Source organism: Micromonospora sp. bgisy143 (assembly GCF_057708145.1).
Window position 1 is genome coordinate 397,974 of the sequence record NZ_JBYIRN010000001.1, and the last position, 55,370, is coordinate 453,343.

Annotated in this window: 55 protein-coding genes (1 of these 55 only partly in view); 21 read left to right on the forward strand and 34 right to left on the reverse strand. The window is 71.3% G+C overall.

The features are described from left to right. From AC3EN4_RS01875 to AC3EN4_RS01885, 3 genes are all read right to left on the reverse strand, one after another. Nucleotides 1–217, reverse strand: the 5' end (the start) of a protein-coding gene (locus tag AC3EN4_RS01875; RefSeq protein ID WP_435204226.1) for an ABC transporter ATP-binding protein. Its footprint begins 530 nt before the window's first position; 217 of the gene's 747 nt are visible here — the first part of the coding sequence; the start codon lies at nucleotides 215–217; the stop codon falls past the left edge of the window. A 1-nt stretch (nucleotide 218) separates the two neighbouring features. Then, the gene (locus AC3EN4_RS01880) at nucleotides 219–1,046 is read right to left on the reverse strand and encodes an ABC transporter permease (protein ID WP_435204227.1); all 828 of its coding nucleotides are present in this window, start codon (nucleotides 1,044–1,046) and stop codon (nucleotides 219–221) included. Between the two features lie 72 nt (nucleotides 1,047–1,118). Then, complete coding sequence (locus AC3EN4_RS01885) at nucleotides 1,119–2,489, reverse strand: L-serine ammonia-lyase (protein ID WP_435204228.1); 1,371 nt, start codon at nucleotides 2,487–2,489, stop codon at nucleotides 1,119–1,121. Nucleotides 2,490–3,088: 599 nt separating this feature from the next. Here AC3EN4_RS01885 and AC3EN4_RS01890 point away from each other — a divergent pair. Continuing rightward, on the forward strand, nucleotides 3,089–3,298 hold the full coding sequence (locus AC3EN4_RS01890) for a PspC domain-containing protein (protein WP_355049178.1): 210 nt from the start codon (nucleotides 3,089–3,091) through the stop codon (nucleotides 3,296–3,298). Between the two features lie 560 nt (nucleotides 3,299–3,858). Here the strand turns inward: AC3EN4_RS01890 and AC3EN4_RS01895 are convergent. From AC3EN4_RS01895 to pdxH, 7 genes are all read right to left on the reverse strand, one after another. Further along, nucleotides 3,859–4,653 (reverse strand): DUF4230 domain-containing protein, encoded by a 795-nt coding sequence (locus tag AC3EN4_RS01895; protein WP_422737977.1) that lies wholly within the window; start codon nucleotides 4,651–4,653, stop codon nucleotides 3,859–3,861. A gap of 99 nt (nucleotides 4,654–4,752) precedes the next feature. Further along, the gene (locus tag AC3EN4_RS01900; RefSeq protein WP_435204229.1) at nucleotides 4,753–5,913 is read right to left on the reverse strand and encodes an acyl-CoA dehydrogenase family protein; all 1,161 of its coding nucleotides are present in this window, start codon (nucleotides 5,911–5,913) and stop codon (nucleotides 4,753–4,755) included. A 114-nt stretch (nucleotides 5,914–6,027) separates the two neighbouring features. Further along, nucleotides 6,028–6,333, reverse strand: coding sequence for a type II toxin-antitoxin system VapB family antitoxin (locus AC3EN4_RS01905; protein WP_007454850.1), 306 nt, complete (start codon nucleotides 6,331–6,333; stop codon nucleotides 6,028–6,030). A 187-nt stretch (nucleotides 6,334–6,520) separates the two neighbouring features. Further along, a complete protein-coding gene (locus tag AC3EN4_RS01910) occupies nucleotides 6,521–7,123 on the reverse strand; it encodes a nitroreductase family protein (protein ID WP_435204230.1) in 603 nt (200 codons plus the stop codon). Next, nucleotides 7,123–8,052: an aldose 1-epimerase family protein gene (locus AC3EN4_RS01915; RefSeq protein ID WP_435204231.1), complete on the reverse strand. Its 930-nt coding sequence runs from the start codon at nucleotides 8,050–8,052 to the stop codon at nucleotides 7,123–7,125. Before AC3EN4_RS01915 ends, AC3EN4_RS01910 begins: the two co-directional genes overlap by 1 nt. Nucleotides 8,053–8,070: 18 nt before the next feature. Then, entirely contained in the window at nucleotides 8,071–9,369 is a 1,299-nt protein-coding gene (locus tag AC3EN4_RS01920) for an MFS transporter (protein ID WP_435204232.1), read from the reverse strand. After that, complete coding sequence (gene pdxH / locus AC3EN4_RS01925; RefSeq protein ID WP_435204386.1) at nucleotides 9,366–9,995, reverse strand: pyridoxamine 5'-phosphate oxidase; 630 nt, start codon at nucleotides 9,993–9,995, stop codon at nucleotides 9,366–9,368. The genes AC3EN4_RS01920 and pdxH overlap by 4 nt, the downstream gene beginning before the upstream one ends. A gap of 280 nt (nucleotides 9,996–10,275) precedes the next feature. On the opposite strand from pdxH, the gene AC3EN4_RS01930 reads away from it, so the two are divergent. The 3 genes from AC3EN4_RS01930 to sepH all read left to right on the forward strand — a co-directional run bounded on the left by AC3EN4_RS01930 (nucleotide 10,276) and on the right by sepH (nucleotide 13,980). Beyond that, nucleotides 10,276–11,382: a citrate synthase 2 gene (locus AC3EN4_RS01930; RefSeq protein ID WP_088986659.1), complete on the forward strand. Its 1,107-nt coding sequence runs from the start codon at nucleotides 10,276–10,278 to the stop codon at nucleotides 11,380–11,382. Between the two features lie 202 nt (nucleotides 11,383–11,584). Then, nucleotides 11,585–12,712 carry a phosphoserine transaminase gene (gene serC / locus AC3EN4_RS01935; RefSeq protein WP_422737972.1) on the forward strand — a complete coding sequence of 376 codons (1,128 nt, stop codon included), beginning with the start codon at nucleotides 11,585–11,587 and terminating at the stop codon, nucleotides 12,710–12,712. A 185-nt stretch (nucleotides 12,713–12,897) separates the two neighbouring features. Beyond that, complete coding sequence (gene sepH / locus AC3EN4_RS01940; protein WP_422737971.1) at nucleotides 12,898–13,980, forward strand: septation protein SepH; 1,083 nt, start codon at nucleotides 12,898–12,900, stop codon at nucleotides 13,978–13,980. A 97-nt stretch (nucleotides 13,981–14,077) separates the two neighbouring features. Here sepH and thpR read toward each other — a convergent pair whose 3' ends face one another. From thpR to AC3EN4_RS01965, 5 genes are all read right to left on the reverse strand, one after another. Next, nucleotides 14,078–14,656, reverse strand: coding sequence for an RNA 2',3'-cyclic phosphodiesterase (thpR, locus tag AC3EN4_RS01945; RefSeq protein WP_435204233.1), 579 nt, complete (start codon nucleotides 14,654–14,656; stop codon nucleotides 14,078–14,080). A gap of 11 nt (nucleotides 14,657–14,667) precedes the next feature. Next, nucleotides 14,668–15,177 (reverse strand): hypothetical protein, encoded by a 510-nt coding sequence (locus AC3EN4_RS01950; protein WP_422737967.1) that lies wholly within the window; start codon nucleotides 15,175–15,177, stop codon nucleotides 14,668–14,670. A gap of 120 nt (nucleotides 15,178–15,297) precedes the next feature. Further along, nucleotides 15,298–16,581 (reverse strand): MFS transporter, encoded by a 1,284-nt coding sequence (locus AC3EN4_RS01955; RefSeq protein ID WP_435204234.1) that lies wholly within the window; start codon nucleotides 16,579–16,581, stop codon nucleotides 15,298–15,300. A gap of 73 nt (nucleotides 16,582–16,654) precedes the next feature. Next, the gene (locus AC3EN4_RS01960) at nucleotides 16,655–17,104 is read right to left on the reverse strand and encodes a MarR family winged helix-turn-helix transcriptional regulator (RefSeq protein WP_435204235.1); all 450 of its coding nucleotides are present in this window, start codon (nucleotides 17,102–17,104) and stop codon (nucleotides 16,655–16,657) included. A 118-nt stretch (nucleotides 17,105–17,222) separates the two neighbouring features. Next, nucleotides 17,223–18,701: an NCS2 family permease gene (locus AC3EN4_RS01965; protein WP_422737964.1), complete on the reverse strand. Its 1,479-nt coding sequence runs from the start codon at nucleotides 18,699–18,701 to the stop codon at nucleotides 17,223–17,225. Nucleotides 18,702–18,789: 88 nt separating this feature from the next. Here AC3EN4_RS01965 and AC3EN4_RS01970 point away from each other — a divergent pair, with 88 nt between their 5' ends. Next, nucleotides 18,790–19,038 carry a DUF2530 domain-containing protein gene (locus tag AC3EN4_RS01970; protein ID WP_422737963.1) on the forward strand — a complete coding sequence of 83 codons (249 nt, stop codon included), beginning with the start codon at nucleotides 18,790–18,792 and terminating at the stop codon, nucleotides 19,036–19,038. Nucleotides 19,039–19,068: 30 nt separating this feature from the next. Here the strand turns inward: AC3EN4_RS01970 and AC3EN4_RS01975 are convergent, their stop codons facing one another. After that, on the reverse strand, nucleotides 19,069–19,908 hold the full coding sequence (locus AC3EN4_RS01975) for a DUF3027 domain-containing protein (protein ID WP_435204236.1): 840 nt from the start codon (nucleotides 19,906–19,908) through the stop codon (nucleotides 19,069–19,071). An 89-nt stretch (nucleotides 19,909–19,997) separates the two neighbouring features. On the opposite strand from AC3EN4_RS01975, the gene AC3EN4_RS01980 reads away from it, so the two are divergent. Both AC3EN4_RS01980 and AC3EN4_RS01985 read left to right on the forward strand, forming a co-directional pair. Beyond that, complete coding sequence (locus AC3EN4_RS01980) at nucleotides 19,998–21,614, forward strand: MFS transporter (RefSeq protein WP_435204237.1); 1,617 nt, start codon at nucleotides 19,998–20,000, stop codon at nucleotides 21,612–21,614. Next, nucleotides 21,611–22,261, forward strand: a complete 651-nt coding sequence (locus AC3EN4_RS01985) for a futalosine hydrolase (protein ID WP_435204238.1) — start codon at nucleotides 21,611–21,613, stop codon at nucleotides 22,259–22,261. Before AC3EN4_RS01980 ends, AC3EN4_RS01985 begins: the two co-directional genes overlap by 4 nt. Here AC3EN4_RS01985 and AC3EN4_RS01990 read toward each other — a convergent pair. Next, on the reverse strand, nucleotides 22,224–23,189 hold the full coding sequence (locus AC3EN4_RS01990) for a GNAT family N-acetyltransferase (RefSeq protein ID WP_435204239.1): 966 nt from the start codon (nucleotides 23,187–23,189) through the stop codon (nucleotides 22,224–22,226). The genes AC3EN4_RS01985 and AC3EN4_RS01990 overlap by 38 nt on opposite strands. 665 nt (nucleotides 23,190–23,854) lie before the next feature. On the opposite strand from AC3EN4_RS01990, the gene AC3EN4_RS01995 reads away from it, so the two are divergent. Next, a complete protein-coding gene (locus AC3EN4_RS01995; RefSeq protein WP_422737958.1) occupies nucleotides 23,855–24,703 on the forward strand; it encodes a 1,4-dihydroxy-6-naphtoate synthase in 849 nt (282 codons plus the stop codon). On the opposite strand, the gene AC3EN4_RS02000 is transcribed toward AC3EN4_RS01995, so the two are convergent. Together AC3EN4_RS02000 and AC3EN4_RS02005 are read right to left on the reverse strand one after the other, a co-directional pair. After that, complete coding sequence (locus tag AC3EN4_RS02000; RefSeq protein ID WP_088986676.1) at nucleotides 24,664–25,050, reverse strand: cold-shock protein; 387 nt, start codon at nucleotides 25,048–25,050, stop codon at nucleotides 24,664–24,666. The genes AC3EN4_RS01995 and AC3EN4_RS02000 overlap by 40 nt on opposite strands. A gap of 27 nt (nucleotides 25,051–25,077) precedes the next feature. Continuing rightward, complete coding sequence (locus AC3EN4_RS02005; RefSeq protein WP_435204240.1) at nucleotides 25,078–25,701, reverse strand: HAD family hydrolase; 624 nt, start codon at nucleotides 25,699–25,701, stop codon at nucleotides 25,078–25,080. 84 nt (nucleotides 25,702–25,785) lie between these two features. On the opposite strand from AC3EN4_RS02005, the gene AC3EN4_RS02010 reads away from it, so the two are divergent. Then, entirely contained in the window at nucleotides 25,786–28,269 is a 2,484-nt protein-coding gene (locus tag AC3EN4_RS02010; RefSeq protein WP_435204241.1) for a helicase-associated domain-containing protein, read from the forward strand. A gap of 27 nt (nucleotides 28,270–28,296) precedes the next feature. Here AC3EN4_RS02010 and AC3EN4_RS02015 read toward each other — a convergent pair whose 3' ends face one another. Together AC3EN4_RS02015 and AC3EN4_RS02020 are read right to left on the reverse strand one after the other, a co-directional pair. After that, the gene (locus tag AC3EN4_RS02015; RefSeq protein ID WP_435204242.1) at nucleotides 28,297–28,533 is read right to left on the reverse strand and encodes a hypothetical protein; all 237 of its coding nucleotides are present in this window, start codon (nucleotides 28,531–28,533) and stop codon (nucleotides 28,297–28,299) included. 96 nt (nucleotides 28,534–28,629) lie between these two features. Further along, entirely contained in the window at nucleotides 28,630–29,508 is an 879-nt protein-coding gene (locus AC3EN4_RS02020; RefSeq protein ID WP_435204243.1) for a L,D-transpeptidase family protein, read from the reverse strand. Nucleotides 29,509–29,672: 164 nt separating this feature from the next. On the opposite strand from AC3EN4_RS02020, the gene AC3EN4_RS02025 reads away from it, so the two are divergent. Then, entirely contained in the window at nucleotides 29,673–31,352 is a 1,680-nt protein-coding gene (locus AC3EN4_RS02025) for a DNA repair helicase XPB (protein WP_435204244.1), read from the forward strand. A gap of 110 nt (nucleotides 31,353–31,462) precedes the next feature. On the opposite strand, the gene AC3EN4_RS02030 is transcribed toward AC3EN4_RS02025, so the two are convergent. Next, the gene (locus AC3EN4_RS02030; protein WP_435204245.1) at nucleotides 31,463–32,035 is read right to left on the reverse strand and encodes a TetR/AcrR family transcriptional regulator; all 573 of its coding nucleotides are present in this window, start codon (nucleotides 32,033–32,035) and stop codon (nucleotides 31,463–31,465) included. 87 nt (nucleotides 32,036–32,122) lie between these two features. On the opposite strand from AC3EN4_RS02030, the gene AC3EN4_RS02035 reads away from it, so the two are divergent. Then, nucleotides 32,123–32,491 carry a DUF4267 domain-containing protein gene (locus AC3EN4_RS02035; protein WP_435204246.1) on the forward strand — a complete coding sequence of 123 codons (369 nt, stop codon included), beginning with the start codon at nucleotides 32,123–32,125 and terminating at the stop codon, nucleotides 32,489–32,491. Between the two features lie 169 nt (nucleotides 32,492–32,660). Here AC3EN4_RS02035 and AC3EN4_RS02040 read toward each other — a convergent pair whose 3' ends face one another. From AC3EN4_RS02040 to AC3EN4_RS02050, 3 genes are all read right to left on the reverse strand, one after another. Next, on the reverse strand, nucleotides 32,661–37,646 hold the full coding sequence (locus AC3EN4_RS02040) for a carbohydrate-binding protein (RefSeq protein WP_435204247.1): 4,986 nt from the start codon (nucleotides 37,644–37,646) through the stop codon (nucleotides 32,661–32,663). A gap of 94 nt (nucleotides 37,647–37,740) precedes the next feature. After that, nucleotides 37,741–38,133 (reverse strand): hypothetical protein, encoded by a 393-nt coding sequence (locus AC3EN4_RS02045; protein WP_435204248.1) that lies wholly within the window; start codon nucleotides 38,131–38,133, stop codon nucleotides 37,741–37,743. Beyond that, a complete protein-coding gene (locus AC3EN4_RS02050; protein WP_435204249.1) occupies nucleotides 38,130–38,456 on the reverse strand; it encodes a hypothetical protein in 327 nt (108 codons plus the stop codon). Before AC3EN4_RS02050 ends, AC3EN4_RS02045 begins: the two co-directional genes overlap by 4 nt. A gap of 509 nt (nucleotides 38,457–38,965) precedes the next feature. On the opposite strand from AC3EN4_RS02050, the gene AC3EN4_RS02055 reads away from it, so the two are divergent. The 3 genes from AC3EN4_RS02055 to AC3EN4_RS02065 all read left to right on the forward strand — a co-directional run bounded on the left by AC3EN4_RS02055 (nucleotide 38,966) and on the right by AC3EN4_RS02065 (nucleotide 40,948). Further along, complete coding sequence (locus tag AC3EN4_RS02055) at nucleotides 38,966–39,862, forward strand: TIR domain-containing protein (RefSeq protein ID WP_435204250.1); 897 nt, start codon at nucleotides 38,966–38,968, stop codon at nucleotides 39,860–39,862. Nucleotides 39,863–40,043: 181 nt separating this feature from the next. After that, complete coding sequence (locus tag AC3EN4_RS02060; protein WP_435204251.1) at nucleotides 40,044–40,328, forward strand: hypothetical protein; 285 nt, start codon at nucleotides 40,044–40,046, stop codon at nucleotides 40,326–40,328. Between the two features lie 437 nt (nucleotides 40,329–40,765). Then, nucleotides 40,766–40,948 (forward strand): hypothetical protein, encoded by a 183-nt coding sequence (locus tag AC3EN4_RS02065; RefSeq protein WP_435204252.1) that lies wholly within the window; start codon nucleotides 40,766–40,768, stop codon nucleotides 40,946–40,948. A gap of 687 nt (nucleotides 40,949–41,635) precedes the next feature. On the opposite strand, the gene AC3EN4_RS02070 is transcribed toward AC3EN4_RS02065, so the two are convergent. Further along, complete coding sequence (locus AC3EN4_RS02070) at nucleotides 41,636–41,863, reverse strand: winged helix-turn-helix domain-containing protein (RefSeq protein WP_435204253.1); 228 nt, start codon at nucleotides 41,861–41,863, stop codon at nucleotides 41,636–41,638. 434 nt (nucleotides 41,864–42,297) lie between these two features. Here AC3EN4_RS02070 and AC3EN4_RS02075 point away from each other — a divergent pair, with 434 nt between their 5' ends. Continuing rightward, nucleotides 42,298–42,558 (forward strand): hypothetical protein, encoded by a 261-nt coding sequence (locus AC3EN4_RS02075; RefSeq protein ID WP_435204254.1) that lies wholly within the window; start codon nucleotides 42,298–42,300, stop codon nucleotides 42,556–42,558. Between the two features lie 80 nt (nucleotides 42,559–42,638). Here the strand turns inward: AC3EN4_RS02075 and AC3EN4_RS02080 are convergent, their stop codons facing one another. Continuing rightward, entirely contained in the window at nucleotides 42,639–43,583 is a 945-nt protein-coding gene (locus AC3EN4_RS02080; RefSeq protein WP_435204255.1) for a zinc metalloprotease, read from the reverse strand. A gap of 218 nt (nucleotides 43,584–43,801) precedes the next feature. Here AC3EN4_RS02080 and AC3EN4_RS02085 point away from each other — a divergent pair, with 218 nt between their 5' ends. Further along, nucleotides 43,802–44,464 (forward strand): tetratricopeptide repeat protein, encoded by a 663-nt coding sequence (locus AC3EN4_RS02085; protein WP_435204256.1) that lies wholly within the window; start codon nucleotides 43,802–43,804, stop codon nucleotides 44,462–44,464. Between the two features lie 5 nt (nucleotides 44,465–44,469). On the opposite strand, the gene AC3EN4_RS02090 is transcribed toward AC3EN4_RS02085, so the two are convergent. Then, nucleotides 44,470–45,222 carry a TIGR03089 family protein gene (locus AC3EN4_RS02090; protein ID WP_435204257.1) on the reverse strand — a complete coding sequence of 251 codons (753 nt, stop codon included), beginning with the start codon at nucleotides 45,220–45,222 and terminating at the stop codon, nucleotides 44,470–44,472. Between the two features lie 145 nt (nucleotides 45,223–45,367). Here AC3EN4_RS02090 and AC3EN4_RS02095 point away from each other — a divergent pair, with 145 nt between their 5' ends. Continuing rightward, on the forward strand, nucleotides 45,368–46,552 hold the full coding sequence (locus tag AC3EN4_RS02095) for a hypothetical protein (RefSeq protein ID WP_435204258.1): 1,185 nt from the start codon (nucleotides 45,368–45,370) through the stop codon (nucleotides 46,550–46,552). On the opposite strand, the gene AC3EN4_RS02100 is transcribed toward AC3EN4_RS02095, so the two are convergent. From AC3EN4_RS02100 to AC3EN4_RS02110, 3 genes are all read right to left on the reverse strand, one after another. Next, complete coding sequence (locus AC3EN4_RS02100) at nucleotides 46,536–47,420, reverse strand: hypothetical protein (protein WP_435204259.1); 885 nt, start codon at nucleotides 47,418–47,420, stop codon at nucleotides 46,536–46,538. The two genes, AC3EN4_RS02095 and AC3EN4_RS02100, sit on opposite strands and share 17 nt — an antisense overlap. 5 nt (nucleotides 47,421–47,425) lie before the next feature. Further along, nucleotides 47,426–47,944: a SigE family RNA polymerase sigma factor gene (locus tag AC3EN4_RS02105; protein WP_435204260.1), complete on the reverse strand. Its 519-nt coding sequence runs from the start codon at nucleotides 47,942–47,944 to the stop codon at nucleotides 47,426–47,428. 61 nt (nucleotides 47,945–48,005) lie between these two features. Continuing rightward, the gene (locus AC3EN4_RS02110; protein WP_435204261.1) at nucleotides 48,006–48,377 is read right to left on the reverse strand and encodes a MerR family transcriptional regulator; all 372 of its coding nucleotides are present in this window, start codon (nucleotides 48,375–48,377) and stop codon (nucleotides 48,006–48,008) included. Between the two features lie 58 nt (nucleotides 48,378–48,435). Here AC3EN4_RS02110 and AC3EN4_RS02115 point away from each other — a divergent pair, with 58 nt between their 5' ends. Both AC3EN4_RS02115 and AC3EN4_RS02120 read left to right on the forward strand, forming a co-directional pair. Further along, a complete protein-coding gene (locus AC3EN4_RS02115) occupies nucleotides 48,436–49,344 on the forward strand; it encodes an NAD(P)-dependent oxidoreductase (protein ID WP_435204262.1) in 909 nt (302 codons plus the stop codon). Between the two features lie 62 nt (nucleotides 49,345–49,406). Then, nucleotides 49,407–50,147: a hypothetical protein gene (locus AC3EN4_RS02120; RefSeq protein ID WP_435204263.1), complete on the forward strand. Its 741-nt coding sequence runs from the start codon at nucleotides 49,407–49,409 to the stop codon at nucleotides 50,145–50,147. 12 nt (nucleotides 50,148–50,159) lie between these two features. On the opposite strand, the gene AC3EN4_RS02125 is transcribed toward AC3EN4_RS02120, so the two are convergent. From AC3EN4_RS02125 to ligD (AC3EN4_RS02135), 3 genes are all read right to left on the reverse strand, one after another. Then, nucleotides 50,160–51,227, reverse strand: a complete 1,068-nt coding sequence (locus tag AC3EN4_RS02125) for a hypothetical protein (RefSeq protein WP_435204264.1) — start codon at nucleotides 51,225–51,227, stop codon at nucleotides 50,160–50,162. A 411-nt stretch (nucleotides 51,228–51,638) separates the two neighbouring features. Then, nucleotides 51,639–52,556, reverse strand: coding sequence for a non-homologous end-joining DNA ligase (gene ligD / locus AC3EN4_RS02130; RefSeq protein ID WP_435204265.1), 918 nt, complete (start codon nucleotides 52,554–52,556; stop codon nucleotides 51,639–51,641). Next, complete coding sequence (ligD, locus tag AC3EN4_RS02135) at nucleotides 52,546–53,487, reverse strand: non-homologous end-joining DNA ligase (protein WP_435204266.1); 942 nt, start codon at nucleotides 53,485–53,487, stop codon at nucleotides 52,546–52,548. Before ligD (AC3EN4_RS02135) ends, ligD (AC3EN4_RS02130) begins: the two co-directional genes overlap by 11 nt. 85 nt (nucleotides 53,488–53,572) lie before the next feature. Here ligD (AC3EN4_RS02135) and ku point away from each other — a divergent pair, with 85 nt between their 5' ends. Together ku and AC3EN4_RS02145 are read left to right on the forward strand one after the other, a co-directional pair. After that, on the forward strand, nucleotides 53,573–54,595 hold the full coding sequence (gene ku, locus AC3EN4_RS02140; protein ID WP_422737930.1) for a non-homologous end joining protein Ku: 1,023 nt from the start codon (nucleotides 53,573–53,575) through the stop codon (nucleotides 54,593–54,595). A gap of 79 nt (nucleotides 54,596–54,674) precedes the next feature. Further along, nucleotides 54,675–55,313, forward strand: a complete 639-nt coding sequence (locus AC3EN4_RS02145; RefSeq protein ID WP_435204267.1) for a DUF4241 domain-containing protein — start codon at nucleotides 54,675–54,677, stop codon at nucleotides 55,311–55,313. The last annotated feature ends 57 nt before the right edge of the window (nucleotides 55,314–55,370 follow it).

The following is a 55,370-nucleotide window of genomic DNA, read 5'->3' on the forward strand; positions in this document are numbered from 1 at the left end:
GCAGCAGGGTGCTCTTGCCGGTGCCGTTACGGCCGATCACCCCGACCGTCTCGCCCGGCTCGACGGTGAACGACACGTCGCGCAGCGGCCAGAACTGGCCGGGCAGTGCGCCGCGCCCACCCCGGTGGATGAACAGCTCCCGCAGCCGGAGCTGACGGCGACGGTTGCGGACGAACCGGATGCCCAGCCCGTCCGCCTCGATGATCGGGGCGGCCACGTCACAGCTCCTTGAGCACGGCGGGCTCCAACCGGCGGAACGACCACCAGCCGGCGGCCAGCACCAGCAGGCTGCCGACGATCGTCGTGACGAGCAGCCGGGCGTCCGGGAACTCGTCCGGGTACCAGATCGCGTGGTGCAGTTGGAAGATCCCGACCAGCGGGTTCAGCTCGTACGCCACCTTCAGCCAGTGCGGCAGGCCGGACTCCCGGACCAGGCTGAGCGGATAGATGATCGGCGTGGCGTAGAAGAGCACCCGGATGATCAGCCGCATCAGCCGTTCCACGTCGCGCATCAACACGTTCCAGGCCGACAGCAGCAGGGCCAGCCCGATCAACAGCACGGCCTGCACGGCCACCGCCAGCGGCAGGGCGAGCAGCGACCAACCGGGGTGGATCCGCCCGTGCGCCGCGTAGATCACCGCGATGGCGGCGAGGATCGGCAGGCCGGCCGCGTACTCGGCGAACCGGCCGCTGACCCGGCCGATCGGGAAGACCTGCCGGGGCACGTTCATGGTGGTGATCAGCCGGGACTGGCCGGTCAACGCGTTGGTCGCCTCGCTCAGCGCCGAACTGGTCCACATCCACGCGAAGATGCCGGTGATCAGGAACAGCGGGTACGACCCGGCCGCCTCACCGAGGTGCCGACCGGTGTCCCGGGAGTAGAGCACCCCGAAGACGAACCAGTAGATCGCGCCCATGCCGAGCGGCTCGATCAGCGACCAGAGGTAGCCCAGCACCGACTGCTGGTACTTCACCGCCAGGTCCCGTCGGACCAGGATGCGCAGCGAGTTGCGGTGCGACCACAGGGCCGCGACGCCAGAGGTCACCGCCGCCTCCCGCCTCCTGAAAACGGACGCCAGGTTAGCAGTCGGTGAACGAATGCCCTGAATCGACCAGCTTCAGCACTCGATCACGTTGACGGCCAGACCGCCACGCGCCGTCTCCTTGTACTTGACCTTCATGTCGGCGCCCGTCTCCCGCATGGTCTTGATGACCTTGTCCAGCGAGACCGCGTGCACACCGTCGCCGCGCAGCGCCAGCCGGGCGGCCGTGATCGCCTTGATGCTAGCCACGGCGTTCCGCTCGATGCAGGGGATCTGCACCAGGCCACCCACCGGGTCACAGGTCAACCCGAGGTTGTGCTCCATCCCGATCTCGGCCGCGTTCTCCACCTGCTCCGGGGTGCCGCCGAGCGCCTCGGCCAGCCCGGCCGCCGCCATCGAGCACGCCGAGCCGACCTCGCCCTGGCAGCCGACCTCCGCGCCGGAGATCGACGCGTTCTCCTTGAACAGCACCCCGATCGCGCCGGCCGCCAGCAGGAACCGCACCACCCCGTCGTCGTCGGCGCCGTCGACGAACCGGCTGTAGTAGTGCAGCACCGCCGGGATGATCCCCGCCGCGCCGTTCGTCGGCGCGGTCACCACCCGACCCCCGGCCGCGTTCTCCTCGTTCACCGCCAGCGCGAACAGCGTCACCCAGTCCATCGCGCGCAGCGGATCGGCCGTCCCGGCGTCCGCCTCCAGGCCGCGCCGCAGCTCCGCCGCGCGCCGCCGGACCTTCAAACCCCCCGGGAGTACGCCGTCCCGCTCGCAACCCCGCTGCACGCACTCCCGCATCACCCGCCAGATCTCCAGCAGGCCCGCCCGGATCTCCGCCTCGCTGCGCCACGAGCGCTCGTTGGCCAGCATCACCTCGCTGATCGACAGCCCGGTGGCGGTGGTGACGTCGAGGAGTTCCGCCCCGGTCAGGAACGGGTACCGCACCCGCGTCGTGTCCGGCTTGATCTTGTCCGCGCCCGCTGCCTCCTCGTCCACCACAAAGCCGCCGCCCACCGAGTAGTAGGTGCGGGCCCGGACCTGCTCCCCGGCGGCGTCGAAGGCCGCGAAGGTCATCCCGTTCGGGTGGTACGGCAACGACCGCCGGCGGTGCAGCGTCAGGTCCCGATCCGGGTCGAAGTCGATCTCGTGCGCGCCGAGGAGGCTGATCCGCCGCTCGGCACGGATACGCTCGACGCGCGGACCGACGGTGTCCGTGTCGACCGTCTCCGGGGCCTCGCCGGCCAGCCCGAGCAGCACCGCCGGCCCACTGCCGTGGCCGTGCCCGGTGGCGCCCAGCGACCCGAACAGCTCCGCCTGCACCCGTGCGGTGTCGGCGAGCAGACCGTCGGCCTTGAGCCCGGCGACGAACGTCCTTGCGGCCCGCATCGGCCCCACGGTGTGCGAGCTGGACGGCCCGATACCGACGCTGAAGAGGTCGAAAACACTGATCATGGCTGCACTTCCTCGGCGTCCGCCCGGGTGGGGATTCCGCCCTGTCGTGGCCGCCGGTCGGCAGCCCCGCTCGTGGCCGCCCGGTCGGGTGGCCGCCGGTCACCCGGGGTGTGGGTGCCCGACCTGTCAGCCTACCTGGCCAACTCACCCCTTACCCGAGCACGGCGGCCCGGCCGTCTCTTCGCCGTTCACCGGCCACCTCGCCGCCATCCCGCCATCTCCTGGCAGCCCCTGGCAGCCCCGGGCAGCCCCGGGCAGCCCCGGGCAGCCCCGGGCAGCCCCGGATGATCATGCTCGAACCTGGTTCTGGTCGTCTCTGGGCGGCGACAGCCTTCCATGGTCACGCTCGAACCCGGTTCGAGTGGCTTCGGGAGCGGTGGGAAGCCACTACATCCAGGTTCGAGCGTGACCATGACGCGCGTACGGCGCGGAGGCAGGGTCCCGCGGCACGGACGTGGGGGCGTCGAGCGGGGGCCGCACGGGTAAGTACCTACGGGTCCACGGGTCGCCGATCCTCCTCGGGACCGAGAGCGGAGCGGCTGCCCCTTTCTACCGTGGATTGCAGACGCGGCGCACCGCCGCAGAGTGGGAGTACGACGATGAGTCGCAAACTAGTTCGGCCCCGCCAGGGGCGCATGCTCGCCGGTGTCTGCGCCGGCCTCGGTCAGCGGTTCGGCATGTCCGCCGGGATGGTCCGGCTGCTGTTCCTGCTGTCCCTGCTGCTGCCCGGCACCCAGGTGGTCGTCTACCTGATCCTCTGGATCCTGATGCCCAACGAGGACCGCTACCTGGCCTCCACCGGCCACTGACCCCAGCCCCTGGCTTCGGTGCCGGCCGGCCGCAGCCAGTCACAACTTCGGGGATACTGCTGCTTCCCGATCGTCGGAGGCAGCAGGATCCCCGAAGTTGCGCGGATCTTGGCGGCCCGCCGCTCGCCCGGCCCTTGATCCACTCGACATCGCCGATGTGGGGCTTTCCGGGGGCGGTGATACCCCGACATCGGCGATGTGGAGTGGATCATCCCGTTCGGCGGCGCGGCGGACCCGGGCAGCGACGGCCCGGCGGACCGGGCAGCGGCGGCGCGGCGTGATCGGGCAGCGGCGGCGCGGCGTGATCGGGCAGCGGCGGCGGACCGGGCAGCGGCGGCGCGCGGACCGACCGGGCAGCGACGGCCCGGCAGACCGGGCAGCGGAGGCGAACCGGGCAGCGGAGGCGAACCGGGCAGCCGGGGCGACGGATGGGGCAGCCGGGGCGACGGACGGGGCAGCGCCCGCCTCGACCATCGTCGGGGCGGGCGCTGCGTAAGACCGAAGGGCCGGAGCGCTGCGTAAGACCGAAGGGCCGGAGCGCTGCGTAAGGGGGCGCTGGGTCAGGGGGCCGTGTAGGTGACCGTGACCTGCTGGTAGCCCAACGAGCGCAGCAGCCCTTCCAGCATTTTGCGGGTGTTGGCCTCGGCGCGGGCGGAGAGCCCGCTGTCCCGGGCGGCGGCGGTGATCCGCTCCTCGGCCAACTGGTAGATCTGCTGCTGCCGGTTGGGGTCGTTGCCGACCAGGTCACCGATCCGGTTGAGCAGGCCACGCTGCTCGGCGAAGACGTAGCTCTTCTCCATGTCGAGGTTGGTCTCGCCGAGCTGCGGGGCGGGCAGTTTGATCTCGACGGACTTGCCGTCGGCGGACTGCACGATGGCACCCTCACCGATCTTGGTGAAGTCGACGTACGCCTCGACGCTGCCCGCCCCGACGAACAGGGTGCGTTCGTTGAGCAGGAAGTCCGGGACGTTGCGCCGGTCGTTCTGGGTGTCGACCACGACCTGGAAGTTGCCTTCGGCCGCCACGTAGCGGCTCAGATCCTGGATCGACTTCAGCAGCGGTGGCTGGCTGCGGTCGGTCTGCTCCTTGGCGAACGGGTTGCGGAAGTCGGGCAGGAAACCGGTCGCCTGCACGCCGAGCAGCACCACCACGGCCAGCGCGGCGGCACCGAGCAGCAGGAGCAGCCCGCGGGCCGCACCGCCACCCGCACCCCCGCCGGTGCCGCGACCATCGGGGCCATCCGGCCCGCCCGGAGTCGGGTCGGGTGTCGCGGCCGAGCGCTCCCGGAGGTCGTCACCGGTCGGGTAACCGGGGAACTCCCTCGTGGGCTCGTTGATGTCAGCGTCGCGAGCCATCACACTCACCGTCCTCGTCAGACACGTCGTCTGTCAATGACGGTACGGCCCCCGTACGACAGGCGCGCGGCGAGCGGCGGGAATGCGTAAACGGGCAGGTCAGGCGAAGGCGGAAAGCCCGGTGAGGCGCTGGCCGACGATCAACTGGTGGATCTCCGACGTGCCCTCGTACGTCAGCACGCTCTCCAGGTTGTTCGCGTGCCGCAGCACCGGGTACTCGCCGGAGACGCCGTTGGCGCCGAGGATGGTGCGGCACTGCCGGGCGATGGCAAGGGCCTCCCGCACGTTGTTCAGCTTGCCCACGCTCACCTGGTCGGGGCGGAGCCGGCCGGCGTCGGCGAGCCGGCCCAGGTGCAGCGCGAGCAGTTGCGCCTTGACCAGTTCGACGGCCATGTCGGCGAGCTTGGCCTGGGTGAGTTGGAACCCGGCGATCGGCCGACCGAACTGGGTGCGCGTGGTGGCGTACGCCAGGGTGGTTTCCAGGCAGTCGCGCGCCGCGCCGACGGCACCCCAGACGATGCCGTGGCGGGCCTCGGTCAGGCAGCTCAGCGGGGCCTTGAGCCCGACGGCCTCGGGCAGTTGGGCGTCGGCCGGGAGCCGGACGTCGTCGAGCACGATCTCGCCGGTCAGCGACGCGCGCAGGGACATCTTGCGGCGGATCTCGCGCGCCGTGACGCCGGGCGTGTCCATGGGTACGGCGAAACCACGTACCCCGTCGTCGGTACGCGCCCAGATCACGGCCACGTCGGCGATCGGCGCGTTGGTGATCCACATCTTGCCGCCGGTGAGCACCCAGTCGTCGCCGTCGCGGCGGGCGCGGGTGGCCATCGACCCCGGGTCGGAGCCGTGGTCCGGCTCGGTGAGGCCGAAGCAGCCGATCGCCTCGCCGGTGGCCATCGGCGGCAGCCAGCGCTGCTTCTGCTCCTCGCTGCCGTAGCGCCAGATGGCGTACATCGCCAGCGAGCCCTGCACCGACACCAGCGAGCGGACACCGGAGTCGGCGGCCTCCAACTCCTGGCAGGCCAGCCCGTAGGCGACGGCGGACGCGCCCGCGCAGCCGTACCCGCTCAGGTGCATGCCGAGCAGCCCGAGCTTGCCGAACTCCCGGGCCAACTCGCGGGCCGGCACGCGGCCCTCCTCGTACCAGTCGGCGACGTGCGGGCGGACCCGGTCGTCGACGAGTCGGCGGACGACGTCGCGGATCTGCCGCTCCTCCTCGGTGAGCGACGGGTCCAGGTCGAGCAGATCGAGGGCAGTCATGCCGCCACCTTAGTGAAGCCTCAGGCCCCGCCGCTCACTCGACGGCCGCGCCGGTCGCTCGACGGCCCCGCCGCACACCCGACGGCCCCGCCGCACACCCGACGGCCGCGCCGCTCACTCGATCGGTTCGGAGAGCACCAGCACCCGGGCGTGGATCTGGTTGCGTTGTTGCAGCGCGGCGCGCAGCGCGCGGTGCAGCCCGTCCTCCAGGTAGAGGCCGCCGTTCCACTGCACGACGTGCGGGAAGAGGTCGCCGTAGAAGGTCGAGTCCTCGGCGAGGAGCTTGTCGAGCGCCAGCTCGCGCTTGGTGGTGATCAACTGATCCAGGCGCAGCGGACGCGGCGGGATCTCCGCCCACTGCTTGAGCGTCAGGTTGTGCTCCGGGTAGGGACGCCCGTCCCGGACCGCTCTGAAGATCACGACGGCACGCTCCCCTCCCCGTGACCGGGCCGACCGACGGCGCCGAGCCGGGCCGCGGCGGGCACCGCGCGGCGCGGCACCGATGACCGTGCCAGCCTAGCGGCCCCGCGCACGCGACGTTCTGCTCCCTGATGTCAGTTTCGCCATCGCTCGTCCGATCCTCAACCGGACGAACGGGACGGCGCGCTCAACTCCACCGGCCGCGCCGCACCACCTCGTCGATTCCACGACGACCACGACGCAACGACGGTGACCGATGGTCGGGTGCCCGGTAACCGATTGTGACGGCACCGATGGGCTGGTACTCCGCCGGCACACCGAAACTCTCCCGGTACGCGGCCAGCCGCTGCGGCGGGATCCCGAAGAAGCACGCCCCCAGCCCCTCGTCCACCGCGGTCAGCAGCATGAGCAGCGCGGCGAAGCCGGTGTCGACGTACCAGTAGGGCACCGGCCAGCGGTCCGTCGACCGGTCGGTCCAGCCCTTGTCGGGCTCCGCGTACCGGGTCAGGTAGGCGGACTCGTTGGCGTGCGGCACCACGATGAGCGGCGCGCGGCGCATACCCGCCAGCCAGCGCTCCCGTCCTCCACCGTCCGGCGTGGTGGCCGCCCAGAACCGCTCCCGGTCGGCCGCCTCCTCCAGCACCAGGAATCCCCAGCCCTGGGCGAAGCCGGCCGACGGGGCGCGTACGGCGTGGTCGAGCAGCCGGTCCACCACGTCGGGCGGGACCGGACGGTCCGGGTCGTAGTTGCGGACCATCCGCCGACGGCGGACGACCTCGGCGAACTCCATCAGGCCCCGGGACGGATGCCCCAGGCACCCCGCCAGGTCGTGCCGGGCTTGAGCGCGAGCACGTCCCGGCCCGACCGGAACGCGTCCGGCGGGCAGGTCATCGGCTCGATCGCCACCGACCGGCGGTGCCGCTCGCCGGTGAGGGCGTCACCGGTGAAGACCTGCCACCAGCCGAATTCCGCGTCCGCCCAGATGCTCACCCCGGATGCGGAGTCCGGTGCCGCCAGGCTCACCGAGGAGCCGCCGTCCGCGTCCCGGATGACCTCGCCGAAGCACAGGTCCAGCGTGGCGTCGCCGATCCGGCGCGGGCTGGTCCAGTCGTACTCGGTGCCGGTCACCGGCGTCACCCCGACCGGGAGCAACCGGCCGTCCACCATGACCCGGGTACGCGTCGGCAGCCGCATGACCAGGTCGTCCACGGCGACACCGGGCAGTTGCAGGTACGGGTGCACGGAGAAGCCGAACGGGGCCACCTCGGTGCCGACGTTCGTCACCTCGTGCTCGGCCCGCAGCCCGTCCGCGCTCACGCTCCACCGGCTGACCAACCGCAGCGGCCACTCGTAACCGGGCTGCGGCGGCAGGTCGTAGCCGAGGGTCACCGCGTCCGGGGACTGCTCCAACAGTCGCCACGGCACCCAGTTGACCAGGCCGTGGATGGCGACGTGCCGCTCCGGCTCGGTCAGCGCGAGCTGGTGCGTGCGGTCGCCGTACGCGTAGCGCCCGTCCCGGATCCGGTTCGGCCAGGGCGCGAGCACCTGGCCGGCACAGCCGGGGCAGACCTCGTCGACATCGTACCCGTCGACCAGGTCGACGCCGTCGTGCCGGTACGTCCGCAGTCCGCCGCCCACCTCGACGATGACGGCCTCGTGGCCCGCGGCGGCGATGGTCCACTGTGCGCCGGAGAAGGGGCGCTGGTCGGGGCTTTCCATGCCGGCGACCCTAACCGGTCACGGCCGGTCGCCGCTCGACGCCGTGGTCGCCCGGTAGCGCAGCAACGCCGGGAAGGCGACCGCGAGCACCACCACGAGGACCGCCGAGGCGAGTCCACCGGCGACCCAGGCCACCCCGCCGCCGAACCCGGCCGCCATGGTGCCGGCCCGCAGGTCACCGAGGCGCGGCCCACCGGCCACCACCACCGTGTTGACGCCCTGGAGTCGTCCGCGCATACGGTCCGGCGCGTACACCAGCAGCATGGACTGGCGCAGCACGGCGCTGACCAGGTCGGCGGCGCCGGCCACGGCGAGCAGCAGGACCATCAGCCAGAGCTGCTGGGCCAGTCCGGCGGCGGCGATCGCAATGCCCCAACCGACCACCGCGACGACCAGGCCGACCCCCTGCCGCCGCAGCCGACCGATCCACCCGGAGGTCAGCCCGCCGATCATGGACCCGATCGCGATGGCGCTGTAGAGCAGGCCGACCGAGCCGCCCCCGCCGAACCGCTCGTTGGCGATCTCCGGGAACAGGGCCCTCGGCATGGCCAGGATCATCGCGATCAGGTCCACGCCGAAGGAGAGCAGCAGCACGGGCGTGGTGGCCAGGTACCGGAAGCCGTCGATGACGCTGGCCAGGCCGGCCCGGCGGACCTGACCGTCGGCGCTCGGTTCGGGCGGCAGCGCCGGCAGGCGCAGCGCCGCCCAGAGCATCGCGGTGAACAGCACCGCGTCCAACCCGTACGCGATGGGCAGCGCCACCCGGGTGTCCGACGAGGTGGAGAGGATGAGGCCGGCGGCGAGCGGGCCGGCGACCGACGCGGCGGTGAAGGTCGTGTAGTTGAGGGTGCTGGCGGCCGGCACCAGGTTGTCCGGGACCAGCCGGGGCAGCATGGCGCTGCGGGCCGGCGAGGTGATCGCGAACGCCACCGACTGCACCGCCATCAACACCAGCAGCAGCACCGGGCTGCCCACGTCCAGCAGCGCCTGGACCAGCAGCCCGAGGGTGGATGCCCAGAGCAACAATGAGCCGCCGAGCAGCACGGCACGGCGGTCGCGGGCGTCGGCGACCGCGCCACCCCAGAGCCCGAAGACCAGCAGGGGTACGAACGCGGCCACACCCAGCAGACCGACCCAGAACGAGTCCCGGGTGAGCGCGTACATCTCGACCGGGACCGCGACGGCGGTGAACTGGAAGCCGAACATCGCCACGGTGTTGCCGAGCCACAACCGCCGGTACGCCGGGACGCGCAGCGGGCGGACGTCGATCGCCCAGCGGCGCGCTCCGCGCGACCGCGCCTCCTGCACACCGGTCACGGCGCCAGCCGCTCGACGATCCAGTCGCCCTCGTCGACGCGACGAAAACGCAGGCGGTCGTGCAGCCGGCCGGCCCGGCCCTGCCAGAACTCCACCGAGTCCGGCCGGACCCGCAGGCCGCCCCAGTGCGGCGGCGGCGGGATGGTGCTCTCGTCGGCGTACCGCTCGGCCACCTCCCGGTAGCGCTCCTCCAGCGTGGCCCGGTCCGGCACCACTGACGACTGCGGGCTGGCCCACGCGCCCACCTGCGAACCGCGCGGCCGACTGGCGAAGTACGACTCGGTCACCGCCGGGTCGACCGGGGCGATCGAGCCCGCGATCACCACCTGCCGCTGCATCGGAAACCACGGAAAGACCAGGCTGGCGTACGGGTTCTCGGTCGCCTCGACGCCCTTGCGGGACAGGTGGTTGGTGAAGAAGACGAAGCCGTCCGGGTCGTACCCCTTGAGCAGCACCGTCCGCCCACTCGGCCGGCCGGCGGCGTCGGCAGTGCCCACCACCATGGCATTGGGTTCGGGCAGCCCGTGAGCCACCGCGTCGGCGAACCACCTGTCGAACTGGGTGTACCAGTCGGCGGCCAGGTCAGCCTCGGTCAGGCCCAGGTCCGCGGCGTACTCGTTACGCATCGCGGCCGGGGTCGGTGTGTCGCCCGTCACGTACCCACTCCTTCTCGGCGTGCCGACCGGCGCCCTCCCGCGCTGGCCAGACCGCTGCGCCCAGTCTCACCGACCGGCGCGGAGAATGCGCGCCCGGAGATGTCGCGTGCAGCACAGTCGCACTGGGTCGCGTATCCGGTTACACAGCAGGCAAGATGTTCCGAACACATCCCTGAGGGTCGCCTAAGGCGCTCGGCCGACCGGGCCGGATCAGCTGATCGGGCGTACCGACCAGATCCAGGAGAGCGACATGGCCGACTTCAAACCCGGTCTGGAGGGCGTCGTCGCCTTCGAGACCGAGATCGCCGAACCAGACCGCGAGGGTGGCGCGCTGCGCTATCGCGGGGTCGACATCGAGGATCTGATCGGCCAGGTCTCGTTCGGCAACGTCTGGGCGCTGCTCGTCGACGGCCGCTTCGGGCCGGGCCTGCCGCCGGCGGAGCCGTTCCCGGTGCCGGTGCACTCCGGCGACATCCGGGTCGACGTGCAGTCGGCGGTCGCCATGCTGGCCCCGTACTGGGGTCTCAACCAGCTGCTGGACATCTCCGACGAGCAGGCCCGCGAGGACCTGGCCCGGGTGTCGGTGACCGCGCTCTCCTTCGTCGCCCAGTCGGCTCGCGGTCTCGGCCTGCCGGCGGTGCCGCAGAAGGAGATCGACAAGGCGCAGACCATCGTCGAGCGGTTCATGAAGCGCTGGCGGGGTGAGCCGGACCCGCGGCACGTCAAGGCCGTCGACGCGTACTTCATCTCGGCCGCCGAGCACGGCCTGAACGCCTCCACCTTCACCGCCCGCATCGTCGCCTCCACCGGCGCCGACGCGGCGGCCTGCATCTCGTCGGGCATCGGCGCCCTCTCCGGCCCGCTGCACGGCGGCGCGCCCTCGCGCGTGCTGAGCATGCTGGAGGCCGTGGAGCGCAGCGGCGACGCCGAGGGGTACGTCAAGGGCGTCCTGGACCGCGGCGAGCGGCTGATGGGCTTCGGCCACCGCGTCTACCGGGCCGAGGACCCGCGCGCCCGCGTGCTCCGGCGCACCGCCAAGGAGCTGGGCGCGCCGCGCTTCGAGATCGCCGAGGCGCTGGAGAAGGCCGCCCTCGCCGAGCTGCAGGCCCGCCGCCCGGACCGGGTGCTCGCCACCAACGTCGAGTTCTGGTCGGCCGTGGTACTGGACTTCGCCGAGGTACCGGCGCACATGTTCACGTCGATGTTCACCTGCGCGCGGATGGGCGGTTGGAGCGCGCACATCCTGGAGCAGAAGCGCCTCCAGCGGCTGGTCCGGCCGTCCGCCCGCTACGTGGGTCCGGAGACCCGCAAGCCGTCCGACGTCGAGGGCTGGGGCGCCGTCCCGCACGGCGTCTGAGCTGCTCACGGGGGCCCCGGTCCGACGTACGACGTCGGGTCGGGGCCCTTGTGCGTGCGGGCCCGCCCGGGAACGGCGGTGTGGCGAAGGACTCAGACCGCCGGTCGGGACCCCGGCCGTCGCCGCCGACCCAGGGTGCGAGGATGAGGGCCGGCAGTGTCGCCGGGCCCGCCCTCGCCCTTGCGGAAGGATCTTCAGAACCGTGGCTGACGCACCGATCATCCGGATTCCCGACGAGATCAAGCCCGCCGACGGCCGTTTCGGCTGCGGCCCGTCCAAGGTCCGTCCGGCGGCCGTGTCCGCGCTCGCCGAGGTGGCGACCAGCTACCTGGGTACGTCGCACCGGCAGAAGACGGTCCGCGACCAGGTGGCCCGGCTGCGCTCCGGCATCGCCGAGTTCTTCTCCCTGCCCGAGGGCTACGAGGTCGTGATCGGCAACGGCGGCACCACGGCGTTCTGGGAGGTCGCCACCTTCGGCCTGGTCCGTGACCGGGCCCAGTTCGCCAGCTTCGGCGAGTTCGGCGCGAAGTTCGCCAAGTCGGTCAAGGACGCCCCGTTCCTGGGCGAGCCCACCGTCCGCAAGGCCGACGCGGGCAGCGCGCCGAGCCTGGTCGCCGAGGCCGGCGTGGACGTGTACGCGACCCCGCAGAACGAGACCTCGACCGGCGTGGCCGTGCCGATCAGCCGGGTGGCCGGCGCGGACGAGGGTTCGCTGCTCCTGGTCGACGCCACCTCCGGCGCGGGTGGCCTGGAGGTCAACGTCGGCGAGACCGACGTCTACTACTTCGCGCCGCAGAAGTGCTTCGGCTCGGACGGCGGCCTCTGGCTGGCCCTGATGTCGCCGGCCGCGCTGGACCGGGCGGCCGAGATCAAGGCGTCCGGCCGGTACATCCCGGCATTCCTCGACCTGGTCACCGCGATCGACAACTCGCGGCTCGAGCAGACGTACAACACCCCGGCGCTGGCCACCATCTTCCTGGCCGCCGAGCAGACCGACTGGATGAACGCGCAGGGCGGCCTGGCCTGGGCGGCGAAGCGCACGGCGGAGAGCGCCGCCACGGTGTACGGCTGGGCGGAGCGGTCCACGGTGGCCACCCCGTTCGTCACCGACCCGGCGCTGCGGTCCAACGTGGTCGCGACCATCGACTTCGCCGACGGGGTGGACGCCACCGCGATCGCCAAGGCGCTGCGCGCCAACGGCATCGTCGACACCGAGCCGTACCGAAAGCTCGGCCGCAACCAGTTGCGGGTGGCGCTGTTCCCGGCCGTCGAGCCGGCCGACGTCGAGGCGCTGACCGCGTCCATCGACTACGTGGTCGAACGCCTCTGAGCTTCGTCACGGTGGGTGTCCGTCGGAGCCCCGATGGACACCCACCGTGATCATTGCCGCAGCTCAGTCACGACTTGCGGGGTGTCGCTTCCCCCACCCTGAGACAGATGCGCGTACGGTGGTCCGAGACGCCTGGGTGGCCGACTCGTGGCGTGCGGCCAGCGAAGCGGGACGGAGGCAACGTTATGCGCCCAGTACGCTTCGTCGCCCTCTCCGAGGACGGCCATGCTCTGGTTCTCGCCGACGAGGTCGGGCGGCTGCTCGCCCTCCCCATCGACGAGCGGATCGCCGGTGCGCTGCACGCGGAGCCCGGCGCGACGCCGCTCGCGGTGGCGCCGACCGCCGCCGATCCCGTTCCGTCCCTGTCTCCTCGGGACATCCAGGCCCGCATCCGTTCGGGTGAGTCGGCCGAGGACGTCGCCCGGATCGCCGGGGTGCCGGTCGACCGGGTCCTGCGCTACGCCGGGCCGGTGTTGCAGGAGCGGGCCATGCTCGCCCAGCACGCCCGCCGCACCCGGCTCAAGGGCGCGGAGAAGCCCACCCCGCTGGCCGAGGTGGTCAACGGTCGGCTGAGCCAGCACGGGATCGACACCGAGAAGATCTCCTGGGACGCGTACCGGCGCGACGACGGCACCTGGCGGATCATCGCCACCTGGCCGTCGGGCAAGGCCACCGCCCAGGCCATCTGGGATCTCGACAAGACCCGGCAGGCGGTCACCCCGCACGACGACATGGCGCAATATCTGTGCGCCGAGCGGCCCACGCCGATCCTCGGCCAGGAGCCGGCGCCGGAGCGGAGCGGCCACGGCCTGCCCGGTCCGTCGCGTGGTGAGCCGAGTCGGGGCGGGCACGGGCTGCCGGCGGCGTCCGAGCACCCGCGCCCGGGCCGTGATCCGATCCGCGCCGGCCGGGACGCCCTGCTCGCCTCGCTGGACCGTCCACTCGGGTCCTCGTCGGGTCGCGGGCTCGAACCGCGTACCCCGGCTGCTCTTGCCGGTCCGGACGCGCCCCGGCAGCGGCCGGTCGGCGGCGGCGCTGCCGCGCTGCTCGGCGGCGGCCAGGGGTCGGCCTTCGACGACGACTCGGACGCGCCCAAGGAGGTCCCAGCCGTGCCGTCGCTGGCGGTGCTGCGGCCCCGGCGGACCGGTACGGCCGCGGCGGCGGCCGGCGGCGAGACCACCGAGGCCGGCGGCAAGCCGCGTAAGCGCCTGCCGAGCTGGGACGACGTGCTCTTCGGCAGCGGCCCGGCCGCCCGCGAGTCCTCCTGACGTTCCGCGGGGCGGTCGCTGCGTGATCGACTCGGGTTCACGGAAGTCGGGCTGTCAGCGCCCGCAAAACACCCCGACTTCCAAGAACCCGAGTGGATCACAGGGCCCAGGTAGCCACGCGTTCGTAGCGGGGCCCAGCTCGCTGCTGACTACGCATCAGCAGCACCTCCGTCGCCGGCCACTCCGGTCCCGCGTACTCGTTCAGATCGGTACGGTCGGCTTCGACGGCGGCCGGGTCCATCCGGTCGCCGGGCCGGGCCACGGTCAGGTGCGGCCGGAACGGCTTCTCGTCGTACGGCAGCCCGGCCACGCGCAGCCGCTCCCGGACGAGTCGGGCCAGTTCGTGCAGCGGCTCGACGTCGCCCCGGGCGTCCACCCAGAGCACCATGCGCCGGCCGTCGCCGAACACGCCACCACCGCCGAGACGCAGCCGGGGCGGCGCTTCGAGACCGGCTCGGAACCGGTCGGCGGCGAGCCCGAGCGCACTCTCCACGTCGACCAGCCGGACGGTCTCGACGTCGCCGAGGAACGCCAGGGTGAGGTGCAGGTCCGCCGGGTCGACGAGCCGCACCCGGGCGCCGGCGGCGGCCGCCGCGCCGACCCGCAGCCGCGCGATCTGCGCGCCGAGGTGGTTGACCGCCTCGACGGGCGGACAGACCGCCACGAAGAGCCGCATCCAGGGGCCGGTCAGCGGTGCCGTTGCCGGTGCCCGGCCCGGGCGGCGGGCAGGGCCAGGCCGGCGGCGTGCAGTACGCCCTCGACGCGTACCCGCTCGATCTCCTGGTCCACGCCGGTCAGCTCGGCCAGGTGCTCGGCGATCCCGAGGGCACGGCAGGCCAGCCGGAGCCGGTCGTCGTACGCCTGGACCACCGCGCCGTGCCAGACCATCGGCCGGCCGATGCCGCCGAGCCGCTGACCGCCGAGGCGGCGCAGGTCGGCGGCGAGCTGTTCCAGGGGACGACGGTCGGCCCGATCGAACTCGCTGAGGTCGATGTCCCGGGTCAGCGCGTCGGCCTCGATGGCCCGGTCGAGGCGGGCGATCGTTCGTCGTTCCCGCCGGCCCTCACGCCACTCGGCGAAGCCGCAGACCACCCGGTCGAGGATCTCGTCGTAGCAGAAGAGCAGGGCGAACACCGCCGGGACACTGGCCACGGCGAGGAACGCCAGGGCCAGCATCAGCGCGCGTCCGACTCCCACATATCGACGCTAAGCCCCGTCGTGCCACCTCGCCAGCGATTTGGCCGCATCCGCGCCATCCGTCGATCGGGACCCGCGCCCGGGCCCCCGAGCCGATCGGCGGGGGCCCGAGCGGGCGGGTCAGCAGTCGGTGGAGGTGACGTAGAAGCGCGGCATGGGCAGCACCCGGAAGCGCAGTCGCGCACCCGAGCGGCGCAGTTGCCAGGTGAGCGCGATCAACGCGGTGGCCAGCGAGATCAGCCCACCCATCCAGATGCTCGCACCGGCGCCGAAGTGCTCGGCCACCCAGCCGATCAGCGGTGCGCCGACGGGGTTGGTACCCAGGAACACCAGCACCCACAGGGCCATCACCCGTCCCCGGAACGCGGCGTCCACGCCCAGCTGGACCCGCTGGTTGGCGGCCTGCGCGAAGAACACCATGAAGAAGCCGGTGGGCACCAGCAGCGCCACGACCAGCCAGTACGTCGACGCGAAGCCGACCAGGGTGCCGAAGCTGGCACAGCCGACCGCCGCGCCGAGCACCAGCCACACCGACGGGCGGCTACGCCGGCCGGTGCCGCTCAGAGCCCCGCCCAGCGCGCCGACGGCGAGAGCGGTGCTGAACAGGCCGAAGGAGGCGGCACCGGTGTTGAACACCGTCTTGGCCAGCGCGGCCAGGGTGAGCTGGAAGTTGAACAGCGACATGCCGATCACCGACATCACCGCCATCGGCAGCAGCAGGTCCGGCCGCCGCCACACGTACCGCAGCCCGTCGACGACCTTCGCGGACGCCCGCTCGTCACGCGGCGGGAGCGCGTCACGCTGAAGTTCGGCGGTCCGCATCCGGACCACGTTGACCAGCGGCGCGATGGAGCTGACGGCGGTGAACAGGAAGACCGGGCCCACGTCGAACGCGGCGATCGCCAGACCGGCGACTGCCGGACCGACGATCCGGGCGGAGTTGAACACGGCGGCGTTCAGCGACAGCGCGTTGGGCAGCAGCGGGGTGCCGACCAGTTCGGAGACGAACGCCTGGCGGACCGGCGTCTCCACGGCGTTGGCCACACCGAGCAGCGCGGCGAAGGCGAAGACGTGCCAGAGCCGCACCAGGTCGGTGAGGACCAGCAGCGACATGACGAGCGCCAGCACGGTCCAGAAGGTGTTCGCGGCGAACAGCAGGACCCGCTTGTCGTACCGGTCGGCGAGGCGACCGGAGAAGAGGGTGAGCAGCAGCACCGGCGTGAACTGACAGGCGGTGACCACGCCGAGCGCGGTGGCCGAGTTGTCGGAGAGCTCGAGGACGAGCCAGTCCTGGGCGATGAACATCATCCAGACGCCGATCAGTTTGATCAGTTGCCCGGATGCGAAAAGGCGGTAGTTGCGGACCTGTAGGGACTGGAACATCGTGCTCAGCTTGGCCTGCACTCTCGGTGCGCCTCCTCAAGGACGTACGCGTCATCGACAGGTGACGGCACGGCCCGGTGGCGCGGGCGCGAGCTCAGGCGCGAGCGAGCTGCTGGAGAATCTCGGCGGCCCGGTGCAGGGTCGCCCGTTCGTCCTCGTCGAGCGCGGCCAGCCGGTGGGCCAGCCATTCGTCGCGGGCCCGCTCGAACTGGTCGAGCACGGCCTGCCCTCCTTCGGTCGCCGCGAGGATGACCTGCCGGCCGTCGGTCGGGTGGGGGGTCCGTTGCACGAGGCCACGGTCCTCCAACTTCGCGACGATCTTGGTCATCGTCGGTGGCTGCACCCGTTCGATCTCGGCCAGTTCCCGGGGCGTCATCGCGCCCGCCAGCCGCAGGCTGGTGAGCGCGGAGACCTGGGTGACCGTGAGGTCGCCGACCGGCCGGGCCCGTCGGACCCTCCGGTTGAGTCGGGTGATCGCATCTCGCAGCTGGGGAGCCAGCTGCGCCGGTGGCACGCGTTCCGCCGTCACCGTCCGCTCCGTCACGTTAGTTAGCTTAACTAATGAGCCTGGCTAACGACATCCGTTATGACCAGGCTCACGGGGATGTTTGTGCTGTTCCGGGCGGGGAATCACCCTCGACCCCCCGCCCGGACGACGCCGATCAGAGCACCAGCGACTCGATGGGCCCGCGCAGGAAGTACAGCACGAAGAGCGCGGCCACCCCGTACAGCAGCGGGTGGATCTCCCGGGCCTTACCCCGGGCCAGCTTGACCACCACGAAGGTGATCAGGCCGGCGCCGATCCCGTTCGAGATCGAGTAGGTGAACGGCATCAGCACGATGGTGAGGAACGCGGGGATGGCGATCTCGTAGTCCGACCAGTCGATCGTCCGTACCGCGGTCATCATCAGGAAGCCGACCACCACCAGCGCCGTCGAGGCCGCCTCGAACGGCACGATCACCACCAGCGGCGCCAGGAACATCGCCAGCAGGAAGAGCGCGCCGGTGACCAGGTTGGCCACGCCGGTCCGGGCACCCTCCGCGACGCCTGCGGCGCTCTCGATGTACGACGTGTTGCTCGACGTGCTGGCCGCACCGCCGGCCGCCGCCGCGATCGAGTCGACCAGCAGGATCTCCTTGGCCTTCGGCGGGGTGCCCTTCTCGTCCAGCAGGCCACCCTCCTGGCCGACCGCCACCATCGTGCCCATGGTGTCGAAGAAGTCCGTGATGAGCAGCGTGAAGATGAACATCAGGACGACCACCCAGCCGGCCCGGCCCCACGAGTCGAGCACGTTGAACTTGCCGAGCAGCGACAGGTCCGGCACGTCGACGACCGTCTTGGGCAGCTCCGGCACGTTCAGCGCCCAGCCCTTCGGGTTGGGCTTGCCGTCGACGAACGACGGGCCGATGTTGCCGATCGCCTCCACGATCACCGCCAGCACGGTGGACGCGAGGATGCCGATCAGGATCGCGCCCCGCACCCGACGGACCACGAGCACCAGGGTGAGCAGCAGGCCCACCACGAAGACCAGCAGCGGCCAGCTCACCAGCTTGCCGCCGACGCCCAGGCCGACCGGGACAGTGGTGTTGGCGGCGTCCGGGAGGCGCCGGACGAAGCCGGCGTCCACCAGGCCGATGATGGTCAGGAAGAGGCCGATGCCGACGCCGATCGCCGTCTTCATCTGGGTGGGCACCGACCGGAACACCGCGGTACGCAGTCCGGTCAGCACCAGCACCGCGATGATCACACCCTCGATCACCACCAGGCCCATCGCGTCGGCCCAGGTCATCTCGGGAGCGATCTCGTACGCCACCAGGGCGTTGACGCCCAGACCGGCGGCGAGCGCCAGCGGGAACCGGCCGACGACGCCCATCAGGATGGTCATCAGGCCGGCGACCAGCGCGGTCGCGGCGGCCAGTGCCGGAATCGGGAGAGTCTTGTTGTCACCGTCGACGGCGCCACCGAGGATCAGCGGGTTGAGCACGACGATGTACGCCATCGTGAAGAAGGTCGCCAGGCCACCGCGTACCTCACGACTCAACGTCGAGCCGCGGGCGGAGATCTCGAAGAACCGGTCGAAACCGTTACGCGGTTGAGCGGGATTGGGAGGTGTGTCGTTCTCGGGCGGCGCTACTGCCATGAGGACCTCACAGGTGATCTTCCGGTTGTCGCGCGCATCGTCCCAGATCGCCGGCGGGCAGGGGAAGTGGATCGCGTACGCTGGCGCAATGCCGAACGACCAGCCACCGCGCCCCGCGCCGCTGGACCCGCCGATGGTGCCGTTCGCCGTCGCCGGTCTGATCGCGTGGGCGGTCGTCGGCCTGGTGCTGCTGGTGTTCTTCCGGGGCTGGCTCACCGAGCACCACCACGAGAACTGGCTCTGGACCTGCCTGGCCGGTTTCCTGTGGGGCTTCCCCGGCCTCGCCGTCATGCTGCGTCACGACGCCAACCGACGTCGACGCCGGGCGGCTAACTGAGCACACCGGCCCGTCGCCGGTACGAACCCCTCAGGAGTGCCCGTACGGCTCCGCCGGCTCCCCCGCCTCGACCGAACCCGGCGCCCGGCTGACCGACATGGCCTCCACCGCGCTGTCGTCGTACACCGTTGGCAGGTCCTCGACCGCGGTCTCGGCGGCCTCGATCAGCGTCTCGGAGTGCGCGCCGCAGCCATGGTCGGCGCTGACCACCCGACCGTCGTCGGGCGCGTAGAAGTTGCCGCACGCGCCGAACGCCTGCCGCATCGCCCCGGCCAACGGAAGGTAGAAGCCACAGGTGCCGCAGCGGGCGGCGGCCGGGGCGGCGGTGGAGATGGCCGCCGTCGGGCCGTGGTCACCGTCGTACCAGCGCTGCGCCGCGTCGGCCCGACCTTCCCGGGAGAGCACCCGGGCGCGACCGAGACCCAACTCCCAGGCCGTCTCCTCGACCGCCGGGTCGTCGGAGAGCAGGTAACCGGGGGCCAGCCGCTCGTCCTCCGGGGCGGTCGGCAGCAGGTCACCCGGGCCGAGGTCACCGGGCTTGAGCCGTTCCTGCCAGGGCAGCCAGCCGGGCGCGAGCAGCGCGTCCGGGCCGGGCAGCAGCACCGTCTCGCAGATCGTCACCGTACGGCTGCGCGGGACGCGGGTGACGCTGACCGCCCACCGCCAACCGCGGTAGCCGGCGAGGCGGCACTCGAAGTAGTGCGTGACCAGCCGTTCGCCCTCGGCCACGACCTGCAGGTGGTCGCCGACGTCGTCGGCGTCCACCTCGGTGATGCCGGCGCGGGCCACCTCGACGGCGGCGGCGCAGACCTGGTCGAGACGGGCGGCACGGGTGGAGGCGGGCCTGGTCACCTCACCATTGTTCCCCATGCTCCCCGCAGGGGTGACAGGGACTCCCGGGGAACCTTTCGCCGCGACTGATGCGGCACACCTGGGTCGGATGGGCGAGGATGGTGCACATGCCGCCGTACTCCCACTCCGGGCGATCCCTCCTCGGGCGGACCGTCGGCACCGGCATTCGAGCCATCCGTCTGCTCCTGCGCGGTTCGGTGGGCAGCGGCCGCTGGGTGACCCGGCGGGCCGGTCACGCCCGGGCTCGGGGCGCCGGGGGCGAGGTCGGCATGGTCCGGCTGTTCGACCTGCACGCCGTCTCCTGCGCCGGCGACACCCTGATCGCCATCGGCCTGGCCGGGACGATCTTCTTCAACGTGCCGCTGGGTGAGGCCCGCAGCAAGGTCGCCCTCTACCTGCTGGTGACCATGGTGCCGTTCGCGATGCTCGCCCCCGTGGTGGGCCCGCTGCTGGACCACTTCCGGCACGGCCGGCGGTACGCGTTGGCCGCCACCATGCTCGGCCGGGCGTTCCTGGCCTGGCTGATCTCCGACTACATCCACGGCTTCGGGCTCTATCCGGCCGCGTTCGGTGTGCTGGCACTGTCGCGCGCCTACGGCGTGGCCCGCTCGGCGGCGGTACCCCGGCTGTTGCCGGAAGGGCTGGGCCTCTCCCAGGTGGGTGCCCGGGCCAGCGTCTACGGGACGGTGGCGGGAGCGTTGGTGGCCCCGATCGGGCTGGCCGCCTTCTGGTTCGGGCCGCAGTGGCCGCTGCGCGTCGCATCGGTGATCTTCCTGATCGGCATGGTGATCTCGCTGCGGCTGCCGCCGAAGGCGGACTCGGAGCCGCCCGAGCGCGTCCCCCGCGCGCTGCGCGCCCTGGGCCGCCGCCAGGACCGGCCGCTGGGCCGGGGCCGTCCGGCCGGACGGCTGGTGATCGCCACCCTGATCGGCGCCGCGACCCTGCGTGCGGCGTACGGCTTCCTGCTGCTCTTCCTCGCCTTCGCCATCAAGAAGGGCGACCTGACCACCGACGTGTTCGGGCGTGACCTGGGCGCGGAGTGGGCGCTGGGGTTGGTCGGCGGCGCGTTGGCCGTGGGCAGCTTCCTGGCGACCGCCGTCGGCACCCGGTTGCGCATCCACCGGCCGACCGCGATCCAGTCCAGCAGCATGATCATCGTGGCGGGGGTGGCGGTGCTCGCCGTCATCCAGTTCTCGCTGCTGATGGTCGCCCTGCTCTGCCTGGTCACCGCGCTGGTCAGCGGAGTGGCCAAACTCGCCGTGGACGCCTCGATCCAGGAGCGCATCCCGGAGCGGCTGCGGGCCAGCTCGTTCGCCCATTCGGAGACGGTGCTCATGCTCGCCTTCGTCGCGGGCGGCGGGCTCGGGCTGGTGCCGTTCGCCGGCCGGACCGGCATCGCGGTCGCCGCTGGGGTGGGCGTCGTGGCCGCCGTCCGGGGCGTGCTGGTCGCCGCCCGGCTGCGCGCCGAGAAGCTGGTCGGCCGGCCGCTGGGCGACGACGAACTGGCCGAGGACGAGCCGACGGTCGAGCCCCAGGACGTCGCGCCCGAGGACGTCGCGCCCACCTCGCCGGCGCCGGCCCAGGCCGCCGCACCGCAGCGGCACGACGAACCGGGGCTCGCCCCGCCGGGCTACCACATCTACCGGCCCTCGTCGTCGGTCGGCGGCCCGGGCGGCGGCGCGGACGACGAAACCCGGCGTGAATCCCCCGGCTCGCTGTCGTGACCGGTCTGCTGGTGGTGACCGCGGTTCCGGCCGAGGCGGACGCGGTCCGCGCCGGACTGACCGCCGAGGCTGTCACGATCGCCCCGGTCGGGGTGGGCCCGGCCGTAGCGGGTGCCGCCACCGCACGTCTGCTGGCGCTGGCCGAGGCAGCCGGTCGCCCGTACCGTGCGGTGGTCAGCGCCGGCGTGGCCGGCGGCTTCACCGGGCGCGCGGCCGTCGGCGACACCGTGCTCGGCACCGCGAGCATCGCCGCCGACCTGGGCGCCGACTCACCGGACGGCTTCATCGGCATCGAGGATCTCGGCATGCCGCCCGCGCTGCTCGGCGGCGGCAGCGTCGTCCCGGCCGACCCAACCCTGCTGGCCACGCTGCGGGCCGCCCTGCCCACGGCCGCCACCGGCCCGGTGCTCACGGTCAGCACCGTCACCGGCACCGCCGCCGGCACCGAGGAGCTACGCCGCCGGCATCCGGAGGCGGTGGCCGAGGCCATGGAGGGGTACGGGGTAGCCGTCGCCGCCGCGCAGGCCGGAGTGCCCTTCGCCGAGCTACGCACCATCTCCAACCCGATCGGCCCACGCGACCGCGACGCCTGGCGGCTGCGTGAGGCCCTCACCGCCCTGACGAAGGCGGCCTCGGCGCTGGGCTGACCGTGGGCGCACTCTGGACGTCGAGCATCAGCGCCGACGGTCTGCTCGCACGCAGTTCGAATCCGCAGGCAAGGAGAAATTCGACGGCGCCAAACTCGGCGACCGCGTGGACTGTGCGGATGTGGGCCCGCGCCACCTCCGTCGCCAACAGCTCGACCAGTCGTCGGCCGATGCCAAGGAATCGCAGGTCCGGAGCGACGACAAGACCCTCGAGCACCACCTCACGCCGGTCGCCCAGATCCTCGCCGAGGAGGAGGTCGATGCTCCGCTCGTGAGCCCGCAGCTCGCCCACCGGCCCGGCATCGGGCACCTCGGCGAGAAACCGCCAGGACGTGGCCGGTAGGTCTTCACACGCGCGCCGGAAGGTCACCCGCGCGCGTGCCTCCTGCCGCCACCGTCGCTTGTCCCGCTGAGCCCGGTCCAGGTCGTAGGTCAACTCGGGCACCCGCAAGGGCCACGATCGTTGCGGCAGTGTGTACGAGTGCGCCCACCACGCACCCGGCCAGTCCTTGAGGGTCCGCACCCGGCGGACGTCGAGGTGCGCCGGATACCGACGGTCGGCCTCGTCCCGTGGCTCGTCGACGGGCATGCCCAGCGGCACACCGCCCGAGTCGGCGAACGTGGCGCCCGGCGGCTCGCCGTGCAGCCGGATCGCCACCTCACCCCCTGCCGCCCCAACGAGCCGCGCCACCGTGCGAAACGCCGGCTCGCCACCCCGCCCCGCCTCGATCCGCGCCAGTGTGCTCTTCGGGACTCCGGCCCGATCGGCCAACTCCCGTTGGCTCAAATCTGCACGTCGACGAAGATCACGCAGCACCGCCCCCACGTCGATCGCATCCCCTCCGGCACCCACCCGTTCATGGTTTTCCGCACGGCGAGCGTCGTCAACAGCGTCCCCTCCACCTGTGGATAACCATGTGGACAACACGCTTGGGCTGTGGGTATCCCTGCGGTGTTCGGCCCCTGTCGAGCTGCCCCAGAAGTGGGGCGCGCCCATCGCCCGAAGGGCGGTACACCCGGATCGCCACCGCCATCACCGCTCCCACAGCCAATGCCACTGACCGCTCCCACAGCCAATGCCACTGACCGCTCCCACAGCCAATGCCACTGGCCGCTCCCACAGCCAATCCCACAGCCAGTGCCACTGGCCGCCGCCATCCTTGCGATACCCGAAGGCCGCCCACCACCGCTACCGCCACGATGAACAAGCGCCACCACGGCCGCCGTGACGACCCATCAAACGCCCCCACGACTGCCCCCGCTGTCGCCACGCGCCCCACATCTGGGGCAGCTCGACAGGCACCCACTCAACTACCCGGGCAACCTCACCGCCAGTGCCACGCCATCCCCGCCCCACATCCGGGGCAGCTCGACAGGCACCCACTCAACTACCCGGGCCACCCCCACCGCCGGTGCCACGCCATATCCGCCCCGCCCCATATCCGGGGCAGCTCGACACCGAGCGACGTGACCTCTCGGGCCCCCGGACAAGGCTGTCGGAGGGGCAGGAGTCGGTGCCGGCCTGGCTTGTCGCGGATCACCAGGCACGGGGGCGCACCGACCGTCCGCGCGGGCGGGGCTAACGTGAGGGGCGTGGCGCTCTCCCTGGCGATCTCGCCCTGCCCCAACGACACGTTCGTCTTCGACGCCCTGGTGCACGGACGGGTGCCCGGCGCGCCGCCGGTGGAGGTGACGTACGCCGACGTGGACGTCACCAACACGGCGGCCGAGCGGGGTGCGTTCGACCTGGTCAAGGTGAGCTACGCGGCGCTGCCCTGGTTGCTCGACGACTACCACCTGCTGCCCTGCGGCGGCGCGCTCGGTCGCGGGTGCGGACCGCTGGTGCTCACCCGGGGCGACCATGACGGCGGCCCGGACCGCGCCGACCTGACCGGCGCCACGGTGGCCGTGCCGGGCGACCGGACCACGGCGTACCTGCTGTTCCGGCTCTGGTCGGCCGGACGACCGCCGGCCCGGATCGAGGTTGTCCCGTTCCACGAGATCATGCCGGGGGTCGCGGCCGGCCGCTACGACGCGGGCCTGGTCATCCACGAGGCCCGGTTCACCTACCACCGGCACGGGTTGACCGCGCTGGTGGACCTCGGCGAGTGGTGGGAGGCCGACACCGGCCTGCCCATTCCCCTCGGCGCGATCCTGGCCCGCCGCGGCGCGGTCGACCCGGAGGCGGCGGCCGGCTGGATCCGCGAGTCGGTCCGGCAGGCCTGGGCGGACCCGACGGTCAGCCGGGAGTACGTCCTCGCGCACGCCCAGGAGATGGAACTCGACGTGGTGGACCGGCACATCGGTCTCTACGTCAACGAGTTCACGGCCGACCTGGGCGAGGCCGGCTTCGCCGCGGTGACGGCGCTCCTCGACCGCGCCGCCACCGCCGGGCTGGTGCCTCAGACCTCCAGCTCGCGCGCGACCGCATGGACCAGCTGAGCGATCTTCTGAGCGGTCTTCTTGTCCGGGTACCGGCCGCGACGCAGGTCCGGCTGGACCTTCGCCTCCAGCACCTTGATCATGTCTTCGACGAGGCCGTGCAACTCCTCTGCCGGCCGGCGCCGCAGCTCGGCCATCGACGGCGGCGCGTCCAGCAGTTTCACGCCCATGGCCTGCGCGCCGCGACGGCTGTCCACCACGCTGAAGTCGACCCGCTGACCACCCTTGAGGTCGGTGACGCCCGCCGGCAACGCGCCCTTGGGCAGGAACACGTCACCGCCCTCGTCGCTGGTGACGAAGCCGTATCCCTTGGCCGTGTCGTACCACTTCACTCGACCCGTAGGCACCTGAAAACCCCTGCTTCACTTGAGCCGCTACTGCTCCAAGGCTAGCTGGATCATGCCGTCGAGCGCCGCTGGGAATCCGGTGAGATCGTCCAGCACGACGCTCGCCCCCGCCGCTTGCAGCTCATCCGGGGAGCACGGGCCCGTCGCCACGGCGATTCCGGGCACCCCGGCGGTCCGCGCGGCGACCATGTCCGCCACATGATCGCCGACGTAGTGGGTCGCGTCGTGCTCCCGCAGGGCGGTCGCCTTCTGCTCGGCGAAGAGGTCACCGGCCAACTCGTCCACGACCAGGCCGAGATGGTCCAGGTGCAGCCGGGCCAGCCGGGCGATCTTGGAGGTGACGACCAGCACCCGGCCGCCCCGGGCCCGGATCGCGTCGATGGCCTCCCGCGCGCCGGGCATCGGGACCGTCGGGGTGATCGCGTACGCCGGGTACAGCTCGCGGTACAGCAGGACGGCCGATTCGACCTGCTCCGGTGGGAACCAGTGCGCGATCTCGGTGCGCAGCGGCGGGCCGAGGCGGGACACCGCCAGGTCGGCGTCGACCGGAACGCCGGTCTTCGCGGTCAACGCGCGGTAGGCCGCGGCGATGCCGGGGCGGGAGTCGACCAGGGTCATGTCGAGATCGAACCCGACGGTCAGTACGGACATGTCGAGAAACGTACCCGCCGATGCCCAACCGGCCGGACGTCCGAGGGGCGCGACGGCCCGGTACCGGGCTAGCGTGGAAAGACGATGACCACCTCACTCGCCGACCATCTGCGGTCGCTGCCCGACGAGTCACTGGCCGCACTCCTGCAACTGCGGCCGGACCTCGTCGTGCCCGTACCGGCCGACATCTCCGCCCTGGCCATCCGCGCCCAGTCCCGGGTCTCGGTGGCCCGCGCGCTGGACGGGCTGGACCAGTTCACGCTGCTGATCCTGGACGCCGGCCGCCTCACCCGGCACCCGGACGAGGGCACGACCGCCACCGACGCGATTCTCGCCATGGCGACCGCCGGGCCGCACCCGCCCGCGCCGACCGCGGTCCGGGCCGCCGTGGGCCGGCTCAGGGCGCTGTTCCTCCTGTACGGCCCCGAGCACGCCATGCACGTGGCGGCCGCCGTCGACGAGGTTTCCCCGTACCCCGCGGGGCTCGGTCGACCCGCCGCGGACCTGGACGTTCGCGCGGCCGCTCTCTGCGCGGACCCGGCGAAGTTGCGCCGGACGCTGCTCGCGGCGCCCCCGTCGGCCCGGGCGATCCTGGACCGGCTGGCGGCCGGTCCGCCGGTCGGCAGCGTGCCGCCCGGCGCGTTGCAGGCGCCGGCGATCGGCGCGCAGGACGCCGACCTCGCCGACCCGACCAACGGGGGCGCGCCCACCGGCTCGCCGGTGCGCTGGCTGGTCGACAACCGGCTGCTGGTGACCATCTCGGCCGGTTCGGCGACGGCCGGTGGCACCGTCGAACTGCCCCGCGAGGTCGGCCTCCTGCTGCGGCGCGACAGCGGTCCGCTCGGGCCGTTGCAGACCAGCCCGCCGTCGGTGGCGGCCGCTCCCCGCGAGCCCAAGATGGTCGACTCGGCCGGCGCCGGGCAGACCATGGAGGTGGTCCGGCACACCGAAGGGCTGCTGGAACAGCTCGCCGCCGAACCCGCCCCGGTGCTGCGCTCGGGTGGCATCGGTGTTCGTGACCTGCGCCGACTGGCACGTACCGCAGGTCTGGACGAGCCGACCACCGCGCTGCTGCTGGAGGTGGCGTACGCGGCGGGGCTCGCCGGTGAGATGGAGTTGCCCGGTTCGGCCACCGGTCGGTACGGGGCGGACCAGCAGGTGCTGCCGACCGGCGGGTACGAGGTGTGGCGGGCCGGATCGCTGGCCCAGCGGTGGGAGCACCTGGCCCGCGCCTGGCTGACGATGACGCGGCAGGTGGGGTTGGTCGGACGGCGTGACGACCGGGACCGGCCGATCACCGCGCTCTCCGCGGAGGCCGAGCGGGCCGGTGCGCCGGCCACCCGTCGGGCGGTGCTCGGGGTGCTCGCCGACCTGGAGCCCGCGACCGCACCCACCCCGGAGGAGTTGCAGGCGTTGCTGGACTGGCGGACGCCACGGCGCAGCCGGGGCCGGGAGGCCGCCCACCGGGAGGTGCTGGCCGAGGCGGCGCAGCTCGGCATGACCGGGCTGGGGGCGCTCACCTCGTACGGGCGGTTGTTGCTGGCCGAGCTGACGTCGGCCGACGACTCCGGCGGCGACCCGCTGGGGGTGCACGCGGACACCGAGAGTGGTGATCCGTCCAGTGCCGCGCGGGCGTTGGACGCGCTGCTGCCCGCCCCGGTCGACCACTTCCTGGTGCAGGCCGACCTGACCGTGGTGGTGCCCGGGCCGCCCGAACCGGCGCTCGCCGCCGAGTTGGAGGCGACGACCGAACTCGAGTCGGCCGGCGGGGCGAGTGTGCACCGGGTCACCACGGCGAGCGTCCGGCGGGCGTTGGACGCCGGTTATACGGCCGACGACCTGCACGAGTTGTTCCGTCGACGGTCACGCACCCCCGTACCGCAGGGCCTCAGCTACCTGGTGGACGACGTGGCCCGCAAGCACGGCGGGCTGCGGGCCGGCTCGGCCGGGGCGTACCTGCGCAGCGACGACGAGGCACTGCTCACCGAGGTGCTGGCCGACCGGCGGCTGGAGTCGTTGACGTTGCGCCGGCTCGCGCCCACGGTGTTGAGCACCCACTACCAGGTCAACCGGATGCTCACCGCGCTGCGGGACGCCGGGTACGCGCCGGTGCAGGAGGACGGCACAGGCAGCACGATGCTGACCCGGCCACGGGTTCGGCGCGCCCCGGCGCGGGTCACGGTGACCACGAGGACGTTGGACCCGCTGGCCGCCCCGAAGCTGCCGATGCCCCGGCTCCTCGGGGTGGTGGAGCACATCCGGCGCGGTGAGGCGGCGGCACGGGCGGCCCGTCGCGCTCCGGCGGTGGTCCGGGGTGGAGCCGCAGGGCTGGGCGGTGGTCCGGTGCCGGCGCACACGCACAGCGAGGCGCTCGCCGTGCTGCAACAGGCGGTCCGGGACCGGGCGCTGGTCTGGGTCGGGTACGTGGACGCCCACGGGGCGACCGCGTCCCGGCTGGTGAAGCCGGTCTCGATCGGGGCGGGCTACCTGCGCGCCGAGGACGAGCGGACCGAGATGCTGCACACCTTCGCGCTGCACCGGATCACCGCGGCGGTGCTGGCGGACTGAGGCAACTCCGTCTCTCCGGTGGTCGGCTCAGCGGCGGCTGCGCCGTACGGTGCCGACCACCGAGACGATCAGCAGGAGAGCGAAGCCGGCCCCGGCCGACTCGCCGACCGAGTCGACGAAGCCCTGTCGGAGCACCAACCACCCGAAGAGGAACCACCCGAAGAGCAGCGTCGCCGCGAAGGCGTACGCGAACACGGTCGCGCGGGACACCTCGTCGGGCGGCGCCTGTTCGTACTGTGCGACCACTTCACGGTCGACCGTCATATCCAGCCTCCCCGCCCGGTCCGGCCCTGGACTCCCAGCGTGACACTCCTGCGACCGGTGTGACAGGGGATAAACCCCGGAACCGGGGCGTGTCGCTCAGGTGCCGGGGCGGCGGCCGACCAGCACCACCCGGGTGCCGACCTTCCCCAGCTCCCACATCCGGACGGCGTCGGCGTGCAGGAGGTTGACGCAGCCGTGCGACCCGATCGACTTGTCGTGCAGGTAGGTGGTGGTCTCGTGGAAGCCCATGCCCTGGGTGAAGTGCTGCCAGTAGGGCAGCCACACCTCGTACGGGTCGGACCACTCCTTGGGGTTGCGGAAGTTGACCGTGTACGTGCCGGCGGGGGTGCGGTATCCGGACATCCCCGTACGGGTCACCGTCGGCGGCATGATCACCTTGCCGCCGCGCATCGCCCAGACGGTCTGCCGGGTCAGGTCCACGCAGAACGTGGTGCCGGTGCCGGCCTTGCAACGGCTGGTGTCGGTGGTGGCGAGGCGCTGGGCCACGTCGAGGGTGGTCGGTCCGGCGCGACCCTCGACGGGGCGAATGCCGTACCTCTTCTGGAACTTCTTGATGGCGGCGCAGTCGGCGGCGGACTGCCGCCCGTCGACCGTGACGGCCCCGAATCCGCCGAGGCGGGCGAGGTACGTCTCCACCGCGCGCTGGTGCTGACCCTGCGGGCAACCGCCCGCGGTCGTCGGTTTCGGCTTCGATCCGGTCGGCGTCGGCTTGGGCGTGGTCTTCTTCGGCGGTGGTGTGGTCGACCGTGGGGCGGGCGACGCCGGTGTGGGCCGGCCGTGCTGGGCCGGCCCGGACGTGCCGCTCGCCCCCGATGCCTGCTCCGCTGCCCCGACCGGGGCGGCTCCCCCGCCACCACTCCCGCCGGACCGCGGATCGAACGTGCACGCGCCGGTACCGACCAGCACGACCACCACCAGGGCAAACAGCCGGGAAGTGCGCCGGACACGCGTCATGGCACCTCCCCTGGACAGTCGTCCCTTCCCTAGACGTTCGTAAGTGCCGTCCTGGTTGCATCCGGTGAGCATCTTTCTTGGGACGTTCTCCGCCGTGCAACACTGGATGGTCGGCCTGCGGCGGAAGTCGCAGCCCGGCGGCCGACCGAGGAGAGGACGCTGGCGTGAGTGGTGGACCCCTGATCGTGCAGTCGGACAAGACGCTGCTGCTGGAGATCGACCACCCCGACGCGCAGTCCTGCCGGATGGCGATCGCACCCTTCGCCGAGTTGGAGCGGTCCCCTGAGCACGTGCACACGTACCGGCTGACCCCGCTCGGGCTGTGGAACGCCCGCGCGGCGGGGCACGACGCCGAGGGCGTGGTCGACTCGCTGATCAAGTACTCGCGCTACCCCGTGCCGCACGCGCTGCTGGTGGACGTGGCCGAGACGATGGACCGGTACGGCCGGCTCCAGCTCGCCAACGACCCCGCGCACGGGCTGGTGCTGCGGGCGCTCGACCGGCTGGTGCTGATCGAGGTGGCCAAGAGCAAGAAGCTCGCCGGCATGCTCGGCGACAAGATCGACGACGACACGATCCGGGTGCACCCGTCCGAGCGGGGCCGGCTCAAGCAGGCGCTGCTCAAGCTGGGCTGGCCGGCGGAGGACCTGGCCGGCTACGTGGACGGCGAGGCACACCCGATCGAGCTGGCGGAGGCCGGCAAGGACGGGCGCAAGCCGTGGACGCTGCGGTCGTACCAGCGCGAGGCCGTCGAGGCGTTCTGGGCCGGCGGGTCGGGCGTGGTGGTGCTGCCGTGCGGCGCGGGCAAGACCCTGGTCGGCGCGGCGGCGATGGCCGAGGCGAAGGCCACCACGCTGATCCTGGTCACCAACACGGTGGCCGGCCGGCAGTGGAAGCGCGAGCTGATCGCCCGTACGTCGCTGACCGAGGAGGAGATCGGCGAGTATTCGGGTGAGCGCAAGGAGATCCGCCCGGTCACCATCGCCACGTACCAGGTGCTCACCTCCCGAAAGGGTGGCGCGTTCACCCACCTGGACCTGTTCGGCGCCCGCGACTGGGGCCTGGTCGTCTACGACGAGGTGCACCTGCTGCCCGCGCCGATCTTCCGCTTCACGGCGGACCTCCAGGCCCGCCGTCGGCTGGGCCTGACGGCCACTCTGGTACGCGAGGACGGCCGCGAGGGCGACGTGTTCAGCCTGATCGGGCCGAAGCGGTACGACGCGCCGTGGAAGGACATCGAGTCGCAGGGCTGGATCGCCCCGGCCGAGTGTGTCGAGGTACGGGTGACGCTCACCGACGCGGAGCGGATGTCGTACGCGACGGCGGAGGCCGAGGAGCGCTACCGGATGGCGGCGACCGCGCGCACCAAGCTCCCCGTGGTCAAGGCCCTCGTCGACCGGCACCCGCAGGACCAGGTGTTGGTGATCGGCGCGTACATCGACCAGTTGCACCAGATCGGCGAGTACCTGGACGCGCCGATCGTGCAGGGCTCCACCACCAACAAGGAGCGGGAGCGGCTGTTCGACGCGTTCCGCACCGGCGAGCTGCGCACGTTGGTGATCTCCAAGGTCGGCAACTTCTCGATCGACCTGCCCGAGGCGGCGGTGGCGATCCAGGTGTCCGGCACGTTCGGGTCACGCCAGGAGGAGGCCCAGCGGCTGGGTCGGGTGCTGCGTCCGAAGGCCGACGGCCGGCAGGCGCACTTCTACACCGTGGTCTCCCGGGACACGATCGACACCGAGTACGCGGCACACCGGCAGCGCTTCCTCGCCGAGCAGGGGTACGCATACACGATCGTCGACGCCGACGACGTCCTCGGCCCGTCCCTGCCCTCCTTCGACTGACCCTTTGATCGACGCTTGCGCCGTTTGATCGACTCGACATCGCCGATGTGGGGGTATCCCCGCAGACTGATGCCCCCACATCGGCGAAACGGAGTCGATCAAGCCACCCCTCAGCGGGAGAAGCGGTCGACCAGCGCCGCGAGCCGGCGGTCGTGGCCTTCCCGGCGAAGGCGGCCGCTACGCATCAGCGTGACCAGACCGTGCAGGCCACTCCAGAACGTCTCGGTGACGACCTCGAGGTCACCGTCCCCGGCGAACGGTCGTACCGTCTCGGCCAGCTCGGCGAAGCCCCGGGCGAGGTCGGTCGGGACGTCCGGGCTGGCGAACGGCAGGTCCACGGTGAGGGTGAACATCGCGTCGTAGAGCGCGGGTCGCTGCTCGGCGAACCTGACGTACGCCGCCGCGACGTCGGCGACCGCCTGTCGCGGGTCGGCTGCCGAGGCGCGGGCGGACACCAGCGCGGTGGCCAGCTCGGCGAAGCCCTCGACGGCGACCGCCGCCATGATGGCGTCCTTGCCCTTGAAGTGGCTGTAGAGGACGGGCTGGCTGTACTCGATCTCGGCGGCGAGCCGCCGGGTGGTCACCGCGTCCCAGCCTTCCGCCAGGGCCAACTCGCGGGCGGCGGCGACGATGGCGCGTTCCCGCTCCGCCCGTTCGCGTTCCCGGCGTGTTTGCGTCGACATGACGTCATCCTAGCACCGCTAGCGATTCTGCCGATGCTCTGCTAGCGTCGCTCACATACCTAGCGGCGCTAGAAATTGGAGCGGATCATGTTGTCACCCCTGGCCTACGGGCTCGCCGTCGTACTCAGCCTCTTCGTCGTCTTCATCGGGGCGCGGTTCCTGCTGGTCCCGCAGGCCGCAGCCGCCGGGTACGGCGTGCCGGCCCGGCCGGGCGACACCGCCTACCTGACGGTCAAAGGTCTGAAGGACCTCACCTTCGGGCTGCTCGGCCTCGCCCTGATCGCCTTCACCAACGCCGACGCGGTCGCGTGGTACATGCTGATCGTCGCGCTCGTCCCGCTGGGCGACACCCTCATCGTGCTCCGCAACGGCGGCACGAAGGCCGTAGCGTTCGGCATCCACTTCGCCACCGCCATGGTCGTCCTCCTCAACGCCGCCCTCCTCTTCGCCCTGTAAGGCCCCCCACCCCGCCCGACCGGGCCCCGGGCCTTGATCGACTCGACTTTCGGGAAGTCGGGGTGTCGGGGCGCTCGGGACACCCCGCCTTCCAGGAACCCGAGTCGATCAACGAACAAGCCGGCCCGGGACCAGCATCGGTCCCGGGCCGGCGTTCACACGGACCTGCCTACTTGATCAGCTTCCAGGGGCCGTTCGGGTCGCCCGGCTCCTGGCCGCGCGTCCACCACTTCGCCTCGTAGACGTGGCCCTTGAAGGACACCCGGTCACCGGCGGTGTACACCTTGGTCAGCGTCCAGGCGGCCGGGCTGTTGTCCGGCGGGGTCGGGGCGATCTCCTCCCAGGGGCCCTTACGGTCACCCGGCTTCTGGTTGCGGCTGTACCACTGGGCCCGCCACTTCCTGCCGTCGTACATCACGAAGTCGCCCGAGTTGAAGATCCGCGACGCGGTCCAGATCGCCGTACCGTCCTCGGCCATGGCGATTTCCTGCCACGCGCCGTTGGCGTCGGCGCCCGGCTTCTGGTTCTTCGTGTACCAGGAGGCCCGGAACACCCGACCCTGGTAGGTCACCCGGTCACCGTCGTTGTAGACCGTCGACGAACTCCACTCGGCCGGCAGGTTCACCGTCAGGGTGGCGGTGGCTTCGACCGGGGCCAGGTGGTCGTCACCCGGGTACGACGCGGTCAGCGTGTGCTGTCCGCCGGCCAGGCCCACCGGCAGGGTGAACGTCGCCGAGCCGTTGGTCAGCGTGGCCGAGCCGCGCACGGTCGCACCCTCGCGCAGCTCCACCGCCCCCGTGACCAGCGTGCTGCCGGCCGCGACCGTGACGGTCACCGTCGCCGCCGTACCCCAGTTGGTCGGGGTGGTGGTGACGGTCATCGTCGGGACCCGCTTGGCGGTGGTGAACACCGCCGGCTGAGCCACCGCCTCGCCGCCGTCGGCGCTGCGCGCGGACACGATCCAGCCGTACGAGGTGCCCGGCTGGAGCTTGTCCCACGTCGTCGTGGCGACGTCGTTCGAGGTCACCTCGTCGGTGCCGATCGTGCCGGCCGGCACGTACGCGGCGAGCGAGTCGGTGCTGAACGACGTCTTGCGGGTGGTGAGGTCCACCGGCAGGGTCAGGTTGTCCTCCGCGCCGTTGTAGCGCGGCTTGGTCTGGCTGCCGTCCTGGCGGATGTCGTACTCGGTCGCACCGAAGTTCTTCAGGAACGGCGAGTACGTGTCGATGTGCATCTCGGCCCGGTCCACGTCGAACTGGAGCAGCCGCAGGAAGCTCGCCCCGAACTGCAACCGGTCGGTGGCCTTGTGGTCCGGCGTGCCGTCGCCGTTGACGTCGATGGTGCCGTCCGGGGCGACCTGGTTGGGCCACAGCTCGGCGGCGGTGACCGTGTAGAACTGGTAGTCGGCCAGCAGCTCGACCACGTCGTGGCTGACCGTCACGCCGATCTTCGACTTCAGGTTGGTGCCGACGCCGTGTTCGTGGCCGGCGAGGACCAGGAAGACGTTCGGGTTGGTCTCGACGACCTGCTTGAACAGGGGCGAGCCGTCCGGAGCGGAGAAGTCCGCGCCGCGACCGTCGGGGTTGGCCGACGGCTTCAGGTAGTCGTGCGAGAGCAGGATCCCGTTGCGGTCCTTGTACCGCTTGAAGATCGAGTCGGCCCACTTGGCCTCGGCCGGCGTGACGCCGTACGACAGGCCGACCGCCACGAAGTCCAGGCCACCGGCGGAGAACAGCAGGTAGTTGTTCTGGTTGTCCCTGCCCGGGGTGACCGAGCCGTCGGCGTTCGTCTTCTCGTCCCAGGCGTGGTACTCGGTGCCCTTCGGCCAGGACTTCGCCGTCCCGTAGTACCGGTCGGCGCTGAAGGTACGGCTGAACCGCGAGGTCGGGCCGGTCTCGGCGCCCAGCTGGTCGTCGTGGTTACCGGCGATGACCTGGTTGACGACGCCGTTGTCGTCGAGGATCTTCTGGAAGCCCGAGGCGGTGGCGAGTTCCTTCTCCACCTGCTCGTGCAGGCCGGGCCACTTCAGCGAGCCGTCCGGGTTCTTGGCCAGCGGGTCGTAGTAGTCGTTCTCGATGACGTCACCGGTGTGCGCCGCGTACGCGATCTTGCGGCTGTCCGCGTTGTCGGCGATCCACTGCATCTGGTCGCGGTACGCGGCCGACCAGATCGCCTGCTCCTCGGCGGTCTCCACGTCGGAGGGCTCGGCGTTGCCGTCGAAGTCGTCGTACGTGCCGCCGGCCGCGCCCTCGGTGATGTACTGGGTGTCGGTGAAGTGCGCCAACGAGAAGTCGTACGACGCGGGGTCCTCGAAGCGGTCCTTGTCGTTCTGCGCCGTCGAGTCGCGCGGCGACAGGTCGTCGGCGAACGGGTCCTCGCCGGTGACCAGCACGTGCACCACACCGCCGTCGCGGTAACCGGCCTCGACCGGCGCGGTCAGGACGGTGTCCTGCCCGGCCTTACCCCGGGAGCTGGTCAGCACGACCCACTTCCCGGTCGCCGGGTTCCAGGCCCGCAGCGCCACGATCCGCGCCGGGTCGATGCCGCCCGACCAGCGCAGCGTCGGCTCCTGCTTGGTGGCGGCCAGCGGCAGGTCGTACCGCTGGAAGACCACCCCTCGGCTGGACGGGCTGTCGATGGTCGCGCCGTCGAGCGGACGCAGCGTGCTGACGTCCACGCTCCTGTCGTGCTGGACGTCGAGGGTGGTCGGCACGTCGGCCGCCTCGCCCTGGTAACCCTTGGTCGGCAGGACGACGTCGGCCTTGGTGAAGGTCGCGGTCAGCCCGACGCCCTCGGTGCCGGGAATCCGGGCGGACAGCTCCGCCGAGAGCGGGTCGGTGTTCTTGACCGTGGCGTTCAGCTCGGTCGGGACGTCCGGGATGCTGGCGCTGCTGAACCGCACCTCGCGGGTGGCGGTGTTGCCGAGCGCGTCGGTCGCCGTCATCGCGACGACGTGCTCGCCGGCCGGCAGACCGTGCCCGATCTGGTCGCCCTGCTTGACGACCGCGCCGTCGAGCGTGATGGTCGGCGTGCCGACCACGCCGCTGGCGTCCTTGACCGTGAGGTCGAGTGCCACGGTCGACGTCAGCCGCTGGCCGGCGGCCGGAACGCTGCTGGCGATCTCCGGGGCGGTGTTGTCGGTGGTGAACCGCCGCGTGGAGGTCTTGTCGCCGACGACCGCCTTGATGGTGTGGGTGCCGTCCGCGATCGTCGTGGTGTCCACGTCGGCGCGCTTGCCCAGCGCCGGCAGTGCCGAGCCGTCCTGGGCGGTGACGTCGAACAGGACCATCGTGGTGAGGACGCCGTTGAAGCTGCTGCCGCAGGTGCCGTCACCGAGGTACGTGGTGACGGGCGAGCCGGCCGGGTAGGTGGCCGAGCCGATGGTGACGGTGGTCTGCGCGACCGAGCGGGTCAATTTCGTGGCCTTCGCGCCGCTGGGCAGCAGCTCGAAGTCCCGCAGCGTGAAGTCGTCGTAGTTGTCGCAGCCGCCCGGCTTGGCGCTGCCGTGGTCGCTGCCCGCGACGAACTCCAGGGCGTTGACGCCCGGCACCAGCCACTCGTTCGGGAAGGTGAGGTCGGCGGTCTCCTTCTCCCACATGCCGATCTCCAGCGGGATGCCGTTGACCAGCACCTTGTTGTCGTACCCGTTGTCGCTGCCGTTGCCCCCGACGAACATCTTCAGGTGCGCGTCGCCGGCGGCGGCGAGGGTGTCGACGGTGCGCGTGGTCGGCGCGTCCGCGATGGTGAAGTGGAACTCGGCGTCCTTGTTCGGCCCGCAGGTGCCGTCGCCGAGCGCCAGGGACGCGGCGGTCGTCTCCGCCTTCGTCACGGTTGTGCCGCTGGTGGTGATCAGGTACGTGGTGCCGGGCGTCACCGTGCCCGCCGTGCTCAGGGTGAGGCTGGTGGCCTCCCGGGTGAGCTTGAAGTCGTCGTGGTTGGCGCAGGTGACGCCGTTGAGCGTGCCGTTGTAGTCGCCCGTCTTCACCTGGACGACGTTGTCGCCGAGGTGCAGGAACCGGTTCGGGAACGCCAGCTGCACGGCCTCCGCGCCGAGCGCGCCGTAGTCGCCGCCGAGGTCGACCCGGTGGCCGTTGACCAGGGCGTAGTTCTGGTAGCGCGCCTCGATCGAGTTGCCGGCCTCGACCGCGAGGCCGAGGGTGGCGGTGCCGGCAGCGAGGGTTTCCGCGTTCTCGGCCGGCTTGTCGTCGATCGCCAGCGACTCGACGCGGTCCTTGCCGCCGGACGCGAGCGCGGCGATGACCGGCTGGGTTCCGCGTACGCGGGCACCGTCACCGGGGGTGACCACCGCTGCGCCGGCCGGGGCGTTGTTGACGTCGACCGTCACGCTCGTCTTCGCGCCCGACAGGGCCGTCGCGCTGACGGTGTGCGTACCGTTGGTGAGCTTCGTGGTGTCGAGGTCGGCACGCAGGCCGGACGTGCTGCCCGGGGTGCCGGAGATGACGAAGGTGAGGTCCTGGTTGAGCAGCTTCGCCGAGCTGCCGCAGGTGCCGTCGCCGAAGTTGTAGCTGAACAGGTTCTGCTCGCCGTCGGCGACCACGCCGAGGAGGCTGAGGCTGATGCTGCTGAGCGCGTAGTCGTCGTAGTTGGGGCAGCGGCCACCCTCACCGTTCGGCAGCTCCTGGTAGCCGACGGCGGTCTTCGTGGTGGTGTCGACCCAGTTCGCTCCGGCGTGCACCGAGACGGTGTTCGGGCCGGGCTTCAGCCAGTCGCCGGGGAAGTCGAGGGTGCCAACCCGGCCGCCGGGGATGTCCGGGAAGTAGACCCGGTCGGCCTCGGCCGTGTGCCCGTTGACGGTGAGGTAGTTGCGGTAGCGGGCCTCGGTGCCGTTGCCGCCCATCTCGAACGCGAAGTGGGCCGTGCCGGCCGTCTTGTCGGCGGCGATCTTGTCGCCGTCGACCGCGAGCGTGGTCACGGAGTCGTTCTCGGTGACCGGCTCGACGACGACGGGCACCTTGCCCTCGACGTTCTGCCCGGCGCTCAGGTTGATCAGCGGCGTGGTGGCGCTGACCGGTACGGCCTCCGCTCCGGCGAGCGCCGGATGCAGGGTCGTCGCCGGTCCGGCGATGAGGACGAGCGCCATCGCGGACAGCAGTCCGCGTGTTCGCTTCCGGCGCGCACGTTTGTCGTGCGTCATGGCGGGGTTTTCTCCTTTGTTCGGTACGAGGAACAGCCGACGCCGTGATGCCGGCCGCGGCGGGCAGAGGGGGCCGCCCTGGTGGCGGCCGGTCTCAGGACGACGGTCGGACGCGGGTTGGCCGGCGGCGACGTACCTGGCGTCGGAGCAACGACCCGACGGCCGCGACAAGCAGCAGAGGGCCGACGGCCATCGCGGCCCGCCGGAGGGTGTTTTGGCCGTGGCCCGTGCCGCTGTGGGCAGCCGCTTGCGGTGGCGCGTCGCCGAGCACCCAGTCGTGGGAGTACGCGTCGAGGCCGTACACCTGGCGTTTGCCCTCGGGTCCGGTCGCCACCGTGCGGTACGCGGGGTCGAGGTCGGTCAGCATCCGGATCTCGATGCGGGCGACGCCGAGCGGGCCGGGGCAGGTGTAGTCGACGTCCACACCGGAATCGCTCGCCTTTCCGACGACGCCGGCGCACGCCTGACCGCCGCTGCTGACGGTCATCTGTGCTTGAGCAGGTAGTCCGCGAACAGCGGGGAGGCGGCGAGGACTGTCGCGTCCGTGTCCCGGGTGTCGACGGCACCGTCGAGTAGGACGCGGTCCTGCGGCAACAGGCCAAGGTGGACGCCGAGCACTGTCATCTCGTCTACGGCGCCTGGCTTCCAGGTCAGGTGCACCACGTCGGGACGGGCCGCGTCCGGCGCGATGGCCACGGTCTGCGGATAGCCGTACGGGTGGGCGTCGGCGGGTACCGCCGTGGCGAGCAGGGTGAGGGTGAACGCCGCCGAGATCACGACGCGGCGGGGCCACCGAGCTGGTGAGGGCATGCCAGCGCTCCGGTCTACAGGTGCTGTGGCACGCCGGTGGGCGCGGCCGTTCAGTGACCCTGCCGGCCGTTGGCGAACTCGCCAGGCGAGCTTGATGAGAAACGGGCGCAGCGAGGGTGAACAGTTAGTTGATCAACTGCGCCTTCCGGGGCACGCGCACGGGATAGCCGGCCGCTCAGGCGACGCTGAGCTTCCGGGATGGGATGCCGCTAACGCCTCTAGGCCAAGACTTGACCCCCGTCCGGGGGGAACGGACTCAATCTGGCGGCCGCTGCCGCCTGACGTTGTCGCGCGCAAAGAAGCAGGTGGCGGATGTCGTCGGTTGACTTCCAGGCCGACCTGGATCGAGGGCCGCGCTGCCTTTGGCTGCCTCGCTTCCTGATGCCTCGCTCACAAGCCGTCTGCGGCTGGTCCATCAGGAGCAGGTGACGTCTTGTCGGTATCGGCGGGTACGGTCTGGGCATCTTTGAACATTGAGCAGCTAGCGAGCGTCGAGCAAGGAGCGTCGTGTGACGGAGAAGAGGGATGGGGCTGATCCGCGCAAGGTGTTCGTCATCCACGGCCGGAACGAGGCAGCCAGGAGAGGACTCTTTGACTTCCTCCGCTCGATCGGGCTCGATCCGATCGAGTGGTCCGAGGCGATCCGCCTGACAGGCAAGGGTTCTCCGTACATCGGACAAGTGCTAGATGCCGCCTTCGGGGCGGCCCAGGCGGTGGTGGTGCTACAGACACCTGACGATGTGGCGTACCTGCACGAAAGTCTTACCTACATCGGGGACCCGGAATGCTCGCCTCAAATGCAGCCTCGACCGAACGTCCTCTTCGAAGCCGGTATGGCGATGGGCCGGGATGAGGACCGGACGGTGATCGTCGAGATGGGCCACGTCAAGGTCTTCAGCGATATTCACGGCAGGCATGCTGTCCGCCTCGACAACAGCGTCAAGAAACGGCAAGAACTCGCCCAACGTCTAGACACGGCCGGCTGCGTCGTGCGGCTGACCGGCACCGACTGGCACGAGGCGGGAGACCTTACCCCACCGGCCCCCCCGGGCGGCGGCTTGCCTCTCGGCAGGAAGCTTCCTTCCTCGAAGGCCACTGGCTTGCCTCGGCTTGAGGCCCGGTACATCGACAACGGACGCGGCAAGATCGATGCCGTTCAGATCACTAATCACGGCCCTGGCGACGTGTACGAGTTGGACGTGTCGGCAGACGAGGAGGCCGGGCTGATCCGCGAAAATGGCGAGTTCCCGCTCGTCCAATTGCCGCAAGGCAAGTCCATCCGCGTGCGGTGCTATCGGGCCGACTCGTTCGGCTCAACGCAGAAGTCGCACTTCTTCGTGACCATCACTGGCAAAACAGCCGACGGCACCCCCATCGACGTCAACGAGTTTGTGAGTGAGACCTGAAATGGAGATCCGAGTCAGTCTACCTCTGGATAATGACGGCTTCCTCCGTCGTCAGTGCCCCCACTGTAACGGTCTATTTAAATGGCACGACGGACCCGCAAACGAGGAGGCGGAGAACGCCGACGAACCCACTGGATACCACTGCCCACTCTGCGGCCGGCCCGCTGAGCCTGACCGCTGGTTGACCGACCAGCAGGTCGAATACATCGAGGGTGTGGCTACACCTGCGATTGCCCGCTATGCCGACGACCTCCTTCGGGACACTTTCAAGGGAATCAGCTCGAAGCACTTCAAGGTCAAGATGACCGGACACCTTGATGCCCCCGACGAGCCAGCTGCACTCGTAGAGCCGGACGACATGATGATCGTCGTCTCCCCGTGCCACTCCTACGAGCCTGTCAAGGTCCCGGAGGATGCGGACGGGCCGCTGCATTGCCTGATATGCGGGACGCAGTTCGCAGTGTAGGTAGCTGATCGTTGCAGACTCGTAGCGGACCATGCCGGAGAGCAGTCAATGCTTGGCAGCGTAGGTGTCGGACCAGGCCCGTAGGTCCTCTCGCCTGGTCGGTGTCGCCAGATTCGACCCGACGACCTCTTCGTCCAAAAGGAACGATCATCGCCCGTCTAAATGAGGTTGTGCGCCGGCTCACCTGCTTCGACAGTTCACGGGCGTCCACGGTCATCCACCGTTGCTAGCCGTCGTCGTCACCCAGATAGTCACTCAGGTCGTCGACCAGGTCCTCGTTGCTGTGGCGTGGCGTGAGGGGGTTTGTCGGCTCGCCGCCTTATTCTTCTCGTTGGTGTGGTTCGACTTCGCTCTTCTTCGGCGGCGGCCCCGGGCGTACCCGGATGCCGGTCGACCCCTGCGGGTCCCCGTAGGCGGTCGCCGAGCAAGGGGGAACGATGCCCGATTCACCCGAAGAGGGAGAGCACGCCTGCGTCCTCGAACGACTGGCCAGTGCCTGCGACGTCATTGCCGTTTTGATGGCGATGGCAGGCGACGAGGAGCCGGCCAGGATGGCGCAGCTCCTCGCCCTCACCCTGCGGCTTGCTGACATCTGCTGCTCCGCGGATAGCAAGCCGTAGGACCCGAGAGGGGCGTCGCTGCCAGCGGCGTCCCTCTCGTAACCTCATCCGTGATTAACATCTACCAAGTTACTGCGTTGCACTCTACTTTCGCGTCGTGACACGCGCTACCAGGACCGTCAGAAACGGGCAAGGTTGCTTGGAAGGGTTCTAGTAGTCCTCGACTTGGTCAACGCTTCCCTGACTCCCCCGTCAACAACTTCTTGATGCTGTGCTCGGCTCGGACTGTGACACACAAGCGAGTCTGAGGCCGGGGTGGGGATGTGGCGCGAGTAACCCGGGCAGGTCCCCGCCTGCCGGCAACGCCGGCCCGAGGGGCGGCAGAGGCTCCCGGGTTCAAGGGCGGCCCGTAGGCCGTCGCGTAGCGACGCGAAGCGGCCCCTGAGTTCGGAGGGGTCGCCTGCATCCTTTGCGCGCACCTAAACCGGCCAGCGGTGAGTCGCTCTACGACGCGGCGGTGCGACGGCCACCGCGCCCGGTCGGCTGCCGGCCCCCGAGCCTCGACTACTCTCGGCGCCAGCCGCCCGGCGTCAGGTGTGACGGCCGCAGAGCGACAGCGGCAGCGGCCGGCGCGCGCCCAGGCGGCGGCGCGTGCGGCACTTTGAGGGCCGCCTTGAGACACATGTACAGAATTCTTGAACCACGTCGCCGAGGCGCTTCCCCGCTAGGCCAAATGACGGGCTGTGGTCAGCCGCGAGCAGACTCAGCGACGAAGACGCCCCGACCCGGACGGCCAATCAAAACGCCCTGCTGCCGAAGGACCGCCACCGCCCGGTGGATCGTCGACACCGACACGTCGTAGTGGTCGGACAGCTGCTGAGTCGACGGAATCTTCGACCCGGGCTGGAACTCGCCCACCTCGATCCGCCTCAGCAGATCGTTGATCAACTCGTCCATGGTCGGCGGAATCGGCACGTGAAGGCCCCTTGCAGTCGGTTGGCCCTCCCAGTATCGAGCAACAGGTGAAAGAGCGGCAATAACTGACGCAGGAGAAGCAGGTGAGCAGCGGCAGCTAGATCCGACAGATAAGAGAGCGTTGACAGAGGTGATAGGTATCGGTAACGTCACTGTCGGTGATGCGGTGCTGCTGCGGTCGGTTGGCGCCTCTCGTACCGGTCTCGCATCGCCGCCGAGACCCCACCCTCCGCGCTCCCCCGGCGCGGCCCTGCTGCCGTACCGCCGATTGAGGCTGCGGTCGCAGGGTGGGGCGGTCTCCGCCGCCCGCAACCGGCGGAGGCCGCCCCCTCCACTTCGACGCGACCCGACGAAGGGCGGTCCCCCGTGCGCGACCCGATCCGCCGGCCGCTGGGCCGACGCAAGGAGCGACCACCGACGGCAAGTCACGACCGATGACCGAGCGCTGGGTGATCCACCTGCCGGTCACCGCGCCCGATCTGTTCCGGGCCCGGATTCTCGCGCGGACCGCCGCCCGCGTGCTGGCCCGGCTCAGTGCCCGCATCGAGCCGGGCGGGGTGACCGTGTCGGCCGAGGACCAGCAGGGCGTACGCCATTGGGTCTTCTGCGACCGACGGCTACCCGGCGGCGACCGCTGTGCCCTCCCGACCGACCACACCGCGCCCTGCTCCCGGCGGGCTCTCTTCCCGAGATGATCAAGAGGTTTGCGTCACCGATCAGCGCTCCGGTGACGCAAACCTCTTGATCAACGCGCTCAAGCTGCCAGGGGGCAGCGTCAGCCGGCGCGGAACGCTACCCAGGCGTCGCTCATCCGGTCCGCCTGGCCTGCGGTGAACATGTCCATGCAGGAGTCCTGCGTGTAGTCCATGAAGTTGTGGATCGGGTCCAGCCCGGGCGCGGTGCAGGAGTCTGCGCCCACCGGACAGTCGAACTGCGGGGCCGCCTCGCGCGGGGTGTCCGCCACGAAGTCGCCGGACGCGGAGCAGCCGTGCGCGAAGGTGTGCTCCAGCATCAGCCAGTGCCCGACCTCGTGGGTCAGCGTGTCACCGAGGGCGTACTTGCCGGCCGTGCCGCCCGGCATCGACTCGTCGAGCATCACCACGCCGTCGATGTAGTCGCGGCCGTTGTTGTAGCCCTTCGGGAAGTACGCCCAGCCGAGGAGCCCGCCGCCGATGTTGGCCGCGTACACGTTCAGGGTGCGGGAGTCGCCCGTGTAGAGCGCCTTCTTCATGTCGCGCTCGTTCTTGCCCGGCTCGACCGTGTACCAGGCGCTGTTCACCGTCCACGTCGTGTCGACGAGGTCGAACCGGAACGGCGTGTCGGAGGCGTCCGCTGCCGTACGACCCGCGTACGAGTCGTTGAGAACCGTCATCTGCGCCGCGATCAGGGTGTTCCACCTGGTCGTCTCGGCGGCAGTGAACGGGTGGTCGGAGACCATGTGGAAGACCGTCGGGATGGTGACGCTGCCGTTGGGCAGGCGCGGGGCGTCCTTGATCACGCCGTAGGCGTTGGCCTCGTTCTTCGAGTACAGCGCCGGCTCCTGGGCCGTCGCGCCCGCGGTGGCACGGGCGGCGCTGGACTCACCGGCGCAGGCGGCGACGCCCGGGGAGGTGGTCACGGGGGCGGCGGTGGCCAGCGCCCCGGACGCACCGCCGGAGGCCAGGAACGTGGCGGCGGTGGCGGTGAGGACCGCCAACCGGAAGGGGGATCTGCTCTGCATCGGTGCACCTTTCGGTGAGGGAGCGGTGCGATGTCGACGATGCCGTCGCTTCGGTATGAGAACACGCCGACGACGTCCACAAAAGCCCCTCTGAGCAGGGCAGATGGCGATGTAACGGAACCGGATCGGGCGGCGCTGATTGGGGTCGCTCCGCGCGGTTGTGGACCACTAGGCTGCTGATCCGGTACGCAGTGGCGATGCCAGGACGGGGGCGGCTGATGAATGCCGAAGATCGCATCGAACGGGCCCGGAAACTCTACGAACAGGCCGTGTACAGCGGCGAGGTCCGCGTACTGGCCGACGCCGAACGGGACCTGGACGCGGTGGAGGCCGACGCCGCGCTGGCCCGGGGGCGGATCCTGCACGCGCGGTACCTCGACGAACGCGCCCGGGGTGGCACGTCGCCCGTCGAGGACCCGGCCGAGCTGCCGCTCTTCGAGCGTGCGCGCGAGCTGTACCAGGCCCTCGCCGACACCCGCGGCCAGGCCGAGGCGCTGTTCTGGATCGGCTGCCTGCACCAGATCATCCGGCGCGACAACGAGACCGCGGTTCCGCACTTCGAGAGGTCCCGCCACCTGGCGGCGCAGGTCGGCGACCGGTCGACCGAGGCCGAGGCGCTGCGTCACCTGGGCATCGCGGCGCACCTGGCCGGTCGGCTGGATGAGGCGCGCGAGCGGCTGGAGGAGTCGTCACGGCTGCGCCGGGAGATCGGAGCGCTGCCGGGCGTGGCCGCCAACATGGTCGGGCTGGCCTACGTCGCCGCCGCGCAGGACCGCCACGCGGACGCGCTCGCGACCCTCGACGAGGCGTACGCCATCGCGCATGCGCACGGCGCCCACGCCGTCGTGCGGCAGATCGAACAGGCGAGAACGCAGGTCTAGGCAGGTCAGAGGATCCGGGTGACCTGCTCGGCGGCGACGACGGCGTCCCGGCGGGCCGGGTCGAGGTTGGCGCTGATGACCACCGACGCGCCCGCCGACAGCGGCGCGAGCAACCACTTCAGCGGCTGCTCGTGCTCGGCCGCGTCGACCAGCAGCCGATCGCCGGCCCGCAGGTCGAGCATCCCGGCGACCTCCCGGGCGAGCGCGCCCCACTGGCCGTAGGTCGTGCCGTCCGCGCTGGCCGCATCGGTCGGGCGGATGGCGGTGTGGTCGGGCGTGACATCGGGGTGGCGAAGCACCTCGGCGGACCAGTCCAACCAGCCCAGCGGCACGTCGGCGAGCCGGCCCGGCCCGGTGCCGACCAGGTAGCGGTGCGGCGCGTCCGGCACGTCCTCCAACCAGTCGTCCTGCCGCTCGGGGGTCACGAAGACCGCGTCGAACGGCCGGTCGCCGCCGGGCTCCAGCAACGGCAGGCCCGCCGTGGCGCGCGGCCGGAACGACACCGCCAGGCCGCACGCCCACGCCCCCAACAACACCGCTGCGGTACGCCAGTGCGGCGGCAGTAACACCGCTACGCGGCTGCCGGGGCCAAGCCCGCAGCCGTCCCGCAGCAGGCTCGCGCTGCGCGCGGACCACGCGCCGACCTGCTGGGCGGTGAGGTCGACGCGCTCACCGGTCGCCTCGTCGCGATAGCTGAGCAGCGGGCTCTCGGTGGCGGTGGGCGGGACCGTCAGGTCGGCCGTGGCGTGTGGCTGCATCCGCGTGCTCCCGGTGGTGACGACGTCCGCACCACCCTACGCAACGACTTAGGTCGCCGTCCCCGTCGGCCGATGGCCGTAGCGGCTGGCCGGATGGCTCGCGCACGGTACGGGCGACCCCCCACCGAGCCTCCGAGGAGCGCCCGTGCCGCCCGAGCCCGATCCCACCGACCGCCACGCCGCACCGCACGCCGCCGACGCCGCCCGGGCCGACCGCCTCGCCCCGCCGCAGGCTGACCCCGACCTCGCCGACCGTCCCGCCGGGCCGCTTGCCGACCCGGACCCTGCCGGCCGTCTCCCGCTGCGTCGGCGGCTCGTGCCGGTGGTGGCGTTGCTGCTGCTCGCGCCCTGGGCGGCCGAGTGCTCGTGGGGCGGTTTCGCCATCGACGACTTCCTTCCGGTGATCATCGGCCTGGGCCCGATGTACGGCGGGGCGGCGATCCTGATCCGGGAGACCGCCCGACGCCTCGGCGCGGGTTGGCCGACGATCGTGCTGCTCGCCGCCGCGTTCGGCGTCCTCCAGGCCGGTCTGGTGGACCAGTCGCTGTTCAACCCCGGCTACCTCGACGACACCCAGTACGCCGACACCCGCGCCGCCGCCGAGGCGTCACTCGTGCCGGGGCTCGGGTTCAGCCTCCGGCAGGCGTACGACTACGTGGGCAACCACATCCTGCTGACCATCTGCGCGCCGATCGTGTTCGTCGAGTCGTTCCTCGGTGCGAAGCGACGGCGTCGGCCATGGCTCGGGCGACCCGGGTTGGCCGTGGTCGCGGTGCTCTACCTGCTCGGCAGCCTGCTGGTCTTCACCTCGCCCGAGGGCCGGAAGAACTTCCTGGCCAGCCCGCTGCAACTGAGCTTCGCCACGGTTCTCGTCCTCGCCCTCGTCGCGGCGGCCCTGCTGCCCCGCTGGCGTCGTACCCGTCCGCGCCGGGTCCGGCGGGTACCGCACCCGGTCTGGGTCGGCCTGCTGATCGTCGTCGCCCACCTCTTCACCGACCCGACGCCCGGTTGGCCGGGAGTGGCCGTCGCGCTGGCGCTCACCGCCGCGCTGGGAGCAGTCGTCGTGTACTGGTCGGGGAGCGAACGTTGGGGGCAGCGGCATGTGCTCGCCGCCGGCTCGGCGAACGTGGTCAGCGCCGCCGCGTTCGCGTACCTGGTGCCGCCGTACTCCCCGGCGAGCCCGGCGGCGGCCCTGGCCGGCGACGTCGCGGTGAGCCTCGTGACCCTGGCCCTGGTCGTGGGCGCGTGGTGGCGGCTGGGCCCTGCCCCGTCCGGCCCGGCGTCCACAGACGTGGACGCCGGGCCACCTGCTGCTACTCCGAGATCATGACGACGTCGGTCGGGCGGTCGACCGTCACCTCGACGCCGTAGTCGAACAGTTGGAGGGTCGAGGTGACCGTCCCCCGGTCGAGCCGGCCCTTCGCCGTCGACTCCCAGGTGACGGCGAGCGCCACCGTCGCGATCCGGCCGTCGCGGTCCAGCGTGACGTCACCGGCCGTGCTGGTCGAGCCGTCCCGGTCCGCCGTCGAGTACGTGACGTGCAGGGTGCCGTCCGGGTTCTCGATGACCGTCGCGTTCGCGCTCCGCAGCGCGGCGAACAGGGCGGCCGGGTCGGGTGCGGCGGCGCCCAGCACGGCGTTCCCGTCACCCTGCAACGAGAGGCGGTCGTACCGGCCGGGGTACTGCCCGTAGCGGCCGTACATCTCGCCCGGTCCCTTGTCCGGCGGCAGTTCGCCCTGCGGTCGTTCCGCGCCCTCGTACCGGGTACCGTCGATCAGCAGCTCGGTCTGGATCGAGTCGTCGTGCGGAACCCGGACGTACCCCGTGGCGGTCCTCGGGTCGAACGCGCCCTCGTACGTCAGCCCGCCCGGTCCTGAGTTGGTGAGCCGCATCCGGTAGCTGATGTTCTCGCTGGCGGTGGCCGCCGAGACCAGGCGCAGCTCCGGCGAGACCTGCTCCGGACGCGCCGCCTGGGCGGTGACGCCGGGACGCTCGGGTGGGGCGTTCGTCGTCACCGTGACGGCGGTGCCGACGCCCAACGCCAGCAGCGCGCAGGTCGTACCGGCCAGGGCGGTGGCCCGGCGGCGGCGACCCCGCCGACCGCGTTCGAGCAGCGCCGGCACGTCGGGGGCGGAATCCGGTTCGCCGTCCACGAGGTCGTGGAGTCCACGTACCAGACGGTCGTCGATGTCGTTCATGACTGTCACCTGCTCACCGAGTCGAAGGATCTGTTCAGGAGGTGTCGCAACGCGCCCAACGCCCGGGCGTTCTGGCTCTTGACGGTGCCCAGCGAGCAACCCAGCACCTGGGCGACCTCGCGCTCGCTCAGGTCCTCGTAGTGGCGCAGCACCACGACCGCGCGTTGCTTCGCCGGCAGCGCCAGCAGCGCCCGGCGCAGCACGTCGGCGTCAGGGTCGCTGCCGCCGCCCGGGGCGGCCCGGTCGGGGACGTCCGCGACGAGGCTCTCGCGTCGGCGTCGCCGCCAGATCGAGGTGTGGTTGTTGACCAGCGCCCGGCGCAGGTAGGCGTGCGGGTCGTCGAGCCGGGACAGCCGCCGCCACCGCTCGTAGACCCGGACCAGGCTGTCCTGGAGCAACTCCTCGGCCCGCCACCGGTCGCCGCAGAGCAGCATGGCCAGCCGGATATGTCGCTCCCACGCCACCTCGACGAACGCGACGTAGGACCGGTCCGCCGCGGACAGGGGTCTCTGTTGGTCGGTCACGCCCCTACCACGCAGCGGGCCCGTGGAAGGTTGTCACGGGCGCGTGGACGTTTTCGGACCGTCAGTGGGTGGGCCGCCGGGTCGCAGGGCCGGCCTGGATGAGCCGATCCAGCACAGCGCGGGCGGCGGCGAGCCGATCCATGGACGCCGTGATGCGGGCGCGCTCCACCGCCAGCGCGTCGAGCAGTTCGGGGCAGGTGGGAGCCAGCACGGTCACGTCGTCGGGGATGCAGGGAAGGATCTCGGCGATGGCCGCGGTGTTCAGGCCGGCGGACAGCAACAGTTGGATGTGTCGCACCGTGCCCACGGCCTGCGGGTCGTAGTGGCGGTAGCCGCTGGCGAGCCGGGCCGGTCGCAACAGGCCCTGCTCCTCGTAGTAGCGCAGGGCGCGTGGGGTGGTGCCGGCCGCCCGCGCCAGTTCGCCGATCCGCACCCCGACAGCAGATCAGGGCTTGACCTTCACGTCAACGTGAAGGTTTAGCGTCGCGGCTGTGACACACCACAACCTGGACAATCAATCCGCCACCGTCGCCGTCCTGGGACTCGGCCCGATGGGCCGGGCGTTGGCCGCCGCGTCCCTCGCCGCCGGCCACCCCACCGTGCTCTGGAACCGCTCACCCGACAAGGCGACCGCGCTGGTGGCCCAGGGGGCGGTGCTTGCTCCGACGGTGGCCGACGCGGCGCAACGGGCATCGGTCGTCATCGCCTGCGTCATCAACTACGAGGCGGTCCGCGCCGTGCTGTCGGGGCTCGAACGCCCGCCGAGCGGACCGTTCGTCAACCTCAGCAGCGGGCACGCCGCCGAGGCACGGGAGACGGCGAGCTGGGCGGCGCAGCGGGGCGTCAACTATCTCGACGGCGCCATCCTGACGCCCGCGCCGACCATCGGGACACCAGCCGCGACGATCCTTTACAGCGGTCCACGGGCCCTCTTCGACGAGAACCTTCCCTGGTTGGAGAGCTTCGGTGGCACCAACGCCTACCTCGGCGCGGACGTCGGCACGGCGGCGGCGTACGAGATGGCGTTGCTCGACCTGTTCACCATGTCGGTCGGCGGGCTCGCGCACGCCTTCGCCCTGGCCATCACCGAGGGCATCGCCCCGACCGCGTTCGCCCGCTTCGCCAGTGGGATCGGTGCCCTGTTGCCGGACCTGGCCGACCGGTTCGCCGCCCAACTCACGTCCGGGACCTTCACCGCCGACATCTCCACCATCGCGTCGGCGGGCTCGGCGGTCGCCCATGTCCGCGACGCCGCGATCGCGCGCGGGGTCGACCCCGCGCCGCTAGAGGCCGTGCAGTCGATCATCGAACGGGCCATCGCGGCGGGTCACGGCGGCGACAGTTACGCCAGGCTGGCCCGGTCGCTCGTACCAGCCGATGCGGCGGAGGCGGCACGCTGATCACGGTCGGCGAGGGACCGCACGATTACACTCACCCCAGCCGACCTGGAGGGGGCCGCGCAGTGGGTGAGGTGCTGTCCACGGTGGTGCAGATCCTCCACTCGTACGTCACCAGGTTGCTGGACCGGCGGGCGGTGTCGCAGGACGCGAAGGTCGGGAGCCACCTGCTGGAGGTGATCCTCACGCTCCAGGAGTTGTGCCTCAACGGCGACCGCCTGCTGACCCTGGCCGACGCCCTGCTGTCCGACGCCGACCCCCGCGCGGACGACCAGGCGGAGTTCACCGCCCTGCTGCACCGACAGTCCACGCTGATCACCCAACTCCGACGCGGCATCGACGACGCCCGCGCGCTGCTGGCCACCGTCGACGTGGACTTCGCGTTCGCGATGGCGCCCTTCCTCGACGGCAAGTCGGGTCTGTTGACCCGCTGGCAACAGCAGGCGGCGCTGAGCCAGTTCTCCACCACGACGCTGTTCTTCCTGCCCGCCGAGGCCGTCACGCGGGTGGTAGCCGCCCGTCCGGCCGCCTCGACCAGCAGCGAACTCGGCCGGAACCGGACGGACTTCGTGCTGGTGATGGCGGACGAGGTGCGCAACGCCCGCCGGCGGGAGGTGGCGGACATCCGCGCCGTGGCCGACGACGAGCGCGTGACGGTACGGCGTGAGGTGGAGCACGCCCGCGCCGAGATCGACGCCGCCCGGGTGTTGTGCGGCCGACTGCTGACGGCAACGCAGGAGGCCATCGGCCCGGAGGCCACCGCCCGGCTACGACGTACGCTGACGCCCCGACCGCAGCAGCAGTGACGCAGCATCGGTTCAGTCGCCCGGATCGCGGTCCCAGTCGAATCCGGCGCGCGCGAACGCCACGCTGCCGTCGCCGGTCGCGTACACCTTGATCGCTTTCAGGCCCAGCGATCGGCTGAGCCGGTCCAGGTTCGCCATGATGAGCTGGAAGAGCCCGGTGTCGGTGGCGTCCTCGGTGATCCGGATCTCGTCCAGCATCGTCAGCCGCCGGGGGAAGGAGAGCCGCAGCTCGAGCAGCACCCACAGGACACCGGACGGCGCGATGCGCAGCGAGACCGCCGCTCCACCGTCGGCGTAGAGCGAAATCTCCACCTGCGCCTCGGGCAACTCCGCCGTCAGCACCTCGGAGAACTGGCGCGGCGTCAGCTTCATCCACTGTCGCCAGGCGGCGAGCGCGGCCTCGTCCGCCCGGCCGACCGTCAGCGTCGGTTCCGCGGCCCGCAGGTCGGCAACGGTCAACGCCTCGATCTCGGCCGGCCGCTCCAGGGCGCGGGCCTCCTCGTACGGCGTCAACGACACTCCCGCCTCGACCAGCAGCCGGTCGAAGTCCGGGTCGGGCCAGTACGGGGCCGGCGCGAACTCGCCGACGCGCCACCACAGCTCGTGCCACAGCCGTACCGCGCGCAGCGGACGGATGCCGAGCCGCATGGCGGCCACCAGGACGCACCGGTGCAGTTGCAGCGTTCCCGCGAGGGCCGCCAGGTTCGCCCTCGGCTCGTCGTAGGCCCGCAGGGCGGCGACCGAGTTCCGGTCCAGTTCGCTGTACGCCACCAGCTCCGGCATGTCCGTCAGCCGCACCGGGATCGAGGAGTCGAGCAGGGATTCGAGGTCGGCCGGCTCCCAGGCGATGTCGTCGTTCAACAGGATCATCCGCAGGTCCCGGCCGTGTTGACGGATCACGACCTGGAGGATCGGCTCGTCGTTCGGCAGTGTCCGGTGGTTGAGCCACACCACCGCCTCGGGGTAGAGCCGCAGGCTCACCTCGATCGCCGGCACCGTGACGCGCAGCGCCGGTCCGTCCTGCTCGACCCGTAGGGCACGAAGCTCACCCAACGCATCGATGACTTCACTCTGAAGCATCGAAGCACTGTAGCGGTCGTCAGCCAGACCGGTCTCATCCGGGCAGTTCCGACCGGCGTCCACCAAATGGTCTTCGCGCCGACGCCGCAGCCGACGCACGGTCCGAACCGTCGGCCCGTCACACACGGCGACATCCAGGTCCGGGGTCACCCTCACCTTCGCGCCCTTTGCTCTGCTTCAGCCGACGCAACACACACGCTCCGTGCGGGCCGCGCCCGCCCGCCCGTCCTCGCCAAAACTGCAGAACAGCAGGTAGAACTCGGTGTTGCGTCGGTTGAAGCAGAGCAAAGGGGTTGAGCAGGGTGGCCGGGGCGGCGGCGGGCAGCGGAGGCGGTCACACTGAGCTACAGGTGGCGACGACACCGGTCAGACACCCACCGTTACGTGGGTGACCCGAATGACCGGGCTGGGCTAGCGTCCGCCGGGCAGTTCCGGGCCGCCGTCGAGCAGCGGTTCGAGCAGGTCGCCGTACTCCTCGACCCGGTCCAGGACCTCGGCGGCGGTGAACTGGCGCACGGCCGGCTTCCGGCCGCGAGCGCCGGCCTCGACCTCGTCCCAGGTCAGCGGCGTCGATACCGACGGCGTCCGCTGGGCGCGCAGCGAGTACGGCGCGACGGTGGTCTTCGCCGCGTTGTTCTGGCTCCAGTCGATGAAGACCTTGCCGGGGCGCAGGTTCTTCGCCATCTTCGAGACGATCAGCTTCGGGTGCGCCTGCTCCAACTCCTGGGCGATTCGCCGGGCGTAACCAGAAACAAGATCGGACGACTGGGTGCCGGCGATCGGGCAGCAGAGTTGCATGCCCTTCTTGCCGGACGTCTTCGGGTACGAGTCGATGCCGTCGTCCGCGAGCCGGTCGCGCATCAGCACCGCCACCGGGCAGCACTCGGCGAGCCCGGCCGGCGGTCCGGGATCCAGGTCGACCACCATCATGTCGGGATGTTCGTCGACCTTCCACTGCGGCGTGTGCAGTTCCAGCGCGGCGAGGTTGGCCAGCCAGACCAGGGTGGGCAGGTCGTCGGCGACCACGTAGTCGATGGTCTCCCGGCCCTTGGTCGACCCGGGCGCGGGCAGCGTCTCGACGCGTACCCAGTCCGGGGTCGCGGCCGGTTTGTTCTTCTCGAAGAAGGACTTGTCGTCCACCCCGTTCGGGAAGCGGATCCGGGTGACCGGCCGGTCGGCCAGGTGCGGCAGCAGCACCGGTGAGATCCGGGTGTAGTAGTCGATCACCTCGCCCTTGGTGAAGCCGACGGCCGGATAGAGGATCTTGTCCAGGTTGGACAGCTCCAGCGCACGGCCCTCGACGTCCACCCGCAGCTTCTCAGCCGGCATCGTCGACCTCCTCCGGCGGCTTGTCCGGGCGCAACCGCAGCACCCGGGGGAAGCGCAGTCGGCCGTCGGGGGTGCGCTGGCCGTACTTCACCTCCACCACCACCCGTGGTGCTACCCAGATGGCGCCCCGGGCATCCTCGCGCGGCACACCCGGCGCGAACGGTGACGTGCCGGAGCGCAGCGGCTCCAGCTCGGCGAGGAGCTGCCGTTCGATGGCCGCCCCGATCCCGCCGCCGACCCGACCCCGGTAGATCAGCCGGCCGTCCGGACCGGGCACCCCGACCAGCAGCCCGCCGATACGGCGCGCGCCCGGCCGCCAGCCCCCGATCACGAAGTCGCCGGTCACCTCCAGCTTGACCTTCACCCAGTCCGGCGAGCGCACCCCGGGGCGGTAGACGGCCCCGACCCGCTTGGCCATCACGCCCTCCAGGCCGTGCTCGCCGGCGGCCTCGTACGTCGCCGGGCCGTCGGCGAAGACCGGCGGCACCGCCCACCGCGCGCCGCCGAGCGCGAGCGAGTCCAGGGCCTCCCGGCGGCGCTCGTACGACCAGCCGGTCAGGTCGTCGCCGCGCAGGCGCAGCAGGTCGAAGATCATGTACGTCACCGGCATGACCGCCGCCAGCCGGGCGGCCTTGGCCCGGTCCCGGACGTGCATCCGCTCGGCGAGGGCGGTGAATGACGGCTGCCCACCCTCGCCCAGCAGCACCACCTCGCCGTCGAGCAGGACGTCATCAATCTGCTCGGACAGGGCGGCCAGTTCGGGGTACGCGGCGGTGATCTCCACGCCGGAGCGGGCATAGAGGTGCTGAGCACCGCCGGAGATGTCGGCGAGCGCCCGGACCCCGTCCCACTTGAACTCGTACGCCCAGCCGTCACCGGCCGGGAGTGGCCCGGTCATCGCGAGCATCGGCTTGAGCGGCGCGCCGGGCACGACCCGACTGTAGTAGCAGGCCGAACACCTCGCGTGGAGTTCGTCCGGATGCGAGCATGGTCGATATCGGGGAAGGGAGCGCAGGATGCGTGCCATCTGGAAGGGAGCCGTGTCGTTCGGGCTCGTCTCGATCGGGGTGAAGCTCTACTCGGCGACCGAGGAGAAGGACATCCGGTTCCACCAGGTGCACCGCGAGGACGGCGGCCGGATCCGCTACAAGCGCACCTGCTCGGTCTGCGGCGAGGAGGTCACCTACGACGACATCGCCAAGGGCTACGACATCGGCGGCGGCGAGATGGTGATCCTCACCGACGAGGACTTCGCCGACCTGCCGCTGACCAGTTCCCGGGCGATCGACGTGCTGGAGTTCGTCCCCGCCGAGCAGGTCGACCCGATCCTCTACAACAAGGCGTACTACCTGGAGCCGGAGGGCACCGCCACCAAGCCGTACGTGCTGCTGCGGGACGCGCTGCTCGACTCGGAGCGGGTGGCGATCGTCAAGGTGGCGCTGCGCCAACGTGAGCAGCTGGCGACGTTGCGGGTCCGCGAGGGTGTGCTGCTGCTCAACACCATGCTCTGGCCGGACGAGATCCGTACCCCCGACTTCGGCTTCCTCGACGAGGACCTGAAGGTACGGCCGCCGGAGCTGGCGATGGCCAGCTCCCTGATCGACTCGATGACCGCCGAGTTCGAGCCGGACGTCTTCACCGACGACTACCGGGCCGCGTTGCAGGAGGTCATCGACGCCAAGGTGGAGGGTCGGGAGGTCGTCCAGCCGGAGGAGGTCGAGGAGGCCCCGGCCGCGGCGGTGGACCTGATGGCCGCGCTGAAGGCGTCGGTGGACCGGGCCCGGGCGGCACGCGGCGAACAGCCGTCCCGGGGTGGCGGCGGCGAGCCGACGCCCATCTCGTCGGCCCGCTCGGCGCAGAAGGCAGCCGAGAAGAAGGCCGCCAAGGCGCCCGCGAAGAAGACCGCCACGAAGAAGACCGCCGAGAAGAAGGCGGCCGAGCCGGCGAAGAAGACCGCCGCCAAGAAGACCCCCGCGAAGAAGGCCGAGCCGGCGAAGAAGACCGCGGCGCGCAAGACCGCACCCCGCAAGAGCGCCTGAGGTACGCGCCACCGCCGGTCCGTCGGTGTCCGCCGAACCGGGTACGCTCCGCCGGCCGTCGGCCACCGGAGGAGCACCCATGCCGTACACCCCTGACCTGGACCGGTTGTTGACGCCCGGGGCGCGCTTCACCGACGAGCACGGCGCGTACCTCGTCGAGGCCCACCCACTGGGCGACGTCGTACTGCCGACCGGCCGGGTGGTCGGGTGCGATCCGCTGGTGGTGCCGGAGGCCGAGCCGTACACGGTGGCCGTCGCGCCGGGGCGGTACCCCGCCCGCGCCTGGGTGGCCGTGGTGCTGCGGGCGGACGCCGAGGTGGACCGGCGGGTCGCCGCGCTGGAGCTGGTGATCAGCGCCGAGCCGACGACCCGCTGGGAACCCGCCGTGGTGGGTGACCAGGACGTCGCCGACCTCGGCGACGACGACTACTTCGGGTACGGCGTGGACGCCGGCGCCGGCACGCTGGCCGACCCGACCGCGCTGGCCGCCCTGGAGAGCTGGGACGAGGAGCGGATCGAGGACGTCTTCATCCCCGCCGAGCTGCCCGCGTCGCCGGTTCCGGGGCTGATCACGGCCGTCCTGGACGAGGTCACCGGCGCGAACGTCGTCACGGTGGCCACCGGCTGGGGGGACGGCTGCTACGGCACCTGGATCGGGCGGACCGCCGACGGGCGGGTCACGTCGTTCGTGACCGACTTCATGGTGGTCCCGGAGTAACCCGGCGGACGGCGTTTCTGGACGATTCGAGGCGTCCGGGGCGGGCACAGCGGGCCG

Bases quoted from the DNA above. Each gene is read 5' to 3' on its own strand.
- AC3EN4_RS02100 (WP_435204259.1), bottom strand. From the start codon at position 47,420: ATGAACGACATCGACGACCGTCTGGTACGTGGACTCCACGACCTCGTG.
- AC3EN4_RS01900 (WP_435204229.1), bottom strand. From the start codon at position 5,913: ATGACTGCCCTCGATCTGCTCGACCTGGACCCGTCGCTCACCGAGGAG.
- AC3EN4_RS02080 (WP_435204255.1), bottom strand. From the start codon at position 43,583: ATGCAGAGCAGATCCCCCTTCCGGTTGGCGGTCCTCACCGCCACCGCC.
- AC3EN4_RS01965 (WP_422737964.1), bottom strand. From the start codon at position 18,701: ATGGCAGTAGCGCCGCCCGAGAACGACACACCTCCCAATCCCGCTCAA.
- AC3EN4_RS02085 (WP_435204256.1), top strand. From the start codon at position 43,802: ATGAATGCCGAAGATCGCATCGAACGGGCCCGGAAACTCTACGAACAG.
- AC3EN4_RS02030 (WP_435204245.1), bottom strand. From the start codon at position 32,035: ATGTCGACGCAAACACGCCGGGAACGCGAACGGGCGGAGCGGGAACGC.
- AC3EN4_RS02005 (WP_435204240.1), bottom strand. From the start codon at position 25,701: ATGTCCGTACTGACCGTCGGGTTCGATCTCGACATGACCCTGGTCGAC.
- AC3EN4_RS02075 (WP_435204254.1), top strand. From the start codon at position 42,298: ATGACCGAGCGCTGGGTGATCCACCTGCCGGTCACCGCGCCCGATCTG.
- AC3EN4_RS01975 (WP_435204236.1), bottom strand. From the start codon at position 19,908: ATGGGGAACAATGGTGAGGTGACCAGGCCCGCCTCCACCCGTGCCGCC.
- AC3EN4_RS02045 (WP_435204248.1), bottom strand. From the start codon at position 38,133: ATGACCGTCAGCAGCGGCGGTCAGGCGTGCGCCGGCGTCGTCGGAAAG.
- AC3EN4_RS01970 (WP_422737963.1), top strand. From the start codon at position 18,790: ATGCCGAACGACCAGCCACCGCGCCCCGCGCCGCTGGACCCGCCGATG.
- ligD (WP_435204265.1), bottom strand. From the start codon at position 52,556: ATGCCGGCTGAGAAGCTGCGGGTGGACGTCGAGGGCCGTGCGCTGGAG.
- AC3EN4_RS01890 (WP_355049178.1), top strand. From the start codon at position 3,089: ATGAGTCGCAAACTAGTTCGGCCCCGCCAGGGGCGCATGCTCGCCGGT.
- AC3EN4_RS01910 (WP_435204230.1), bottom strand. From the start codon at position 7,123: ATGGAGTTCGCCGAGGTCGTCCGCCGTCGGCGGATGGTCCGCAACTAC.
- AC3EN4_RS02050 (WP_435204249.1), bottom strand. From the start codon at position 38,456: ATGCCCTCACCAGCTCGGTGGCCCCGCCGCGTCGTGATCTCGGCGGCG.
- AC3EN4_RS01915 (WP_435204231.1), bottom strand. From the start codon at position 8,052: ATGGAAAGCCCCGACCAGCGCCCCTTCTCCGGCGCACAGTGGACCATC.
- AC3EN4_RS01930 (WP_088986659.1), top strand. From the start codon at position 10,276: ATGGCCGACTTCAAACCCGGTCTGGAGGGCGTCGTCGCCTTCGAGACC.
- pdxH (WP_435204386.1), bottom strand. From the start codon at position 9,995: ATGCGTAACGAGTACGCCGCGGACCTGGGCCTGACCGAGGCTGACCTG.
- AC3EN4_RS02090 (WP_435204257.1), bottom strand. From the start codon at position 45,222: ATGCAGCCACACGCCACGGCCGACCTGACGGTCCCGCCCACCGCCACC.
- thpR (WP_435204233.1), bottom strand. From the start codon at position 14,656: ATGCGGCTCTTCGTGGCGGTCTGTCCGCCCGTCGAGGCGGTCAACCAC.
- AC3EN4_RS02040 (WP_435204247.1), bottom strand. From the start codon at position 37,646: ATGACGCACGACAAACGTGCGCGCCGGAAGCGAACACGCGGACTGCTG.
- ku (WP_422737930.1), top strand. From the start codon at position 53,573: ATGCGTGCCATCTGGAAGGGAGCCGTGTCGTTCGGGCTCGTCTCGATC.
- AC3EN4_RS02145 (WP_435204267.1), top strand. From the start codon at position 54,675: ATGCCGTACACCCCTGACCTGGACCGGTTGTTGACGCCCGGGGCGCGC.
- AC3EN4_RS01895 (WP_422737977.1), bottom strand. From the start codon at position 4,653: ATGGCTCGCGACGCTGACATCAACGAGCCCACGAGGGAGTTCCCCGGT.
- AC3EN4_RS02010 (WP_435204241.1), top strand. From the start codon at position 25,786: ATGACCACCTCACTCGCCGACCATCTGCGGTCGCTGCCCGACGAGTCA.
- sepH (WP_422737971.1), top strand. From the start codon at position 12,898: ATGCGCCCAGTACGCTTCGTCGCCCTCTCCGAGGACGGCCATGCTCTG.
- AC3EN4_RS02035 (WP_435204246.1), top strand. From the start codon at position 32,123: ATGTTGTCACCCCTGGCCTACGGGCTCGCCGTCGTACTCAGCCTCTTC.
- AC3EN4_RS02125 (WP_435204264.1), bottom strand. From the start codon at position 51,227: ATGCTTCAGAGTGAAGTCATCGATGCGTTGGGTGAGCTTCGTGCCCTA.
- AC3EN4_RS01885 (WP_435204228.1), bottom strand. From the start codon at position 2,489: ATGATCAGTGTTTTCGACCTCTTCAGCGTCGGTATCGGGCCGTCCAGC.
- AC3EN4_RS02065 (WP_435204252.1), top strand. From the start codon at position 40,766: ATGCCCGATTCACCCGAAGAGGGAGAGCACGCCTGCGTCCTCGAACGA.
- AC3EN4_RS02015 (WP_435204242.1), bottom strand. From the start codon at position 28,533: ATGACGGTCGACCGTGAAGTGGTCGCACAGTACGAACAGGCGCCGCCC.
- AC3EN4_RS01980 (WP_435204237.1), top strand. From the start codon at position 19,998: ATGCCGCCGTACTCCCACTCCGGGCGATCCCTCCTCGGGCGGACCGTC.
- AC3EN4_RS02020 (WP_435204243.1), bottom strand. From the start codon at position 29,508: ATGACGCGTGTCCGGCGCACTTCCCGGCTGTTTGCCCTGGTGGTGGTC.